This window comes from Rathayibacter sp. VKM Ac-2879 (assembly GCF_015351245.1).
Lineage (GTDB): Bacteria > Actinomycetota > Actinomycetes > Actinomycetales > Microbacteriaceae > Rathayibacter.
The window spans coordinates 56,592-114,262 of record NZ_JADKSO010000003.1; the positions used below are offsets into that span (position 1 = coordinate 56,592).

The window sequence follows — 57,671 nt, forward strand, 5'->3', positions numbered from 1 at the left end:
TCGGTACCGGTCAGGACGAGGCCGGCCTCGTAGGTGTCCTCGATGAGGTAGTCGTGACGCGCCTTACGGTTGGTCGCGACGACCTTCTGACCCTGCTCTCTGGGCACGACGGATCCTCTCCGAAAACGACTGATGGGCCACCCCGATCGGGGCAGCCCACCAGTATACGCTCCGGTCGGAGGCGGCGATCAGACCCGGAGGTAGCGCGCGATCGCGACGTTGGCCGAGACGGCCGCGAGTACGATGCCCACCACGACGAGGATCGGCACCACCAGCAACGCGTCGTCGAGCCCGACGAACGAGGTGAGTGGGATGCGGTACGCCAAGAAGCCCTGGACGAAGAACTGCACGATGGCCACCACCGCCACTCCCGCGAGGATCGACCCGATCAAGGCGGCGAACACCCCCTCGAGGATGAACGGGGTCTGGATGAACCGGTTCGAGGCTCCCACGAGGCGCATGATGCCCAACTCCCGTCTGCGCGAGAACGCCGAGAGGCGGATCGTCGTCGCGATGAGGAGCACGGCGGCCACGAGCATGAGCACCGCGATGCCGATGGCCGTGTAGCTCGCGGCGTTGAGAATCGAGAAGATCTGGTCGAGGTAGCGCCGCTGGTCGGTGACGCTCTCGACCCCCGAGACGTTCGACAGGCTCTCGACGATCACCTCCGACTGCGTCGGGTTCTTGAGGTTGATCCAGAAGGTCTGGTTGAGCAGATCGGGAGTGACGTACTCGGCGACCGGGTTGCCGGCGAACTGCTGCTGGAAGTTCGCGAACGCCTGGTCGTGGTTCTCGAAGTACGAGCGATCGATGTAGGGCGAGAGGGTCGGACCGTCGAGCTGCGCCTGGACTGCGTCGATCTGCTCCTTCGTGGCGTCGGAGCCGTTGCAGTTCGAGCCGCCGGAGGTGGCGGTGCACATGTACACGGCGACCTGGGCCTTGTCATACCAGAAGTTCTTCATCTGGCCGATCTGCATCTGGAGCAGGATCGCCGTGCCCACGAAGGTCAGCGAGATGAAGGTGACCAGGATCACCGAGACGACCATGGAGACGTTGCGTCGCAGGCCGCTCGCGACCTCCGACCAGATCAGTGCGAATCTCACTTGACGGGTCCTACGTTCTGCTGGTCGTCACCGTTCTCCTCGCCCTGCGCCGCCGGCGCACGGAGGCCGAGGCGAGCCGCAAGTGACTCCTCGGGAAGCGCGCCGGTGTCGGCGGGGAGGTAGATCGGTCCGGTCTGGCTCTGCAGCTCGACGCGCGGGGCGTGGGCCTGCGGGGCGGCCTCGGGCGCGGGCGGCGTGGGCTGTTCGGGCGCTGCCGCCGAACGGCGGCCCTCCGGGATGCGGGGTTGCGGCGCCGTCTGAGGGAATCGCTGCGCCTGGGCCGCGGGGGCCTGGCGGAGGTCGACGTCCGGCACCTCGGCGGGGGCGAGCTCACTGTCGATGATCACCGGCACGGCGGCCGTGATCGGAGCCGCCACTTGGTGGTCGTCGGCCGCGACCACGACGACACCGTCGTGCACGACCGTGATGCTCTCGGTCTGGCCATAGCCTCCGCGGCTCTCGTCGCGGATGATGCTGCCCGCGGAGAGCTCGATCACGCGGCGCTTCATCTGATCGACGATGCCCGCCTCATGGGTGGCCATGATGACCGTCGTGCCGCCGGCGTTGATCCGCTCGAGGAGCGCCATGATCCCGGCACTCGTCGTCGGGTCGAGGTTTCCGGTGGGCTCGTCGGCGAGCAGGACCGCGGGCTTGTTGACGACCGCGCGAGCGATGGCGACGCGCTGCTGCTCGCCTCCCGAGAGCTCGTGCGGGAGGCGCGAGGCCTTCCCCGCGAGGCCGACCATCTTGAGCGTGTCCGGCACCGCCTCCTGGATGTAGCCCTTCGACTTGCCGATGACCTGGAGGCTGAACGCGACGTTGTCGAAGACCGATTTGTTCGGCAGCAGGCGGAAGTCCTGGAACACCACGCCCATGTTGCGGCGGAAGTACGGGACCTTGCGGCTCGAGATCTTGCCGAGGTTCTGCCCGAGCACGTGGATCGACCCGGAGGAGGGACGCTCCTCCTTGAGGATCAGCCGCAGACAGCTCGACTTGCCGGAGCCGGAGGCGCCGACGAGGAAGACGAACTCGCCCCGGAGGATCTCGAGGTCGATGGCGTTGAGGGCGGGTCTCGTGCCGCCGCGATACTGCTTGGAGACGTTGTCGAAGCGAATCATGTCGGTACGAGGGTAAGCGACGATCCCGAAGAGTCGGCCGAGACGGACCGCGGCGCGTCGAGACGCGCGATGATCAGGCCGACTTCCGCCAGCGGATCCCCGCGGCGATGAAGCCGTCGATGTCGCCGTCGAAGACGTGCGAGGGGTTGCCGACCTCATGGTCGGTGCGGAGGTCCTTGACCATCTGGTACGGCGCGAGCACGTAGCTGCGCATCTGGTCGCCCCAGCTCGCCGTGATGTTCCCGGCCAGCTCCTTCTTGGTCGCCGCCTCCTGCTCCTTCTGGATCAGCAGGAGCCGCGACTGCAGGACGCGCATGGCCGCCGCACGGTTCTGGATCTGGCTCTTCTCGTTCTGCATCGACACGACCGTCCCCGTGGGGAGGTGGGTGATACGCACCGCGGAGTCGGTGGTGTTGACCGACTGACCGCCGGGCCCGGAGGATCGGAAGACGTCGACCCGGATGTCGCTGTCGGGGATCTCGACCGCGCCGGCCTCCTCCATCAACGGGATGACCTCGACCGCGGCGAAGGATGTCTGGCGCTTGCCCGCGGCACCGAAGGGGCTCATCCGCACGAGGCGGTGCGTGCCCGCCTCGACGGAGAGCGTGCCGAAGGCATAGGGCGCGTCGATCTCGAAGGTCGCCGACTTGATGCCGGCCTCTTCCGCGTAGCTCGCGTCCATGACCGTCGCGGTGTACTTGTGCTTCTCGGCCCAGCGCAGGTACATGCGCATCAGCATCTCGGCGAAGTCGGAGGCGTCCACTCCGCCCGCGCCGGCGCGGATCGTCACGACCGCAGGGCGGTCGTCGTACTCGCCGTCGAGCAGCGTCTGCACCTCGAGCTCGCCCATCACCTTCTGCAGGGCGGTGAGCTCGGCGATCGCCTCCTGCTCCGACTCGGCGTCCTCGGCCTCGTTGGCCATCTCGACGAGCACCTCGAGGTCGTCGAGGCGCCGCTCGATCGACGTGATGCGAGCCAGCTCAGACTGGCGGTGGCTCAGAGCGCTCGTGATCTTCTGTGCGGCGTCGGTGTCGTCCCACAGGTCGGGGGCGCCTGCCTGCTCGCTCAACTCGGCGATCTTCGCGCGGAGCCCCTCGACGTCGATGACGGCTCGGATGTCGGAGAAGGTGGAGCGGAGAGCAGTGATCTGCTCGGTGAAGTCGTTGTCCAGCATGGTTCCCCCAGACTACCGGGGGCCCGGACAGGGGTCTGGGAGCCGGGCGTACTCTGGGGATGGTGACCGCCTCCCCCTCGCGCCCGTTCCCCGTCGGTCCCCTGCTGCTGTCCACCTTCCTCCCGACGCTGCTGTTCTCGATCGGCGAGGGCGCGATCATCCCGCTCCTCCCGGCCGCAGCGGGCGACCTCGGCGCAACCCTCGCGCTCGCGGGGCTCGTGGCGGGGATGATCATGATCGGCGAGCTCGCGGGCGACATCCCGAGCGGCTGGATCGTCTCGCGGATCGGCGAGCGCGGCGCGATGCTCTCGGCCTCGGGGGCGTCGATCCTCGGGCTCGTGGTGTGCCTTCTCTCGACCTCGTGGGTCGGACTGACGGTGGGCGTCTTCGTCATCGGGCTGGCGACGGCCGTGTTCGCCCTGGCACGGCACGCGTTCATGACCTCGTTCGTGCCCATCAGTCACCGGGCACGGGCGCTGAGCTCGCTGGCGGGAGTCTTCCGCGCCGGCTGGCTCGCCGGCCCGTTCCTCGCGGCCGGCGTCGTGCACCTCACTGGCTCGGTCGAGTCGGTGTTCTGGGTGCACATCGTCTGCTGCCTGGCCGCGGTCGTCGTGCTGCTGCTCGTGCCCGACCCGGCGACGGTGCTGCGCCGCGCGCAGGCCGCGAGCGGCGAGGCGCCGACCTCGCTCGCGCCGGAGTCGTCCGCGGGCCTCGTGCGCACCCTGCGCGACCACCGCGGCGTGCTGGCCCGGATGGGCTCGGGAGCGGCGGTGATCGGCGCGCTGCGCGGGAGTCGCACGCTGATCCTTCCGCTCTGGGCGGTGAGCATCGGCCTCGCCGAGACCGACACGGCGATCATCATCGGCGTCGCCGGGGCGCTCGACTTCGCCCTGTTCTACTTCGGCGGCGCCCTGATGGATCGCTTCGGCCGAGGCGCGACGGCGATTCCGTCGATGATCGGGCTCGGAGCGGGACACATCGCCCTCGCCCTCTCGCTGTTCAGCGCGGATCCGGTGCCGTGGTTCATCGGGATCGCCTGCGTCCTCGCGATGGCCAACGGGATCGGTTCCGGCATTCTCATGACGATCGGCGCGGATCTGGCTCCAGCGGAGGATCCTGCCCCGTTCCTCGGCGCGTTCCGCTTCACCGCCGACGCGGGAGGGGCGGCGGCTCCGGTGCTGCTGTCGCTGCTGACCGCCGCGATCTCGCTGCCGTTCGCCGCGGTCGGGATGGGCGCGCTGGGCCTCGCGGGCGCCGGCGCACTAGCCCGCTGGATCCCGCGATACGTGCCGCGCCGGCGGGCGACCGCCTCCTAAGCTGGAGGCCGCACGCGGGAGTGGTGAAATGGCAGACACGCAGGATTTAGGTTCCTGTGCCGAAAGGCGTGAGGGTTCGAGTCCCTCCTTCCGCACGACAGTGTCGTTACGAAGAACCCTTCGGCCGACGCGTTCCTCGGCGAAGGAGTCGGCGTCGACCGAGCGGAGCGAGCCGTGGCCGGTCGGGCACCCGCGCCGATTCCGACGGGGCGGCCCGGTACGCTGAGCGGCACCGTCGACGACTGGAGAACCGTTGAACCACGCCGCCCTGATCCCCTGGCTCGATCCGGAGACGATCCTCACCTCCTTCGGACCGTGGGGCGTGCTCGTGGTCTGCCTGATCGTCTTCGCCGAAACGGGGCTGCTCATCGGCTTCCTCTTCCCCGGCGACACGTTGCTCATCATCACGGGTCTCCTCGCGCACGAGAACGCCTCTCAGGGCGGCTTGGGCGTGCCGATCTGGCTGATCTGCCTCGCCATCGGCCTCTCGGCGTTCCTCGGGGGTGAGGTCGGCTACCTGATCGGACACAAGGCCGGTCCGCGCATCTTCGAGCGCAAGGAGTCGGGCTTCTTCAGCATCGAGAACGTGAAGCGCACCAACGCGTTCTTCGAGCGCTTCGGCGGGTTCGCGGTGATCCTCGCGCGTTTCGTGCCGATCGTGCGCACCTTCGCTCCGATCGCGGCCGGCGTCGCTCACATGAACTACCGCAGATACAGCCTGTACAACCTGATCGGCGCGCTGATCTGGGGAAGCGGCGTAACTCTCCTCGGCTGGCTTCTCGCCTTCATCCCGCCTGTCGCCGCGTTCGTGTCGCACTACATCGACGTGATCCTCATCGGTGCGGTGCTGCTCGCGCTCGTGCCGACGCTGTTCCACTTCTTCCGCCAGCAGCGCAGGGCGAAGCTCGCGAACGACAAGGGGACGGACGCCTCCGAGGCGAGCGCCTACGTGCTCGACCCCGAGACGCTCGACGACAAGCACCCTCGCGCCTGACGCCTCTCCCGCGAGATGCCACTTATGAGCGCGACACGCCGACGCGCGAGCTCATAAGTGGCATCTCGCGGCGGGCGGGCGGGCGGGGGTCAGAGGCGTGCCGACAGCTGAGCGAGGGCCTCGCGGGCGGCGGTGAAGGCGCGAGCACGGTGGCTCTGCGCGTTCTTCTGCTCGGGAGTGAGCTCGGCGGCGGTCACCACCCCGGCCTCAGGGAGGAACACCGGGTCGTAGCCGTGGCCGTTCGCGCCGCGCGGTGCGGTCGCGATCGCTCCCTCCCAGCGTCCCTCGACGATCATCTCCTTGCCCCCGGGCAGCACGGAGTCGGGCACCACGACCGCGATCGTGCAGACGAAGTGCGCGCCGCGGTGCTCGGGCCTGACGTCGACCAGCTGCGCGAGCAGGAGCTCGAGGTTCGCCGTCGCGTCGTGAGCACGACCCGACCAGCGCGCCGAGAAGATCCCGGGCGCGCCTCCCAGCACGTCGACGCAGAGCCCGGAGTCGTCGGCGAGCGCGACCAGGCCGGTGTGAGCCGCCGCCGCGCGCGCCTTGATCAGCGCGTTCTCGGCGAAGGTGATGCCGTCCTCGACCGGCTCGGGGCCGTCGTAGGCGCGCACCCCGACTCCGGGCAGCGCGCCCGCAAGCATCGAGCGGAACTCCTCGACCTTGCCCGCGTTGTGGGTGGCGAGCACCAGCTCCAGGCTCACGGACGCGGCTGCGCGGCGAGCGCCTCCGCCTGGAATCGCGCCAGGTCTGCAGCACCGCCGACGGCGAGGTCGAGCAGCGCGTCGAGCTCACGACGGTCGAAGGGGGCACCCTCGGCCGTGCCCTGCACCTCGACGAACAGACCACGACCGGTGACGACGACGTTCATGTCGGTCTCGGCGCGCACGTCCTCCGTGTAGGCGAGGTCGAGCAGGGGGACGCCGTCGACGATGCCGACCGAGACCGCCGAGAGGCTGTCGATGAGCGGCACCGCCTTCTGACCGACGAACTTCTTGCCGCGCGCCCACTCGATGGCATCGGCCATCGCGACGTAGGCGCCCGTGATCGCGGCGGTCCGCGTGCCTCCGTCGGCCTGGAGCACGTCGCAGTCGATCACGAGCGTGTTCTCACCCAGCGCCTTGGTGTCGACGACGGCCCGGAGGCTGCGGCCGATCAGGCGCGAGATCTCGTGGGTCCGGCCCCCCACCTTGCCTTTGACCGACTCACGGTCCATCCGGGAGTCGGTGGCACGCGGCAGCATCGCGTACTCGGCCGTGACCCAGCCTTTGCCCTTGCCCTGCAACCAGCGCGGAACGCCGTTGGTGAAGCTCGCGGTGCAGAGCACGCGGGTGTGACCGAAGGAGATCAGCGCCGAGCCCTCGGCCTGCTTGCTCCAGCCGCGCTCGATGGTGACGGGGCGCAGCTCGTCGACGGCTCGGCCGTCTCGACGCGGACGGGTCGTGGGTGCGGTGCTCTCGGTCACTCTGTTCTCTCTCGGTCGGGGTGCGCGGCCCGGTCGAGCTCGCGCAGATTGATGGTGCCGGTCTCGACGAGGTCGACACTCGAGACCTCGGGGCCGAGGAAGCGGCGGGCGAGGCGCACGAAGTCGCTCGTGCCCGTCTCCTCCCAGCGGTAGGTGGGCGGGGACGAGGAGGTGCGCTGCAGTCCGTGCGCAACGAGCGTCCGGTAGACGTCGAGCGCCGTCTCCTCCGCGCTCGAGACGAGCCGCACGTCGGGCCCCATCACGTAGGCGATGGCGCCGCGGAGGAGCGGGTAGTGCGTGCAACCGAGCACCACGGTGTCGACTCCCGCCGCCTTGAGCGGGGCGAGGTACTCCTCCGCGACCGCGAGCAGCTCGTCGCTCCAGGTGATCCCCGCCTCGACGAACTCGACGAAGCGCGGGCACGCGACCGTAACGAGCTCGAGGTCGGGAGCCGCGACGAACGCGTCATCGTACGCGCGCGAACGGATGGTGCCGACCGTGCCGATGACTCCGACCCTGCGGTTGCGGGTGTCGCGCACGGCGCTGCGGACAGCGGGCTGGATGACCTCGACGACGGGGATCCCCCGGCCGATCGTGTAGCGCTCGCGTGCATCGCGCATCATCGCCGCGGAGGCGGTGTTGCACGCGATCACGAGCAGCTTGGCGCCCTGGTCGACCAGGGTGTCCAGGGTGTCCAGTGCGTAGGCGCGCACGTCGGCGAGTGGCTTGGGACCGTAGGGCGAGTGGGCGGTGTCACCGAGGTAGACGATCGACTCGTTGGCCAGCTGGTCGATGATGGCGCGGGCCACGGTGAGGCCGCCGACTCCGGAGTCGAAGATGCCGAGGGGTGCGTCCGTCACGCTGAGAGAGCCTACCCGCGGGTGGGCGTCTCGCCGGGGCAGCTCGTGACGTGGCATCGGAGGCGGCGGACCGTCGCCCCGTGAAACACTGAGCGGATGGACGCGACGGCCTTCCTCACCGACCGCTACGAGCTCACGATGGTCGAGGGCGCCCTCGGCAGCGGCACCGCTGATCGCCGCTGCATGTTCGAGGTCTTCGCCCGGAGCCTGCCGCCGGGCCGTCGCTACGGCGTGCTGGCCGGCACTGGCCGCCTGCTCGAGCTGATCTCGCGCTTCCGCTTCGGCGACGAGGAGCTGTCGTGGCTGCGCGAGAACCGTGTCGTCGACTCCCGAACGCTCGACTGGCTCGCCGACTACCGTTTCGGCGGCGACGTCTGGGGGTACCGGGAGGGCGAGGTCTACTTCCCCGGCTCGCCCGTGCTCATCGTCGAGGCGCCCTTCGCCGAGGGGGTGCTGCTCGAGACGCTCGTGCTCAGCGTCCTCAACCACGACAGCGCGGTCGCCGGCGCCGCCGCGCGCATGGTCTCGGCGGCCGACGGACGCCCGTTGGCCGAGATGGGCTCGCGGCGGGCAGGCGAGCGCTCGGCCGTGGCCGCCGCGCGCGCCGCCTACATCGCCGGCTTCGGCGCGACCTCGAACCTCGAGGCCGGGCGCAGCTGGGGAGTCCCCACGATGGGCACGTCGGCCCACGCGTTCACGCTGCTGCACGACTCCGAGGAGGAGGCGTTCCGCGCGCAGGTCGCCGCGCTCGGCCCGGGGACGACCCTGCTCGTCGACACCTACGACGTCACGGCGGCGGTCGACCTCGCCGTACGAGTAGCGGGCACGGGCCTCGGCGCCGTGCGCATCGACTCCGGAGACCTTCCGCAGCAGGTCGCCGCGGTCCGTGCCCAGCTCGACTCCCTCGGTGCGACATCGACCCGGATCACGGTGACCAACGATCTCGACGAGTACGGGATCGCGGCGCTGGCCGCCTCGCCCGTCGACTCCTACGGCGTCGGCACCTCGGTCGCCACCGGCTCCGGTCACCCGACGGCCGGAATGGTCTACAAGCTCGTCGCGCACGAGGACGACTCAGGCGAGTGGGTGGCGGTGGCCAAGAAGTCGGTGTCGAAGGCGTCGATCGGCGGGCGCAAGGCGGCCGGCCGCCTGCTCTCGGAGGACGGGGTCGCCGATGCCGAGATCGTGCACGTGGGCGCGGGACCCGATGGGGCCGTCAGTGAAGCGGAGCGACCGCTGCTCGTCCCGGTGATCGAGGACGGCGCGATCCGACCCGAGCATCGGGGAGTCGCGGGAGTCGAGGCCGCACGCGAGCATCACGCGAACGCTGTGCTCGAGCTTCCGCTCGACGCCCTGCGCCTCGGTCGAGGCGACCCGGTCATCCCGACCCGCTACGAGTGACCTCCGACAGGAGGCGGGACGGCCGCGCCGGGCTCACTTCATCGTCGAGTAGATCTCTTTGCACGCCGGGCAGACCGGGAACTTCTCCGGGTCTCGGCCAGGGAGCCACTTCTTGCCGCAGAGGGCCCGGACGGGCTTGCCCGTGAGGGCGCTCTCGAGGATCTTGTCCTTCGGGACGTAGTGCGAGAAGCGTTCGTGGTCGCCGGGCTCGATGGTCTCCTGGTTGAGGAGCTCCTCGAGCTCACGGTCGAGGGTGGCGGTGCCGCCACCTCCCTCGAGAGGGTCGATGCTGCTGTTCTCGGGACGCAGAGTCATGGCCTCGATCCTACGCTCGACCGGCGGAGGCGGGACGGGCTCAGGCTCGTCGAGCGGCGGCTCAGGGCCGGCCGAGGAGTCGGAATCGCTACCGGCTCGTGAAGGCGACGAGCTGCGTAGCGCGGCGCTCGAAGACCCAGCCGCCGAGCAGCACCCCGAGCGCGAACACGACCACGGCGCTCCCGAGGCCCACGAGCACGGCGTCGCCCGCCGCCTCCGGCTCGACGAAGAGCGCGCGGACCGCCAGGACGACGGCCGGAGCGGACAGCAGGAGTCCGAGGCCGAAGGCGAGGGCCTGCGGACCGGCTCCGCTCGCGCCCGGCGCCTGCGGCTGCACGAAGGCGCTGTCGCCCGGCCGGGGCGCCGGGTAGGCGAGGCGTGCCGAGACGACGCTCGCGACTCCGGCCGGCACGAGCAGCAGGCACGAGTTGACCGCGAGCAGCACCGGCAGCGCGTCGGGCCTCCCCGAGGTCGTGCTGCTCACGAGCGAGCCGAGCAGCACGAGGGGCAGCCCGAGCAGGAGAGTCGGCACGGCGCGACCGAGCCGGTCCGAGACTCCGCGTACCCCTGCCGCGACATGCAGCCAGAACGCCGAGCCGTCGTAGGCGGTGTCGTTGTGCAGGAACCAGCCCAGGAACAGCACCACGAGCGGCACCGGCAGGAGCGAGAGCAGCGAAAACGGCACCCCGACGAGCGCGAGCAGCGTGATCGCCACGACCGGCAGCAGCGGCACGGCGACGAGGGAGGCGCGATACCGCGGGTCCCGCACCCAGTAGGTGATGCTGCGCGCGGCGATCGCGCCCGTGCGAGTGCCACCGAGCACGTCGAACCAGCCGAGCCGGAGGCCGCGTGGCGGCCGGTGGGTGCGCTCCGGGCGCGAGACCAGCCGGTGCACGAGGAGCCACCACAGCACGGCCGCGCCCGCGAGCGTCGCGAGGGCGACGAGGAGCGGACCGGACGCCTCCCCCGCCGCCGCGCGCGGCGCGATCGCCCACGCCGCGCCGAAGGGCGTCAGCGCGAGCGCCCGTGCCATTCGCTCGAGGAGCGGGATCTCGCCGGTATCGAGGATCGCGGCGACACCCCACGCCGTCGGCGCCGCCAGCAGCAGGACGAGTCCGAGCACCGCGAGCAGCTCCCGGGCCGTCCGCGACGACACGAGCGCGGCGGAGGCGGCTAGGCCGATCCGCGCGAAGAGGGCCGCAGTCAGGATCCCGAGCAGAGGACCGACGACGGCCAGGGCGCCCGCGCCCGGGAAAAGCGGCACCATCGCGACTCCGACGACAACCAGGGCCAGCACGGGAACCGAGACGAGACCCGCGAGCGCCAGAGCCGCGGCGAGGCGGACGCTCGGGATGCCGAAGAGACGGAGCGCCCGCGGATCCATCGGATCGGGCGGTCCGAGCAGTGCGGGCAGCAGCAGGAAGCCGGTCGAGAGCATCGCTCCGCCGGCGACCACCGCAGCGGCCAGCAGCGGGGAGGCGCGGAGGGCGTCGAGCCCGGCGACGAGCCCCGCCGTGGCTCCGACGACGACGAGGAAGCCGAGGGCGACGGCCGCCGAGCGGCCCGGACCCGAGCGGAACGCGCCGAGGAGGACGTCGAGCCTCAGCCGGAGAAGTCGTGCAACCACTGCAGTCCCTCGGCGATCTGCTTGCCGCCCGCCAACTCCACAAAACGCTCCTCGAGCGTCCCCGCGCCGGCGACCTCTGCGACCGAGCCGGAGGCGAGCACCCTGCCCCCCACGATGACCGCGACGTCGTCGCAGACCCGCTCGATGAAGTCGAGACCGTGGCTCGAGAGCACGACCGTGCCTCCCCCGGCCACGAAACGGCGCAGCACGGTGATGACAGCGGCGGAGGAGACGGGGTCGACCGACTCGAACGGCTCGTCGAGCACCAGGACGCGCGGAGCGTGGATCATCGCTCCGGCGAGCGCGACCTTCTTGGCCATGCCCGCCGAGTAGTCCGAGATGAGCCGCTCCAGAGCGTCACTGAGGCCGAGGGCCTCGGCCAGCTCGAGGATGCGTTGACGTGCGGTCGCCCGGCTGACGCCGCGCAGGGCGGCGGCATAGGCGAGGAACTGGGCGCCGGTCAGGCGGTCGAAGAGCCGGAGGCGGTCGGGGAGCACGCCGATGAGGCGCTTGGCCGCCGCCGGGTCCTTCCAGACGTCGATCCCGTGGACGAGCACCCGTCCGGTATCCGGTGTGAGGAGGCCTGTCATCATCGACAGGGTGGTGGTCTTGCCCGCGCCGTTCGGGCCGATGATCCCGCAGAATGTGCCCTCACGGACCCGCAAGTCGATCCGGTCGACGGCGACGGTGCGACCGAAGGCCTTGCTGAGCGCGTGCAGCTCGACGACGCCGGACGCCTCCCCCGCGGCGACCTCTCGATCGGCCGACTCGCGCTCGGGGGCGTCCTCGGACTCGCGCTCGGGTTCCTCGGCCTTCGTCGCGGACGTCATCCGGCTACGGTACCAACACGCTCTGCCGACAGGCCTCGGCCGCACCGTGCGCTCAGCGACCCCGGGTTACCCTGAGAACTCCGCGCCGACGCCTCCGAACGGCGCGACGCCGAGCACGACGCAGGAGTGAGATGGCCAAGAAGGACCGCAAGCGCGACCGTGCCGTCGAGAAGGCCCGTGACCGCGGGCTCGAGAGCCCGAGGGGCGGAGACACCGGCGACAACGCGCAACTCGCGCGGATGCTCGACAGACTGCTCGCCGTGCAACGCCCCGCCGTGCTCGCCAACATTCGTGCGCTGCGCCGCCGCCGACCTTCCGCGAGCCCCGAGCAGATCATCGCCTCGCTCGAACGGCAGTACCTCTCGAGTGTCGCCGCCGGTGGTGCCGCGATCGGAGCGACGGCCGTCGTACCGGGGCTCGGCACGGTCGCCTCCGTCGCGCTGTCTGGCGCCGGGGCAGCAGGCTTCCTCGAAGCGAGCGCTCTCTTCGCGCAGTCGGTGACGGAGGTGCACGGCATTCCCCTGGAGGACCCGGAGCGCGCCCGCGCCCTCGTCCTCACCCTGATGATGGGCTCCTCCGGCAGCGAGCTCGTGCGCCAGGTCGCTGGCCATGCGACCGGCGCGGGCACGGGTCTCAACCAGTACTGGGGCTCCGTCGTGACGAAGGGCCTCCCCTCGTTCCTCGTCGGCGAGATCGCCGACCGCGCCAAGCGCTCGTTCACGAGGCACTTCCTCACCCAGCAGGGCGCGGGCCTCGTCGGCCGGGCGATGCCCTTCGGCATCGGCGCGGCGATCGGAGGCGTCGGCAACGCGATGCTCGGCCGTCGCGTCGTGCAGAGCGCCCGCGACGCCTTCGGGCCGGCGCCGCACATGTTCAGCACCGCTCTCGTCCTCGAGCCGACGCGCGCCGAGCGTCGAGCACTGACCGCAGCGCCCGTGGAGCCAGTGGAGCTGTCTGTGCGCGACTACGGCGGGGCGGGCGAGCGCGTCGCCCTCCTCCTGCACGGCCTCGGCTCGGACTCGCGCCTCTGGTACGCGCTCGTGCCGACCCTGCAGGAGCACGGCTACCGGGTGCTCGCGCCCGACCTCACGGGCCACGGAGGCTCGCCGACATCGCCGATCTACTCTCCGGAGCGCTGGGCGGCCGACGTGCGCGCCTCCGTGCTCCAGATCCCCGAGCTGATCGTCGGGCACGGACTCGGCGCCGTCGTCGCCTCGCGGCTCGCGGCGGACTACAGGCCGGAGCAGCTCATCCTGCTCGACCCCGCCTTCTCAGACGCACGCGGGCTGGCGGGTGCGCTGCGCCGCACCGGATCGCTCGCGCAGGTCGAGAAGGGCGATGCCGACGCCCTCCGCCACCGCCACCCGATCTGGACCGACGAGCAGATCGAACTCGACATCTCGGCGCACGCGCTCTGGGATCCGGCCTCCGCTGACGGCCTCACCGCTCGCGGTGCCGCCGAGGCACCCCCGGTCTTCCCTGTGCCGACACTCGCGGTGCTCCCGGAGGATCCGCTCGCCCACCCGTCGCTCGCCGACATCCTCGTCGAGCGCGGCGTCGAGGTGCGCACGGTGCCCGGAGGGGGCGCCTCGCTTCTGCGCGAGGACCGTGCGGCGCTGATCGCCGCGGTGGAGGGCCGGCTGTAGCGGCGCTGCACGGCTGAGCGGCCGACACGAGCTCCGGAGGCGCGGGTCCGCGCCCGCTACCTCGTCGCTCGGGCGGCGGCCTTCGCGGCCTGCTTCGTCGCACGCACCTTCGCGAGCGACTCCGGAGACACGATGTCGGCCACCGAGCGGAACGAGTCCTCCTCGCCGTACGCGCCGGCCGCCTCCCGCCAGCCCGCGCCATCGAAGCCCCGCTGCTTGCCCAGCAGGGCGAGGAAGATCCGTGCCTTCTGCTCGCCGAAGCCCGGCAGCGCCTTCAGTCGGGCGAGCACGGCGCGCCCGTCGGGCTCGTCGCGTGTCCAGACCGCCGAGGCGTCGCCGCCCCAGTCGTCGACCAGCGCCCGGCAGAGCGCCTGCACACGGCCCGCCATGTTCGCCGGATAGCGGTGGACCGCTGGCGGCGTCCGGCACAGCTCGACGAACGCCTCCTCGTCGACACCCGCGATCGAGGCGGAGTCGAAGGAGGCGCCGGCCGCACCGAGCCGCTCCTCGATCTTGCGGGGCCCCACGAACGCGGTCTCCATCGCGACCTGCTGGTCGAGCAGCATGCCGATCAGCAGGGCGAGGGGGTCGCGGCTGAGCAGCGCATCGGCCTCGGGGTCGTCGGTGATGTGCAGGGCGCGGGTCATGATCCAGGGATACCACGCGCGAGGAGTCGGCGAACGGTTCGGTCGACGAGCGTGAGCGCCGAGCCGAGCTCCAGATCACCCGCGTTGCCATAACCGAGGACGAGAGCCTCGGAGTCGGCACGGCCCGAGAGCGCGTAGTCGTGCAGGGTCGCGACGAGCAGACCCTCCTCGAGGAGCGCCGCGCAGACGGCGGACGCGTCGAGCGGTGACGGCAGAGAGAGCACGACGTGCAGTCCCCCGTCGAGCCCGCGCGCCGTGCCCCAGTCGATCGCCTCCGCGAACGCCTGCACCAGACCACGACGATGGGCGTAGCGCCGCCGCGAGCGCGTCAGATGACGGCGGAACGCGCCGCTCGCCATGAACTCGGCGAGCGCTGCCTGGGTCGGCCCCGAGGCGGAGGCGTCGCGCGCCTCGTCCACGGCGGCGAGCGCACCGCGAAGCCAGGACGTGCCCGGGAGCGCGAGGTAGGCGACACGCAGCCACGGCGAGACGGTCTTCGAGAACGAGCCGACGTGCGCGACGCCGCCCGTCGTGTCGAGCGAGGCGAGCGCCGGCAGCGGCGCACCGACGTAGCGGAACTCGCTGTCGTAGTCGTCCTCGACGACCAGCAGCTCGCCTCCCGCTGAGCGCCGCACGAGCTCGAGGCGAGCCGCGAGCGCGAGGCGACCGCCGGTCGGGTACTGGTGCGAGGGAGTGACCACCACGAGGTCGGGATCGGCGAGCTGGGCGAGGTCCATCCCGTCGCCGCGCACCGGGACGCCGAGCACTTCGTGGCGGTCGGCCGCCAGGCGACGCCGGACCGCCGGGTAGCCCGGGTCCTCGACCGCGACGCGCACTCCCCTCCCCCGGGCGACCGCGACGGCGCGTGCCAGCAGGGCGACCGCATCGGCCGTCCCGCTCGTGACGAACACGTCGGCCGTGTCGACGTCGACACCTCGCGAACGGCGCAGCTGCTCCGCGATCTGCTCTCGGAGCGCCGGATCGCCCGCCGCGTCGGGCACGACCGCCGGCGGGCCCGCGACCGCCCGCCGCCAGGCCGCCCGCCACTCCGGCGTGTCGAGAGCGCGCGTGTCGGGTCGCCCGGGACGCAGGTCGACACGTGCGCGTACGGAGGCGCCGGGCAGGGCCTGCGAGGCGGCCCGCGCATCTCGCGGCGCCACCAGCAGGCCGTCGGAGGCGACCGTCACGGCCGCTCGGGGATGTGCGAGCAGGTACCCCTCGCCGACGAGCTGATCGACTGCCGCGACGACCGAGCCCCGAGAGACTCCGAGCTGCTCGGCGAGCACCCGGCTGGCCGGAATGGGGTCACCTGCGCGGTACCGCCCGTCCAGCACAGCCTGGCGCAGTGCCTCCGCGAGAGCCGCCCGCACCGAGCCGCGCGGGGCCGGAGCGAGGAGCAGAGGGACTTCGAGATCGCCGGACGCCATCCACCACTCCGCTCTGGACCACTCGGATCGTGGCCCGGTGGCATCCTGACAGATCCAGAGGCTGCGCGAGGATCGCGGCATGCACACACCGTCCGACACCCTGTCTGTCACCGAGCGCACCCGGCTCACCCGGAGCCGCGCCCGGCAGAGCACCGACCCCTCCCTGCTCCACGCCATCCTCGACGAGGCTCTGATCGCGCATGTCGCGGTCGTTCGCGACGGCGCCGCCATCGTGCTGCCCCTTCTCATCGCGCGCGACGGCGAATCCCTGCTCCTGCACGGGTCGAGCGGCGGCGGCCTGCTGCGGGAGGCGGCGGAGGGCTCGCTCCTCACGGTCGCGGTCACCCTCGTGGACGGCCTGGTCGTCGCCCGCTCCACGTTCGACAGCTCGATGAACTACCGCTCCGCGATGGTCCTCGGCCGGGTCGAGGTGGTCACCGGCACCGAGAAGGCGCGCGCACTCGAGCTGCTCTCGGCGCGCCTGCTGCCCGGCCGCGACACGGAGGTGCGGCCAAGCACCGCACGCGAGATCGCGGCGACGCTCGTGCTGCGCCTCCCCCTCGGCGAGGCAAGCGTGAAGGTCCGCGCGGCCGGCTCGGGCGACGAGCCGGAGGCGGGCGTCTGGGCCGGAGTCGTGCCGCTGGTCACCCGGACGCTTCCCCCGGTCCCCGCTGAGTCCGGCGGCGAGCCTCCGGCCTCGGTCGCACGCTTCATCCGCGCGGTCGACGCCAGCGAGCCGCCGTTCCGCTGACGGCCGCTACTTCGCGTCCTGTCTCGGGAACACGACCTTCTGCACGACGATGATGACCGAGGCCGCGACGGGGATCGCCACGAGCGCCCCGAGCACGCCCGCGATGGTGCCTCCCGCGACGGCCGCGATCACGACGACGGCACCGGGCACGGCCACGGCGCGGTTCATGATGCGTGGGCTGAGCACGTAGGCCTCGACCTGCATATAGACGAGGTAGTAGATCGCGGCCACCAACGCCGTCGGAGGGGAGGCGAGCAAACACGCGAGCGAGATGATCACCGCACCCGACAGCGTGCCCACGAGGGGGATCAACGAACCGAGGAACGCGACGCACGCCAGCAGAGCAGGCACCGGCCCTCCGATCGAGAGCAGGAGGATGAAGCTCAACACGCCGTTGACGCCCGCGAGCGACACCTGACCGACCACGTACCGGCCGACCGCTCCCGTGATCTCGTCGCCGACCTCGTGCGCCTTGGCGCGGTGGGAGGCGGGCGCGAAACGGTAGGCGGCGGCCTTCATCGAGCGCAGCGACGCGAGGAAGTACAGCATCAGGATCAGCACGATGATCGAGCCGGTGACCCCGCTGGCGATCCCGGTGCCGACCGCGAGGAGTCCTCCTCCGAGCGAGAGCAGGTTGTTGGGATCGCCGATGAAGCCCTGCACGCTCGAGATGAGCTGGTCGATGTCGACCACTCCCCGCAACTGCTGCTCGAGGTTGAGCACCCAGCGCTGAGTGGCCACGTCGTTGACGATCTGCGGCGCGCTCGTCACGAACAGGGTCAGCTGCTCGACCAGGATCGGGATGATGTAGATCAGCAGACCCGCGAAGAGCAGCACGACAGCCGCGAAGACGGCGGTGATCGCGAGAGGCCGCGGAAGCCTCTTGCTCTCGAGCCACGAGACCAGCGGATCGAGGCCGAGCGCGAAGAACATGGCCACGAAGATGTAGGTGAGCACGGTGCTGAGCTCGACCACGAGGCCGCCGATCACCAGCGCCACCAGCACGCCCAGCCCGCCGAACAGGCCGATGCGGAACGAGCGGATGGTGAAGACGGGCTTCTCAGCGTCGCTCGAGACCACGATGTCCGGCTCGACGGCGGGAGTCGGCGCCGATCTGCGCCGACGGGAGCGGCCGAAGACGCGCGGGGTGCTCATGGGTCGAGCGTAGTGGGAGCGGGAATGGTGCTCCGCCCCCCTTGCGACGCGTCAGGCCGGGGTCACTCGCAGCCAGACGAACTGCAGCGGCGCGAGCCGGAAGCCCTCGCGCAGGTCGACGGTGATCTCGGTGACGAGGTCCAGAGCCCAGGGCTCGAGGCCGCCGAAGCGCTCGGGCGAGACCTCCTGCACCTCCTCTGACACGTTCGCGAGGACGAGCAGCGCCTCACCCTCGCCGGGCCGCTGATAGCCGAGGACGTGGATGTTGAGCGGATCGAACGCTGTGAGCGCCGTCCCGGCGAAGAGCGGCACCGCCTTGCGGATGGCGATCAGGCGCAGGAGCCCGCCGAACACCTCCCCCGCGTCGGCGCCGGGCGTCTCACGCTCGGCGTAGCGCTCGACCGGACGCCGGGGACGGTTGATCCAGCGCGAATCGCCCGCCGTCTGGGGGTCGTCTCGAGAGGAGTAGTCGTTGAGCTGGCCCACTTCGTCGCCGAGGAAGAGCAGAGGGAGCCCTCCCGTGCTGAGGGCGATGGAGTGCGCGAGGAGGATCCGCTCGATCCCGTACGGATCGCCCGCTTCGAGTCCCGCGAGGGAGGCCGTGGTGCCCGAGACGCGACGATCGCCCGTGCGCGGGTTCTCCTGAAAGGGCACTCCGCGGGCGAAGGTGCCCTCGAAGCGGTCGGTGTAGAAGTCGTTGAGGAACCGCCGGTGGCCGGCGGCGTCGATGCCGAGCTCGGCGGCGTCCTCGTCGGCGAAGGTCCAGCCGATGTCGTCGTGGCCGCGAACGTAGGTGACCCAGGCCGTGCCGTCCGGCACCGCGTGCCGCCGCTCGAGCGCTTGAGAGAGGAGGCGGGCGTCGCGGGTGGCGAGCGCCTCCCAGGTGAGCGCCATCTGCAGGGGGTTGTACGAGAGCTGGCACTCCTCGACGTGGAGGTAGTCGATGACCTCGTCCGGGTGCACGATCGCCTCCGAGGTGAACAGCAGCGACGGCGCGGCGAGGCGGCAGACCTCGTTGAAGGCGCGCAGCAGCAGGTGCGCCTCGGGCTGCGACTCGCACGTGGTGCCGAGCTCCTTCCAGATGAAGGGGACGGCGTCCATCCGCAGCACCTCCACGCCCTGGTTGGCGAGGAAGAGCATCTCCCCCGCCATGGCACGGAACACCTCGGGATTGGCGTAGTTGAGGTCCCACTGGTAGCGGTGGAAGGTCGCCCAGACCCAGCGACCGTCCTCGAGGGGCACGAACGAGCCGGAGTGATCCTCGGGGAAGATCTCGCGGGTCGTGCGCTCGAAGACGTCGGGCTGCTCGCGGTCGGGGAAGATCCAGTAGTAGTCCTCGAAGCGCTCCTCCCCCGCGAGTGCCCGCTGCGCCCACTCGTGCTCGTTCGAGGTGTGGTTGAACACGAAATCGAGGACGAGCGCGATCCCCTGGCGTCGCAAGTCGGAGGCGAGCAGCCGCAGCTGCTCCATGTCACCCAGATCCGGCCGCACCCGCCGATAGCTCGACACCGCGTAGCCGCCGTCCGACTCGCCCTCCGGAGCCTCGAAGAGCGGCATCAGGTGCAGGTAGTTGAGCCCGATCTCGCGGAAGTACGGGATCTGGGCGCGGACGCCCTCGAGATCGCCGGCGAAGCGATCGACGTAGCAGACGCCTCCGAGGGCCTTGTTCGAGAGGAACCAGTCGGGGCGCTGCTCGCGGGCGCGATCGAGGGCACGCAGCTCCTCCGAGCGCTCGTTCCAGGAGGTGGCGGCGAGGTCGACCAGGGCGGCGAGCTGCTCGGCGAGGTCGGCGCGATCGGAGTAGACGCTCGACAGCAGCTCGACCAAGCGCGGGAGGCGGGCGTCGAGTCGTGCGGCGAAATCGTCGTCGTGAGCATCGATGCGGCGGCGCACCTCGGCGAGGAGCGCCTGCGCCTCCTGGGGGCCGGACGCGGGAGGGAGGAGTTGCGTCGAATCGAACATCGTCGTCCTTTCGGGGGCCTTCGAGGCCGGATTCCCCGATGCTAGACGATCGGCGCAGAGCAGGCGGGCTGCGCTCCTGGCCCGTCGCTGGACGCACGGCAGCCCCCGAGAACGGATCCTCGGGGGCTGCGGCTGGGCGCTGACGGGTCAGCTGGTGGCCATCTGGCCTAGCGTCACCTGCACGTCGTAGCTCTGACCATTGCGCACATAGCTGAGGTCGACCTTGCTGTTCGCCGCCTGGGCGCGCACCTGCGCCGTGAGGTCGGAGGCACTCGTCACGGGTGCTCCCGCGAGTCCCGTCACGATGTCTCCCGCGGCGAGGCCGGCGGCCTGAGCCGCACCTCCGGACGTGACGTCGCGGATCTTGGCGCCGAGCACGCCCTGCGACGAGTCCTCGACGGAGGCGCCGAGCAGACCGTGGGTCGCGGAGCCGTTGGCGATGATCTCCTTCGCGACACGCTGGGCGACATCGCTCGGGATCGCGAAGCCCACGCCGATGTTGCCCGACTGACCGCTCGAGCCGGAGGACTGACCTGCGCTGGCGATCGCGACGTTGACGCCGATCAGCTCTCCGTTGCTATCGAGCAGCGCACCACCCGAGTTGCCGGGGTTGATCGCCGCGTCGGTCTGGATCACCGGGAGCGAGATGGTGCTCTTGGCCTGGGTCGGCTGCTGCTGGCCCGGGATGTCGAAGTTGAACGGGCTCTCGGTGCTGCCGCTTGAACTGTCGCCGTCGGTCGGAGCGGCCGAGGACGCGACCTGGATGCTGCGGTTCAGTGCGCTGATGATGCCGTCGGTGACGGTGCCCGAGAGGCCGAGCGGCGCGCCGATCGCGACCGCGGTGTCGCCGACGTTGATCTTGCTCGAATCGGCGAAGGTCATCGGCGTCAGATCGGAGGCGTCCTTGAGCTTGATCACCGCGAGGTCGAGGGTGGGGTCGGTGCCGACCACGCTCGCGTTGTAGATCTTGCCGTCGCTCGTCGTGACCGTCACGGCGCCGTTCGAGATCTCGCCGTCGAGGGTGACGACGTGCGTGTTGGTGAGCACGTAGCCGTCCTTCGAGAGGACGACGCCCGAGCCGGTTCCGGCGGAGGAGCCCCCGCTGACCGAGATCGTGACGACGCTCGGCGTCGCCTTTGCGGCGACGGCCGTGGCGGTCGTCGCATCGTCGGCGTTGTTGACGGTGATGGTCTGCGCGCCTCCCGACGACACGACGCGCATGCCGGATCCGTTGGAGGCGGACCACAAGCCGAACACGCCGGCGCCCGCGACCCCTCCGACGACCGCGCCGATCGCCAGCGCGGCGACCACGCCGACCCCGGCGCGGCGCTTGGTGGGGACAGGCGCCGCCAGCGGCTCGGCGGCCGGACCGAAGGCGTGTCCCGACGGCGGCTCCTCGGAGCCGTGCAGAGTGTGCGGCGCGGGAGGCGCGTACTGGCTGTGGCGGGCGGCGGGCTGAGCCTGGTTGCCGGCGGACGCGTTGGGCGTGTAGGGCGGCTGGGCCGCCGCGGGGTACGGGACGGTCGGGTGCTCGGTCTCGTGGAGCGCGCCAGCCTCGGGCAGGCGCTCGGTGTCTCCGGTGTTCGAGGACGTGGCCTCGGAGCGCTCGCTGCCGGGGACGTGCTCGGACGCCTCACGGGCATCGGACTCCGACGGCGTGGTGGGTTCCTCCGGCTGACGAGGACCCTCGTGACTCTCGGTCATGGGTGCTGCTCCTTCCAAGCGGGGATAGCTTGGCGATCGTACCTGGGGGTTTCTTATGACGCGCCTGCGAGCGGAATATCAATGCCCGAGCGCGAGCGCGACGCCTCCGGGAGGCACACTGGACCCGTGAGCATCCCCGGATCCTGGACCCGTGCAGCCTCCGGCGCGGGCCTCCTCGGCCCTCGCGGCGAGGTCGCCCCCACCGTCTTCAGCGAGATGAGCGCCCTGGCCGCGCGCACCGGCGCCATCAACCTCGGGCAGGGCTTCCCCGACGAGGACGGCCCGCGCGAGGTCCTCGAGGCGGCGCGCTCCGCGATCGCCGCCGGCGTCAATCAGTACCCGCCCGGCCCCGGGATGCTCGTGCTGCGCGAGGCGATCTCCGCGCACCAGCGGCGCTTCTACGGCCTCTCCCCCGACCCAGAAGGAGAGGTGCTGGTCACCACAGGCGCCACGGAGGCACTCGCGGCGACGCTGCTCGCCCTCCTCCAGCCCGGCGATGAGGTCGTCAGCTTCACGCCGCACTACGACGCCTACGGCGCACTGATCGCGCTCGCGGGAGGCATCCACAGGACGGTCCCGCTCCGAGGTCCGGCGTTCACGGTCGATCACGACGAGCTGGAGGCGGCCGTCACCGACCGCACCCGCGTCATCCTGGTCAACGACCCGCACAACCCCACCGGAGCGGTCCTCCCGTCGGCGACCCGTGAGCTGCTCGTGCGCGTGGCGGAGCGGCATGACGCCGTGATCGTCACGGACGAGGTCTACGAGCACCTGCGCTTCGACGGGGCGCACGTGCCGATCGCGAGCATCCCCGGCGCGGCGGAGCGGACGATGACGATCTCGTCGGCGGGCAAGACGTTCAGCACCACCGGCTGGAAGATCGGCTGGATCACGGGGCCTCGGGAGCTGCTCGCTGCCGTGCTCGCGGTCAAGCAGTTCCTCACCTACGTCAGCGGCGCCCCGTTCCAGGGAGCCGTGGCGCGTGGTCTGGGACTCGACGACGCCTTCTTCACAGGGGTCGCGGCGACCCTCGCGGCCAAGCGCGACCTGCTCTCGGCCGGGCTCGCAGCGGCGGGCTTCACCGTGTCTCCCTCGTCAGGCAGCTACTTCGTGGTGGCGGACGCTGCGCCGCTCGGCTTCGCGGACGGAGTCGCCCTCTGCCGGGCGCTCCCGGAGCTCGCGGGGGTGGTAGCGGTGCCGGTGGCTGCATTCTGCCGACCCGAGGATGCGGCTCCGTACCGCTCGCTCGTCCGCTTCGCGTTCTGCAAGCGGGTCGACGTGCTCGAGCGTGCCGTCGAGGGGCTCGCGGCCCTGCGCGGGCGCGTTCAGCTCGGCGGGTAGAGGAACAGCGCGACGTCGGACGCGGGAATGGTGCGCCGATGGTACGCGTGATCGTTGCCCCAGTTGTATTCCTCGAGCGACACGGTGCCGTCGGCGTTGACCGACTGCACATAGGCGACGTGGTTGCCCGTGAACCAGGCGACGGCACCCGGGACGGGGGCGCTGCTGGTCTTCCACCCGTGGGATGCCCACTGACCGGGCCAGGCGTAGGCGCTGCCGCCTCCCGGGGTGAGGGTGGCCCAGGTCCACTTGAACGGAGCGCTCGTCGAGCCCTGGTCGCGATTCAGACGCCACGCGACGAAGTCGACGCACTCGCGGTAGTAGTAGCGCAGGGGCGAGAGGCCGCCGCCCTGGTCGTCCGTGAGCTGATCCCGCCACGGGTAGTCGTCACCCTCCTGGCGTGGTGTGACCGACGTGCTCGCGCCGGACGTCCCGCTCGCCGGCTGAGCGGCCTGTGTCGACTGGGCCGAGCGGGCTGCCTCGGCCTCACGAGCGGCCTGCTCCGCGGCGGCAGCGGCGAGCGCGCGCGCCTGCGCGGCGGCCTCGTCGAGCTGCTGTTGCGTCGGAGCGCTGAAGGAGTCGCGGATGACCTGCTCCTGCAACGCCGTCGGCGCGACGGTGAGCTTCTGGTTGCCGAGCGCCTGGACGCGCGCGGCGGCCTCGATGGCGGCCTGCGAGTCGGCGGTGGGGTCGACGGAGTAGGCGGGCAGTGCCGACACGGCGACGAGCCCCGCGATCGCGGCGACAGCCACGGAGCTGATCGCGGTGCGGAGGAGGCGGCCGGGGCCACGGCGGACCGGCGGGACAGACGCGAGGACCGGGGTCGTGCGGGGCGCCGTCTCGGGGGTCTTCACGGTCGCGGCGGTGCGGGACTCGAGAGCACGCAGGCTGCGTCTCGTGGGGAGGGCGTCGGAGGAACGGCCGTGGCCGACCGCCTCGTCTCGTGCCATCCGTTCGTCCGTCACACAGACCCCCTCGCGTCCCGGACGAGGTTACCGTGCGCGCGACTCCGACACACCGCGTGGCGCGGGCGCCGCCGGGAGTCGCCCCTGATCAGGTCACGCCGCGCAGAGGGTGGGCCCGCTCGTCCGGCCCGAGCCGCGCGAGGAGCAGGGTGAGCACCGCCGAGGCGGCCGCCAGCACGCCGACGACCGCGAAGGTCGGCGCGAGACCGAACGCCTCCCCGGCCGGCCCCGCCACCGCCATCGAGACGGGCATCAACGCGAGCGAGACGAAGAAGTCGAGGCTCGACACCCGACCGAGCAGCGCCGACGGCACCCGCTGCTGCAGGAGGGTGCCCCAGAGCACCTGCGCCGCAGCACCGGTCACGCCGTCGACGAAGAGGATCGCCGCGATCATCCAGAGCTGGTCGACGACCCCGAGCAGCACGAACGGCAGCGCCCCGAAGCCCCACAGCAGGATCATCGTCGTCAGATAGCGGCGTGGGATCGGCCGCGACGAGACGACGATCGAGCCGACGACGCCTCCGCAACCGTAGGCGGTCAGCGCGAGCGCGTACCCGGAAGCGCCGGTTCCGGTCTGGTCGCGCACGGCGAAGGGCACGAGCACCTCGATCGGACCGACCACCAGGAAGACGAGCACGATCGCGAACAGCAGCGTCGCGAGCAGCCAGCGCGTGCGAGCCATGTAGGCGAAGCCCTCGCGGACGTCGCGCAGAGCCGCCAGGATCGGGCCTGCCCCCTCCTCCGTCACCGCCCGCTCGAAGGGAACCCTGCCCATCGCGATCAGAGCGATCAGGGCGAGCGCGTATCCGACCGCCGCGACGACGAAAGCGGCAGAGGGCGCAGCGACCGCGATCACCGCTCCGGCGATCGCCGGGCCCGCAGCGCTCTGGGCCACCGGCCGCAGCGCACCCTCGACCCCGTTGGCCGCGAGCAGCTGGGCGGAGGGGAGCAGCCGCGGCAGGATCGCGGAGTACGCGGGGAAGAAGAAGGCCTCGGCCACTCCGAGCAGGAAAGCCACGACGACGAGGTGCCAGAGCGTCAACACTCCCGCAACGTCGAGCCCCACGGTCGTCAGAACCGCGATCAGGCGCCCGATCTCCACGGCGATCAGGAGGCGCCGCTGCGGCACGCGGTCCGCTGCGACGCCGCCGAGCAGCACCGCGAGCACGAGCCCGAGGGCGGAGGCGGCGGCCACGAGGGACACGTCGCTCGGTCCCCCGCCCAGCGCGATCACCTGCCACACCAGCGACACGAGCCACACGCCGCTCGCCACCAGCGAGAGGGCGAGCGAGAGCGCCAGGAAGCGGTAGCCGCGCGTCTCGAACGGACGCAGAGCGCGCGGGACGGCGAGGCGCATGTTCCTTCTCCGGATCGGTCGTGCTACGGGCAGCCGACCAGAGTAGCGTCCGATTCATCGCGACTGCCAGTGGGCGGCGCGGGACGGGAGAACGATCATGGTTCACAGTTCACGCGCGTTCAGCGGATTCAGCGTCGACGACATCGAGGCGGCACACGCCTTCTATGGGGAGGCGCTCGGGCTCGATGTCGCCGTGAACGCGATGGGGATCCTCGAGATCGCCCTTCCCGGAGGCGGACAGGCGATCGCCTACCCCAAGCCCGGCCATGTGCCCGCCACGTTCACGATCCTGAACTTCGTCGTGGCCGACGTGGACGCGGCCGTCGCCGAGCTCAACGCCGCTGGCGTGGCGACGAAGATCTACGACGACTCGGAACTGCCGACCGACGCGACGGGAGTCATGCGGGGGCGCGGCCCGACCATCTGCTGGTTCCGCGACCCGGCGGGCAACGTGCTGAGCGTGATCGAGACGAGCGACTGAGCACACGTCGCCGACGATCCCGGAAGTGTTCGGCGAGACCAGGATCGCGTCCTCTCGCCGCACATTGTTCTCGTCAAGACAAGAGGAATTCCCGCTGCGTGGGGGTACCGATGAGAAAGTACCGAAAAAGGGGGGTACTGATGTCCTTCCAAAAAGGAGACAGCCGTCCGCTACAGTCCGAGAAATGGACTCCGGCGACGACCACCGCCTTCTCCTCGGGATACTCGCCGGAGAGAGAGCTGCTTTTGCCATGCTCTATGGTCGGCACGCCGACGCGGTCCTGAGCCGTTCCCTCTCCGCGCTCGGAAACATGGATGACGCCCACGACCTCGCTCAGGAGGTCTTCGTCCTCACCCTGCAGGAGCCGGCGCGCATCCGCCTGAAGGGCGGCTCCGCCCGCCCCTGGCTGCTCGCGACGTGCGACGACCTCGTCCGGCGCCGGCTGCGGAAGGCGTCGCAGGAGCCTGTCGCTGCTCCGCCGCCCCCTCCTCGGCTCGTCGACGCTGGCCAGATCGAAGAGCGGGTGGACACCCTGCTGATGATCGACCGCCTGGAGCGCGCGGTGGCGCGGATGAACGAGCTCGACCAGTTCGTCTATCGGTCGGTCCTCCACGACGGGCACAGCTACGAGGAAACAGCGGCAGCCCTGACCATCTCGGCGGCGTCGGTGCGCAAGCGGCTCCACCGAGTGCGCCACCGGCTGCGGGAGGAGTCTGCCGACGAGCACTGAGACGGGCCGGGGCTCGGGAGGATGCGCGACGTTACCCCCCTCCGAGCAGATTCATGGATCATTCATGATCCTGACCCAGGACAGCCAGAAAGCGTTCGCCCGCTGGTCCCCGTCCGCCGGCACGGGGGAGTCGCGTACCCGGCATACTCATCTCGGATAGAGCGGGACGGAAAATGAACGCCGGAAAGGCGCCCGAATCCCCCTCTCGACAGACTTCGCCCGAAACGAGTCAGTCGCTGGACGGCAGGCCTCTCACGACACGCCTGTATCGACATGCGCTGTGCCCACGACGAGCGAAGTGCCCGCCGCCAGCGGATCTGGCGGCGGGCACTCACAGGGGTTCGCCTCTGCCATCGGTTGCAGCCCGGCTGGCGCATGCCCCCCAAACAAGAGCACTATAACAAAAGGAATCTTTGTTCTCATGAAGAAGTCATCCTTCGCCCGCGTCGTCTCGGCCTGCGCCGCGGCACTCGCCCTCTCGCTCGCCGGCGCCACCGTCGCGTCGGCCGAGCCGAACCCGCTGCCCACCCCCGGCAACGCCGCCAGCTACCGCACCTACTCGGCCGTCGGTTCCGACACCATCCAGGATGTGTGGAACGGCCTCTCCAACGGAACCGGCGCCTCCGTCTCGTCGGTCGCCTCGTGGAACGCCTTCCCGTCGACCCTCTCGAGCACCATCCAGACCAGGAACGGCGGCCCGACGTTCCTCCGTCCCCGCGGCTCGGGCGCCGGCGTGAAGGCGCTCAGCGCCTCGTACCACGCCCCCTTCACCTACGACAACGGTGCCGGCGGCGTCGTCAACATTCAGAAGCAGGTCCAGTTCGCTCGGTCCTCGTCGGGCCCGGCGGCTGCCGCAACCGGCCAGCTGCAGTACGTCCCCTTCGCCCGCGACGCGGTGAGCATCGCCTACCAGTCCGGCACCGCCACCTCGGGCACCCCCAAGTTCTCGAAGGCCCAGCTCAACGCGATCTTCTCCTGCTCGGCCTCGGCCGACGGCGTGATCGGTGTCACCGCGGACGGCTTCCCCAAGATCAACGCCTCGAACAAGGTCCTCAAGCCCCAGCTCCCGCAGGCCAGCTCGGGTACCCGGTCGTTCTTCATCAACGCGATCGGCCTCAGCAGCATCGGCAGCTGTGTCGTGCAGGGCGCTCCCGAGAACGACGGCACTGCCTTGACCGCCGTCGGCGCGGTCATCCCCTTCTCGGTGGCGCAGTGGATCGCCCAGAAGAACTCCTCCTCGACCGGCGTCACGAACACCGTCTCGAACACGGGCCTGCGCATCGCCAATCTCATCAACGGCGCTGACACGCAGACCGCCGTCACCACCGTGAACGGCGTGCTCAAGCCGGGCACCCTCTACGGCTCGGCGACCGCCGTGCCGGACTCGACCGTCAACCCCCTCGCGCGGGACACCTACAACGTCGTCGATGCCTCGACCATCCGCACGGACGGCACGAAGTCCGGCCTCGAGACGACGCTGACCACCTCCCTCGCCACCTCGGCGGCCAAGCAGACGATCACCAAGTACGGGTTCCTCAACCTCTCGTACCTCGGTGACCGCAGCTTCTACCGTAACGGCGCCTACACCAACTAGTTCCTCCCGGTGTGCCCGGCCGCTGCCGCGGCTGGGCACACCGCCGCGCGTCAGCGCCCCCTCGCACGCCGCACTCGCGACGTCGACTCCCGCTTTGCACAGAAAGTCGCCCTTCTTCGATGATCATCAGCAGATCCACCGCGACAGCCCTCAGCATCGCCGCCCTCGGCGCGGTTCTCGCCCTCGGGGCACCGAGCAGCGCGGTCGCCGCCTCCGCGTCGACGATCTCCTTCGCTCCGGAGAGCGGGCGATGGAGCGATCCGGCCGCTCTGATGACGACCGACTTCAGTTGCCTCCCCGGCTCACAGGACGACCTACCCCGGGTGAGCGGCTTCCTTGCCGAGCCCGGCAACGAAACTCCCGCGGTGGACGCGGACACGGCCGTGATCCCGAGCGTGTACCCCTACACGAAGCCGAACGGCGACCTGTCTCAAGGGCTCACGGACGTCGCGACCGGCGCCGACGGAAAGCTTCCCGCCGACCTTCGGCTCGACATGTTCATGCCGGGGACCTGGTTCTACGGCACCGACTTCTCGGAGGTCACCGACATGGGGACCGAGCTGGCCCCCAACCACACCTACAGCTTCGGTCTGTTCTGCTACTCCGACGCGACCGGCGCTTACCAGCGCGATGCCGACGGCCGTGTGCATTCCGCCTGGATCCCGCTCTACACCGGCGCCGACGGCTCCTGGTCCTTCGTCGAGGGCGGCACGCCCGTCGAGCAGGCCGCCACGGCCGTCGATCTGACAGCCTCGCTCGCCGACGACCAGGCCACCGTCGATGCGACGGCCACAGTCCGCGCGATCAACGGCGCGAATACGCTCAGCGACGCGACCGGCACGGTCACCTTCCGCGAAGGGGCCACCGTCGTCGGCACAGCGAGCACGAAGGACGGCGTGGCCCAGACCTCCTTCACGGGGCTCCCGGCCGGCGACCATCGTTTCACCGCGAGCTACACGCCCGATGCTGCGGCGAGTGGACGCTACAAGGCCTCCTCGGCCTCCGCCGAGTCTCCCGCAGTGACGATCCCCAAGGACGGGGACACCCCGGACGTTCCGGGAGCCGAGCTGAACCCCGGTGACACCGTGACGGCCGGATCGGCCTACAAAGTCACCGTCACGGCAGGCTCCTTCACCGCCGGCGACACGCTGTCGGGCACCGTCACCCCTGACGGGACCTCGCTGGACGAGACCGCAGTCGTCGCGGCCGACGGCTCGGCCGTCTACGGCTTCACCGCTCCCTCCGGGTTCGCCGCTGGGTCGCACCAGCTCGTGATCGCCGACGAGCACAGCATCTCGGTGACGGTGGCCTTTACCGTGCCGACGGAGTCGACCCCGTCGGCCTCGCCCAGCCCGAGCGCCAGCGCGAGCGCCGCGGCCGTCCCGCCGGGCACCACGGCGAGCCCGTCGCCCAATGCCGCAGTCGCCTTCGCCACCGGCTGGGTCGGAGGGATGGCCTCGACGCCGCTCGGTGCAGCGACACTCTTCGGCACGCTGCTGATGACCACCGCGGCCGTTGTCGCCGGCTGGGTGTTCTTCTGGCGCCGCCGGTCGGCGACCGCCACCATCCGCGGCGACCAGGAGTAGCGGGAGTGCACGCCACCTCCCGGGTGCTCGCGGGGATCGCGACCGCCGGCCTCTTCTGCTCCATCGTCTCGGCGGCGATGCTGCTCGGACCGCAGCAGTCCGCCTCCGCCTCTCCCGTCGCCGTGCAGGGTTGGGGTTCCCAGGGCGAGTACTCCTCGTCGAGTCCCGTCACCGTCCGCTGGGACAACGCACGCAACAGCGCCGAGAACACGGTTCCGCGCGACAAGACCGCCGTGCTCCCGCACACGGGTGGCGCAACATACGACGACATCGATCCTGCGGTCACGAGCCTCTACACGAACCGCTTCGGGGCCCAGAACGGCAAGGGCGGGCTCGAGGTCTCCGTGTCGCAGACCCGCGAGCTCGTGAACCAGTCGGTGACCGTCTCCGTCTCGGGTGCCGTGCCCGACCCGTCGGACTTCCTGCCCTTCTTCCAAGTCTTCCAGTGCTGGGGCGCCCCGGGTTCCGACGGCAAGCCCGACCCTGACGCGACCGCGCCGGACCCGGAGACCTGTCAGGTGGGAGCGGAGGGAGCCGACGCATCCCCGAAGCTGCGCACCGAGAACACCCGCGCGATCTATGCCGACCCGCTCATCGCGAAGGGCGACTGGAAGACCACCGACGAGTTCACCCCGGGCGCTCCGTTCCGGGCGGTCGACGGCACCCGCATCCGCACCGAGGCGATCCACGACGTGGAATCGAACACGTACTTCTCGGGAAAGACGACAAACGAACTCTCCCTTCTCACCGCGCAACGCGACGGCACCGGGGACCGCCTCATGGAGATGCAGACGGGCTCCGAAGCGCCCGGCCTCGGCTGCGGCTACCGTGCCGACACCGCGAGCACCAGTACCTGCTGGATCGTGGTCGTCCCCCGGCTCCGCGGGACCGACGACACCTCGACGCAGTTGCTGCTATCGGGCCCGGTCGCGCCGTCGCTGTGGGCACAGCGCCTCCAGATCAAGCTCGACTTCTCGGACGTTGCGGCGAGTTGCCCGAACGGCCGCGCCCAGGTGCTGACCGCCGGCTCCGAGATGCTCACCCGTGCGATGGCGTCCTGGATCCCTGCCGTCTGCTCGGCCTCGCAGGTCTCGCTGGGCTACTCCCAGCTGGGCGACAGCCAGGCCCGTCTGCAGCTCGGCACCGGCGCGCTGCAAGCGGTCTTCAGCAGCCGACCGCCGGACGACCCGACGAGTGCGATCTCGATGCCCGTCGCCACTACCGGAGTCGTGATCGCCGCCACGATCGACTACCGCCCCCGATGCGGCGGCCCGGGTTTCGACGCCGACACGATCACGGAGGCTCAGGCAACCGGACAGTGCGGCTACCCGGACCTCTCGACGGCGCAGAGGGAGATCCGCAAGTACGGCACCCTGATGACCGGCATCAAGCTCAACGCCCGACTCGTGGCGAAGCTCCTGACAGAGTCGTACCGGGCCGGCATCGACGATGAGTCGGGCAACCAGCTCGCGACGAAGGCCCCGTGGGCGATGGCGCTCACGGCCAACCTCGGGACCGATCCGGAGTTCCGCGCGCTCAACCCCGAGCTCCAGTACGCCGTCGACTTCAGCTTCGGCACGCGATCGGGCGACCTCATGGTCGAGAACCTCCGCTCCGACGCCGCCGAGGCGCTCTGGGAGTGGATCCACGCGGACGACAACGCCCGCAGCTTCCTGGACGGCTGCCCCGACCCGTACGGGTCGACCGTGAATCCGTTCTACTCCACGCGCAGCTACAAGGAGTGCGTGGTCGACGCCCCGCATCTCGAGGCCGACGCGAAGGCGAAGCGCGATGCGACCGAGTTACCGAAGTTCTTCGTCGATGCACCCGCCGTCTACCCGCCCGACAGCGCGAGCTACCCGCAGCTCAGCTGGTACCAGCGCGACCCTGTCGGGGTCTTCACTGCGCAGACCCTCAACGACCTGCACCCGCGTAGCGACACGATGGCGACCACCGGACGCAACACCTTCCGCGCCATCTATCCGGCGAACACCGACTGGTGCGATCCGCTGAGCGACAGCCGGTGCGCGGTGGCGGGCTGGCTCTCGCCGAAGACGCCGCAGGATGTCGGCAGTCGCACCGTGATCTCGATCACCGACGCCTCCACCGCAGCGCGCTATCAGCTGCCCACCGCCGAGCTGTGCTCGTACGACGGAGGCGCGTGCGTCTCGGCGAACGCCGGCTCGCTCGCGAAGGCGGCCTCGCGATTCGAGCAAGACCCCACCGGGGTCGGCCCGATGACGGTCGACGACTACCAGGCAGGGCTCTACCCGCTGGCGCTGCCCATCTACGCCCAGGTCGCCCGAGCGTCGTTGACCCCCGTGACGGCCTCGGCCTTCGCCGACTCCTTCACTTATCTCACGGGTGACGGACAGCGCACAGACGGCACCAGCGGATCGCTCCCGGTCGGCTACGCATCGCTCACCTCGGCGCAGAGCGCTCAGGCCGCCAGCGCTATCGCCGAGCTCCGGGGAGCGCAGTCCGTGCCGTCCGCGGCACCGTCGTCGGCGGCACCCACGCCGCAGACGGCGGCCCCCGTCGCCGCACCGGCCGCCGCGGCGGCTCCCGCTGCACCGCGAGCCGCCGCTCCCGTGGTGACGACTGCCTCGACCGCTCCGGTCGCCGCGGCCGATGCCCCGGTCGCCGCGCTACCCGCCACCACGACGACCGGCCGCACCGAGATCGGGTTCCCCCAGTACGGGCTCGTCGGCGGTCTCGTCGCGGCTCTGGCGTCCGGAATCCTCGCCCCGGTGCTCGGCCGCCGACGGAAGGCGGCAGCAGAATGACCTCGCTCCTGCCGCCCGTGGGGCGACCGCAGCCCGAGCAGTCGACCCTGCTGCCCGGCTACCCCGCGGAGGGCGACGACGACGCCCGACCGATCCTCCTGACCCGTGTCCTCGAGCGCAGCGATCGGCTCTTCCGCGGAGTCACGCGCAGCGGCGGCGTGATGGTGCTGCTGATCATGGTGCTGGTCGGCGTGTTCCTCAGCGTGAACGCGGTGCAGGCGATCTCATCGGTCGGGGTGGTGGAGTTCGTCACCGAGACCCAGTGGTCGCCCGAGACGAACACCTTCGGCATCGCCGCGATCCTCACCGGCACAGTGCTCATCGCGGCGGTCGCCCTCGTTGTCGCCCTGCCGCTAGCCCTCGGGATGTCGCTGTTCCTCACCGAGGTCGTCTCGGGCGGCTTCCAGCGGATCCTGCGCTCCGTCATCGATCTGATGGCCGCTGTCCCCTCCGTGGTCTTCGGTCTCTGGGGGCTCGCCTTCCTCCAGGTGCAGGTCGTCCCGTTCGCCCGCTGGCTCTCGACGTGGTTCGGCTGGATCCCGCTGTTCGCCGTCGATGGTGCGGACCCTGCCAACCCGTTGCCCAACGACTCCCTCTACACCTCGTCGACGTTCATCGCCGGACTCGTCGTCGCCCTGATGATCGTGCCGATCATGACCTCGATGATGGTCGAGTCGTTCTCGCGGGCGCCCATCGGCGAGAGGGAGGCGGCGTTCGCCCTCGGCGCCACCCGATGGGGCATGATCCGGTCCGTCGTCCTGCCGTTCGGCAAGGGCGGCGTCATCGGAGGCACGATGCTCGGCCTCGGTCGGGCGCTCGGCGAGACCATCGCGATCTACCTCATCATCGCGCCGGTCTTCCAAATCAATTTCCACGTCCTCCAGCGCGGGGCCAACTCGATCGCGGCACATATCGCGCTGCGCTACGGAGAGGCAAGCCCCTTCGCCATGAGCGCGCTCATGGCGGCCGGTCTAGCGCTGTTCCTGCTCACCATGCTCGTGAACTTCACGGCGTCGACGGTGATCGCCCGATCGCGCTCCGGCGCGGAGAGTGAAGCATGACCACCACCCTCCCCCGTCTCGCCCTCCCCGAGACCGGTGACGACGATGGCCGTGTGGTCATCGGCTTCTCGCGCGACGACGTCCTGACCGTCGTCGGGGCGATGGTCGCTGGCCTCAGCGTCGGACTCCTGTTCACGGTCGTGATCGGCATCGTCCCGCCCGCTTGGATGCTCCTCGTCTCCTACCTCTGGTTCGTCGGTATCTACGCCACTCTGGTGTTCCTCCGCGAGCGGGGTCCGGCGGTGCGCGACCGGTTCTGGACCGTTCTGCTCTGGTCGTCGGCGACAGTGGTCGTCGGCTCCCTCGCCCTCGTCATCGTCTTCACGCTCATCAGCGGGCAGGATGTCTTCGCCCAGATGGTCGATCCCGCAAGCGGGCAGGGCCTCTGGGACCGCCTGCACTTCTTCACCCAGGACATGGGTGGCGTCGGGCCACTCGCCGAGCTCGACTCGGGCGGAATCCTCTACGCGCTCGTGGGCACGATCGTGCAGATCTCGATCGCCCTTGTGATCACCATCCCCTTGGGGCTCACGACCGCGATCTTCCTCAATGAGGTCGGAGGCCGCCTCGCCCGTTTCGTGCGGACGATCGTCGAGGCCATGACCGCCCTGCCGTCGGTCGTCGCAGGTCTGTTCATCTACGCCGCAGTAATCGTCGCCGTCACCCGCCAGTTCAACGGCTTCGCCGCCTCCCTCGCCATCACCGTGCTGATGCTGCCCATCATGATCCGCTCGTCTGACGTCGTGCTGCGCCTCGTGCCCGGCAACCTGCGGGAGGCGGGACTCGCGCTGGGTGCGGGCCAGTGGGCAGTGATCTGGTCGGTCGTGCTGCCGACCGTCCGCTCGGGGCTGACGACCGCGATCATCCTCGCGACGGCCCACGGGATCGGCGAGACCGCCCCGGTCCTCTTGACGGCCGGCGTGACCTCGAACCTGAACCTCAACCCGTTCGACGGGCCGATGACCTCACTGCCGCTGGCCGCACTCGAGTTCGTGAAGAGCTCGCAGAACACCATGAAGGCGAGGGGCTTCGCCACGGCGGCGTTCCTCCTGATCCTGGTGCTCGTGCTCTTTCTCATCGCGCGGGCGATCGGCGGACAGGAGCCCGGCAACCTGACCGCCCAGCAGCGCCGGCGCCTCGCGCGGCGCTCGATCGAAACGGCCGCCCGGATGCGCCGCAGCCGTAGGGCCGCCGAGCAGCAGTGGACCATCGCTGCGCAGGATTGGTCCTCCGCCCTGGAGTCCGAACTGGGTTTCTCTGCCCCGCCTCAGCCCGACCAGCCCGCCCACCCCGACGAGCCCCCGCAGACCCACCCCACCGGAGACCCACGATGACCCGCCGCCCTCCCGCCCGACGCCGATCGATCACCGCGTCGATTGGCGCGCTCCTCGTCCTCGGGGCCGTCGCCCTCTCTGCGGGGCCCGCCTCGGCCGCCAGCTACCAGCGCATCTCGGGCGCCGGCTCCAGCTGGGCCGGCAACGCGGTGCTGCAGTGGCAGGCCGATGTGAAGAACCAGGGCGTGACCGTCGACTACAACCCCAACGGGTCTTCCCAGGGGCGCAAGGACTTCGCGGCGCAGGTGAGCACCGACTTCACCGTCTCCGAGATCCCCTACCGCGGAGACACGGCGGACCCCCGCGACACGAGCTACCCCGACTTCGGCTTCTCGCAGATGCCCATGGTCGCCGGCGGGACGTCCTTCATGTACAACCTGCCCGTCAACGGCCAGCGCTTCACCGAGCTGAAGCTCTCGCAGCAGGCTGCCGCCGGCATCTTCTCGGGCCAGATCCTCAAGTGGAACGATCCGCTGATCGCGGCCGACAATCCCGGAGTCAACCTCCCGGAGGCGCCCATCACCGTGGTCGTGCGCTCGGACGGCTCGGGAGCGACGGCGCAGTTCACCCTCTGGATGCTCCGCCAGTTCCCTGACTCGTACCGTGCACTGTGCAGTGCCTCCGGCGCGTGCGACGGACAGCACGCGACCAGTTACTTCCCCGCGGCGAACCTCGCGAATGTGGTCCCGCAGTCGGGCTCCGTCGGCGTCACGACCTACACTCAGAACACGCCGTACACGATCAATTACGACGAGTACTCCTACGCCCAGCAGGTCGGCTATCCCGTCGCACAGCTGAAGAACGCGGCCGGCTTCTATACGGTGCCCTCGGAGGGTGCTGTCGCAGTGGCGCTGATCAAGGCCGCGATCAACAACAACGCGAGCGACCCGAACTACCTCTCGCAGGATCTCTCGGCCGTCTACCAGTATCAGGACCCCCGCGCTTACGCACTGTCGGCCTACTCGTACTTCTTCGTGCCGACGCAGACGACCGCGAGCTTCGACGCTGCGAAGGGCGCGACCCTCGGCTTCTTCACGCAATACTCGCTGTGCGAGGGACAGCGCAAGATGGGCCCACTCGGCTACTCGCCGCTGCCGATGAACCTCGTGCTCGCCGCGCTGGAGGAGGTGCGGAAGATCCCCGGCATCGACGCCGACACCCTCGCGAAGCTCGACGCGGTCAAGAACAGCACCCTCGACGCCGCTGGCGGCAACCCGTGCAACAACCCCACGTTCCAGCCCGGCGACGACCCCTCCCACAACCTGCTCGTCGACACCGCGCCGTTCCCTGCCGGCTGCGACGATGCCTGCCAGGCGCCGTGGCGGCAGAAGGGCGCGGGAGTCGCGGCGTCCGGCCCGAGCTTCACCGCCCCGGAGACCAACGGAGCGCCCGCTGCGGCCGCTGCTCCCACCGACACCACGTCCGGTACGACGACCGCCACGACGACGACCACGGATCAGACGACACCTGTCGCGGCGGCAGTCACCGCCTGCGACGCCGACACCGGCACCTGTGCCGGCACCAGCACAGCGGCGACCACGACCGCCGCGGGGCTCGCCGTCACGCCCGTCTCGACGGTGCTGCCGGGGCAGCAGGGATGGGCCGGGCCGCAGACCCTCATGGTGCTCGCAGCGCTCTTCGGTGCCTTGCTGCTCGTGGGGCCGCCGCTCGTGTCGCGCTTCCTGGGCCGTTCGACGGCCGGACGACGGTGACGGGCATGACGACCCCGCCACTCACCGCACCGCCACTCTCCGGAGTCACCGCTGAGCGCCCTCGTCGGATGCGGCGCGGCGCCGCTGCCGTCAGATGGGTCGAGGCACCCGCCTTCGAGCGTCTGCTCTCTCTCGTGCTCACGATGCTGTCGGTGATCATCCTCGCGCTGCTGGTGAACCTCGTGTTCGTGTCGCAGGTGCAGCACTACGCGAGCCAGACCGCGCTCTACGACGAGATCCGCCTCTCGCTCGCGCAAGGCGCCACGCCGACCGGTCCGCTCACCTACGACGGCACCCTCGTGACGCCGGGCGAGCCGGTCGCCGTGCTCAGTGCACCCGCGATCGGGATCGACCACGAAGTGGTCGTCGAGGGCACCTCCTCCGCGCAGACCATGGTCGGCATCGGGCACCGTCGCGACACCGCGCTGCCCTGCCAGGTCGGGACAGCCGTGCTGATGGCGAGGGGAGGGGCCTATGGGGGCGTGGGCCAGTCCTTCAAGAGCCTCACGGAGGGATCCACCTTCACCGTCGCGATGGGGCAGGGCACCTGCACCTATGAGGTGACGGGGTCCCGTCTTCCTGGCGATCAGGCGCCGGCCGCACCCATCGGCTCCGAGGGTCGACTGACGCTGACCACGGCGTCGGGATTCCCGTTCTTCCCGACCGAGGTCTACCGTGTGGACGCCCGCCTCGTGGGCGACGGATTCGGTCGACCGGCCGTCACGCTCCCCACCGGTGCGCTTCCCACCTCCGAGGCGGCGATGGGCATCGACTCCTCGAACCTGTTCGGCCTCGTCCTGCTGCTCGAGCTGCTGGTCCTCGTCGCGGTCGGCACCACCTGGCTCTGGAAGCGGTGGGGCCGCTGGCAGGCATGGATCGTCTGCGGGCCCGCGGTCCTCGCGGTCGGCGTCCTCACCGCAGGAGCGGTGAACCAGTGGCTCCTCCCCAACCTTCTCTGAGCCCCCCCGGCTGTACCGGCCGCCGTCTTCCCTGCTCCACCCCTGCTCGACCTCGAAGGAGTCCGATGAGAATCCCCCTGCTCGGCAAGCGCCCGTCCGAGGCGACCGCCACCGGTCCCGCCGAGGACGGTGAGCCGGCCGATGACCTCGCCGGGCCGCAACCCCCCTTCGAGACCTTGCTCGCCCGGGAGGAGTTCGACGACACGCGGGTGCGTCACGAGCTGTTCGGCGAAACGACGGCGGCCGAGCTCGTCGCCGACAACATCTCGGCCTGGTTTGGCTCGCGCAAGGTCCTCGATCGGGTGTCGCTCACGATGGAGGCGGGCAAGGTCACAGCCCTCATCGGACCGTCGGGCTGTGGCAAGTCGACCTTCCTGCGCATCCTGAATCGGATGCACGAGATGGTGCCGTCGGCGTCGCTCGCGGGCGAGGTGCGCCTCGGCGGTCAGGACATCTACGAGCCGTCCCAGCGCATCACGGTCGCCCGCCGCAACATCGGGATGATCTTCCAAAAACCCAACCCGTTCCCGGCAATGAGCATCTACGAGAACGTTGTCGCTGGGTTGAAGCTCTCGGGCATCCGTGCGACCCGTGAGCAGAAGGACGTGCTCGTCGAGGACTCGCTGCGCAAGGCCGCACTCTGGGACGAGGTCAAGGACCGCCTCGAACAGCCAGGAGGCGGCCTTTCCGGTGGCCAGCAGCAGCGTCTGTGCATCGCACGCTCGCTGGCCGTCTCGCCGCAGGTGCTGCTCATGGACGAGCCCTGCTCGGCCCTCGACCCCACCTCGACGAGGCGGGTCGAGGAGACGATCGCGTCGCTTCGTGGCCAGGTGACCGTCGTGATCGTGACCCACAACATGCAGCAGGCGGCCCGCGTCTCCGACGAGTGCGCCTTCTTCCTCGCCGCCCAGAACACCCCCGGCGTGATCATCGAGCACGGCGCGACGGAGTCGATGTTCGGCGATCCGCAGGACCAGCGGACGATGGACTACGTCAACGGCCGGTTCGGATGACGTGGCGCGGCGTTTTGGGCGTCGCCGTGGCGATCTTTCTCCTGGTCGGGATCATCGGCTGGGTGCTCGGGATGCCCGAGCCCGCCCGGCTCGTGGGGGCGATCGTGCTGGATCCCGCGGTAGTACGCCTCCTCGTGACGGGGAGGGGATGAGGGGCGCGCTGCCGTGGCTGGGCCTCGCGTTCGCGGGGAGCGCTCTGGCGGTCGGGGCGACGCTCGTCGTCCTGCAGGTGACCGCTTCGCCGTCGACTCGAGGCTCGACGGCCTCCTCCCTTGCCTCGGCCGTTGCGGGTGCCCAGCAGGCGGGCCCCGGCGCGACAGGGGGGCCGGCGCAGGCCTCAGCGGCGGCGGCGGACCCTGTCGCGTCGGAGGCTCCGCCCGTCGCCGGTCAGCCTGAGGCGCTGCGCATCCCGTCTGTCGGACTCGACGCGACGGTGCGCACCCTCTCGGTCGATCCCGGCTCTGTCGTCGATCCGCCCGGTCCCGACGACGCATATTGGCTCTCGGACTACGGAGTCGCCGGTCCTGCCGCGACGAACACGGTGTACCTGGCCGGCCACAGCTATCGCCGCGGCGGTGCGGTCTTCAACCCGCTGCTCGACCCGCCGCACGAGCGGAGTGCGGTCGCGACCGGCGACGCGATCGAGGTGCAGACTCCGGAGGCCGTGTATCGCTACACCGTGACCGACGTGCAGCGCTATGACAAGGCGACCGTGGGGAGCGAGGACGAGCTGTGGCGCCGCGTCCCTGGTCGCCTCGTTCTCGTCACCTGTTTCCAGTACGACGACGGGCAGGCCTCGACGCAGAATCTCGTGGTGTACGCGAGCCTCGACCGGCAGTGAGATGACGCCGCGGCAAGGCCTCGGTGGCCGTGGACTGGCTCGTGTCCGTCACGAGGCCCGGTCCGGTTCGGTCATCGGCAGCTCCGACGACGTCTGCATGATCGTGCGCGGGATGAGAGTCTGGTTCCGTGGCAGGTCAGCACCGGACAGGGCGAGGTCGACGTTGGCGGGGAACATTCGGATCAGTAAGAGCGTGAGCCCGGTGGCTGCCCAGGGTGCGAGTCGACGAGAGGCCATGGCGGCGGCCGCAGCGAGCTCGAGCACACCCGTGACGGTGACAATGACATCGGGCACCGGGAACAGGCCGGGCACCATCGCGATCAGATCCTCCCGCACGCCGATGAAATGACTCGGACGGGTGCGCGCTGCGGAGGACACGGACGTTCCAACTCCTCCCCCGAATTTGGGCGGTGGAATGGCGCCAGGACTGATTCGCTGACGGCTCGGGGAGCCGTAGACCCTGTCGCTCGCCGTTTACCGTGCAGCTCTACACTCCGAGCATGGCCGAACGTCACTGGAGCGCAGACGCTCACATCGCCCGGACCGACGTCGCTCTCGCGCTGAGCCAGCATGGCTCCAAACCGATTCCGCAAGAAGCTCAATATCGGCTGGACTTTCTCAACATCGTCTTGGCAGTTGACTTCCAAACGATGAAGTCGGACCAGGCAATCCCCAGGCTGCTCGAACTCCTCGAGAAGATCCGCGCCGAAGCAAGCAGATTGACGTGGCAGCTATCAACTCTTGTCTGCAAGAAGGGAATGTGCGAGGCCGAGGTGCGAATCGCTCTGGACTTGTCCGTGAGCCCGAGAAGAAGGGGATTGCCGTTGTGAACAAGCGTGGAGATACCGGCTGGGGACAACTGCGCTGGATGATCCTTGGCTCAATTCTTGGAACCTGGATAGCGATCATCGCTGTGATCGTTCACCTATGGGTACTCGAGAGCCTGCAGTCAATCACAGACAGCGCAGAATTGAACCCGGGGCTTGATCTGAATGGTCTACTGAGCGTCGCCGGCTGGCTGCTGGGAATACTGATCATCTCCATCCCTGTCAGCGCTGTGTTCGCGGTGTTTCCTTTCCTCGGGTACTTGCTCGGCTCCGCCATCACTCGTTTCTATCGTGCGGGCGAGTCGGTCGATGTGGCTCTCAGTGGTGCGGTGGCCCTCTTGGTTGGGGGGATCGCAGCTGTCATCATCGTCTCGGCGCTGGAATCATCTGCCCTAACTCCTGCCGCAGTCTTCGTCCTTCTCGCATCAGTTGCCACCGTTTCACTTGCTCGCCTTCCGCTCTCTTCCGATAACGACCGATCTAAGCTCACAACCTGAACATCACACTGAGGCCGCCAATCGCTCACAAGAGAACGCCACAATTGCCCTCATCAACGTGATGCACAGTAGGCAGGTCGCTGTGCGGAGCGCTCCCTCGGCTCTCCGATTCGGATCGGATGGGTCATCCTCCTACAACGCGAGCTCCTTGTGAAGACTCACGCCGAAGGAAGCTGCTCGACCCGGCGGCGATTAGCTCATCCCAGCACCGCAGAAAGAAACGTGAGCAATGGTCTTGCAAATTTCCGAGTTGGTATCAATCATCTATCAAAGCGGGCCGAGTGTGCCCTACGCTGAACCGCCGTCTGTGGGAGGGCCTCGTGAATGCTGACGAACCATTTGGGGATCGTGCACGCGAACGATTCGGTGACGAGGTGGCGCACGTCCACGTACTGCGGCTGCTCGGCCACATGCGGGTGCAGCTCGCCGACGGAACCCGCATTCTTCTCGACGAGAACGGTGTCCAGATCGGCCGCACCCTCCCGCCGGTCTGACCGTATAGAAATACTGGCCCACTCTAGAGAGCGCCGCATCAGACGGCCGCGGGATCACTCAACGAACGACTAACTCGAACGGATGCAGAACTTGCTGTCGGCGTCGACACAATCGATGTGATACTTCAGCTGCTCGCGCCCTCAGCCGATCCATTCGAGCAATCGGGAGACGCTGCGAGGAGACAACTATTCGAGGCAGTCTTCCCACCACTCTCGATCACTATGCGAGATGAGGCACTGGTGACCGGTGAAGCGCACCCGGCAATTCGGGCTCTGAACTCCGCAGAAAAGATTTCCCAGGAGAATCCGCCCAAAACAAAAGCGAGCCCCGATCTTTCGATCGAGACTCGCCTTGTTTATGCTGTCGAACTTTGCTTTCCCTTTTTTCGTCCCAATGATTCGAATAAAGGTTCCTTGGTTGCGGGGGCAGGATTTGAACCTACGACCTCTGGGTTATGAGCCCAGCGAGCTACCGAACTGCTCCACCCCGCGGCACAAGAGGAAACACTACACGCGATCGGGAGCCGGTGCAAATCGAGGTCAACGCTCGCCGGTCGGCCCCTCGGCGGCGCCCTTCGCGGCGACGAGCGGCTCGCCCTCGCGGACCGTCAGCCCGACGGCTCGAAGGGCGTGAGCGAGCTCCTCGGCCGGCCGAGACCACGTGCGCAGCTCCGACGACGCGGGCGCACGACCGGAGCGAGGACCGACCACGGCGACGCCTCCGGGACGGACGAACCACTCGACGATCCGCGCCCACTCGTCGAGGTCGGGGAGCCAGGAGACGGTGCCCGCGGTGGTCAGCACGACATCGAAGGAATCGGGCTCCGGCAGCATATGGCGCGATTCGTAGAGGTTCGCGCAGAGGAACCGAGCGCGGCCGGTCAGCTCGAGTCGGGCGGCGTCGTCCCGCGCGCGACGCACGGCGGGCATCGCGAAGTCGACTCCGATCACCTCGGCTCCCCGCGCTGCGAGCGCAAGCGCCTCCGCCCCATCGCCGCTGCCGAGGTGCAGGACGCGCGGGGCTACCGCGGACGCGAGCGCCGACTCCACCAGGGCCGTTCGGGGCGCGCCGTCGCGGACGCGCCCCTCCCAGTACGAACGGTTGAGGTCGAGCCACTCGCCCGCGCGGAGGTGCTCGCCCCGGTCGACCTGCATCACCGGGCTACTGCCCCTCGGCCTGCAGTGCTCGCGTGAGCGCGTCGGTGAGGTCCTTGTCGGCCGCCGCGAAGGCGGTCAGGTCGCCGGCCTTGAGCGCCGTCTCGCGGGCCGTCAGGGCGTTGCGCGCGTCGCTCAGGGCCTGCTGCAGCGCCGTCGAGTCCGTCGTGCCCGTCGAGGAGCCTCCAGGAGAGGTGCCACCCGGCGAGGTGCCGGAACCCGTGCCGCCCCCGGTGTCGGGGGTCGTCGGAGTGCCGGTGTCGCCCGCGTTCGCGCCGGAGTCGCCGCCGAAGAGACTGTCGAGCGCCGCATCGAGGGTGTCCTCGAACGCGATCTTGTCGCCGAACGCGACGAGCACCTTCTGGAGCCTCGGGAAGCTCGTGTCGCCGTTCGAGCTGACGTAGATCGGTTGCACGTAGAGCAGACCGCCACCGACCGGCAGCGTCAGCAGATTGCCGCGCGTGACGTTCGTGTCGCCGCGCGAGAGCAACGCGAGCTGGTTCGCCACGGTCGGGTCGGTGTCGAAGGCGTTCTGCACCTGGCCAGGGCCGGGGACGGTGTCGTCCTTCGGCAACTCGAGGAGCCTCAAGGTCCCATAGCCGTCGGCGACGGTACCGGCCTGCGAGCCGGCGTCAGAATCCGCGACCAGATAGCCGGTCAGCACGTTTCTGCTCGTCTGGGAGCCCTGGACACTCGCCGGTATGTACGTCGAGTAGAGCGAATACGTGGGCGAGTTCTGATCGGGTGTCTGGAGCGTCAGATAGTACGGCGGTTGCAGCGGCGCGCCCGCAACGGAGGTGGCGGAGCCGCTCCCGGTGTTCGGCTCGTTCGGCGTCGCCCACGCGTCCTCGCTCGAGTAGAACGAGCCGGCCTGCGTGACGTGGTAGCGGCCGAGCACGGCGCGCTGGACCTTGAAGAGGTCCTCCGGGTAGCGGACATGGCTGAGCAGCTGCGCCGACATGTCGCTGACGGGCTTCACCGTGGTCGGGAAGATCTTCTCCCAGGTCTGGAGGATCGGGTCCTTCGTATCCCAGGCGTAGAGCGTCACCTTGCCGTCGTAGGCATCGACCGTGGCCTTGACGGAGTTGCGGATGTAGTTGACGTCGCCCGTCGGGAACTGCTGCTGGGTGTTGGTGTCAGCGATCGCCTGCGACAGGCTCTGGACCTCGGAGTAGGGGTAGTCGGCGGAGGTCGTGTACCCGTCCACGACCCAGACGACACGGCCATCGACGATGGTCGGGTAGGCGTCGGAGTCGACGGTCAGGTACGGGGCGACCTTCTGCACGCGCTGCACAGGATCCCGGTCGTAGAGAATTTGCGAGTCGTTGTTCACGCCGTCCGAGAGGAAGATCTGCTCGGACTGGAACTTGATCGCGTAGACGAGCTTCTTGAAGAGGTTGTCGAGAGCGGGCCCGCCCTTGCCGTCGAAGGTCGTGTAGGTCTGCTGGGCGCCGTCGGTGCCCGAGGGGTAGTCGAGCTCGACGTTGCGCGCGCCGTCGCCGCCGACGATCGAGTACGGAGGCGAGTTCTCGCCGAAGTAGATCCGCGGCTGGTAGTCGCCGAGGTCTCCGACCGAGGGGACTCCCGACTCGATGAAGACGGGCTCACCGTCGGCGGAACGCTGATTGCCGTATGCGGCGACCAGGCCGTACCCGTGGGTGTAGACGAGCGTCTGGTTGTACCAGCTCTGATTCGCGCCGAGGCCGTTCAGGTTGAGCTCGCGCACTCCGACGACAGCGTCCTGCGTGGAGCCGTTGATCGAGTAGCGGTCGACGTCGAGGGCGTTCTGCGTGTCACCGAACTTGTAGTACTGGCGGAACTGCTGGAGCTGGGAGAAGGCGTCCGTGACGACGGCGGGATCGAGGATGCGGATGTTCGCGGTCGTCACGGCGTCCGACCGGAGTGCCCCGGGCTCGGCGTCGGTCGTCGCGTCATAAGGGATCACGTCGACCTTGTCGACGCCGTACGCCTGCCGCGTCATGTCGATGTTGTGCTGGATGAACGGCTCTTCGAGCGTGCGCTCGTTGGGCTCGACCTGCAACTTCTGCACGATCCACGGATAGAGGGATCCGACGAGGAGGCTCGCCACGATCAGGAGCGCCGTGCCGATCACCGGGAGCCGCCACCGCCCCACGAAGGCGGTGACGAGGAAGAGGGCCGCCACGAGCGCGGCGATGCCGGCGAGGATCTGCAGGCCCGGGATCGTCGCGTTGACGGTCGCGTAGGTCGCTCCCGTGATGCGGGGGCCCTGCTGGGTCAACGTGGCGTACTGGTCGAGCCAGAGGCTCACGGCCTGCACGAGGAGGTAGAGGGCCGCGATGATCGCGAGCTGGACGCGCGAGGCTTTCGAGATGCGGATCTCGCGTCCGTTGACGCGGATGGCTCCGTAGAGGTAGCCCGTGGCCAGGGTCGCGAACGCAGAGATGAGCAGGACGGCCGAGGTGAAGCCCGCGAGGCTCTGGTAGAACGGCAGCTCGAAGAGGTAGAACGACGTGTCGAGGCCGAACTGCGGATCGGTCACTCCGGAGGGCGTGCGGTTCCAGAAGGTGAGGCTCGTCTGCCAGCGGGTGGCGGCGGAGACGCCCGCGAACAGCCCAAGCACCGCGGGGATCCCGAAGGTGGCGAGGCGACGCAGCGGCTCGACGACCTGCTGATAGCGGTCGATCTGGGAGTTGAGCTTGGCGTAGACCGGCCGGAGCCGGTAGGCGAGCATCAGGCTGACGAAGACGGGGACCGCCATCGCGACGAAGCCGACGACGAACAGTCCGCCCGCCGCCGCCCACTGCGTGGTGAGCACCGACAGGAACCCGAGCTGGTCGTACCAGAGGATGTCGGTGTAGAGACCGGCGAAGACGAAGAACGCCACCACCAGAACGGCGACCACCACGACGGTGACGGCGAGGGCGCTCCGTCTCTTCCGTTGCGGGGCTTCGGTTGCTGTGGAACTCACGGATGGGCCTCTTGCTGTCGAGATGTGACGGGAGGGTTCCCATGCTAGGCGACGGCCGTCCGAGCCGCCTGGGCGTCGCCCCGGCGGTCAGTCGGAGGACGTTACGCTGCCGCAGTCCGGCAGGCCGGAGGTGTCGCCCCCCGCGATCGCCGCGAGTGCCGCGAGGGAGTCGTCGAGGGTCGACACCGCGATCACGTCGAGCCCGTCCGGCACGTGCCCGACCACGTCGGAACAGTTCGAGGCGGGCGCCAGGAAGTAGCGCGCTCCCGCATCCTTCGCGCCGTACAGCTTCTGGCGGATCCCTCCGATGGCGCCGACCTCGCCGGAGGCGTCGATGGTGCCGGTGCCCGCGACGTCTGCACCTCCGTTGAGGGAGCCGTCCGTGAGCTTGTCGATGATCCCGAGCGCGAACATCATCCCGGCGCTCGGGCCGCCGACCTTGTCGAGCCGGATGTCGACCTCGAACGGGAAGGAGAACGCGCTGCCCGCGCCGATCCCGAGGACGGCCACTCCGTCGACCTCGGTCGGGGTGACCTGCACCTGCTGCTGCGCGCCGGAGCGCTCGATGGTGAGGGCCACGGGCGTGCCCGTCCCGGCCGCCTGCACGGCGGCACGCAGCGAGGGGACGTCGCTCACCGTGGTCGGGCCGACGGCGAGGATCTGGTCGCCCTGCTGGAGGACGCCGGTCGACGGCGAGCCGTCAGGGATCTGCGCGACCGAGACCCGCTGGGTCACCGGATAGCCGAGGTGTGTGAGCGCGGCGGCGATCGCCTCCTGCTGGGAGTCGGTCATCTCGGCCTGGTTCACCTGGTCACGCTGCTCGACCGTGGTCGAGGGAGGGAAGATCTGGGCGACGGGCACGACGGCCTTCGTCCTGTCGAACCAGGCGCTTGCGATCTCGAGCCAGTTGGGGAGGCTCTGCGGATTGCCGACGACCGAGACCGTGAGCATGTCGAGGGTCCCCGAGGTGGGGTACGTGGTCCGGTCGGGGATGGAGATGAGAGGGACGTCGCCGTCGGCGCCGAGGGTGTCGAACACCGGTCCGGGCTGCTCGATGACGTAGGGCGCGGGCGCGATGCCGAGCCCGACGATCAGGGCGACGCCCGAGAAGAGGACCGTCGGACCGACCCAGGCGCGTCGCCGGGTGGAGGACGGGCGCGGGTCGTCGGAGAACAGCGTCACGGGGGCCTTCCTGTGTGCGTGGGGGCTCGCACCGCCGGTGGTGTTCGCGGCGGGCGGAAGCGGGTCGGGCCCGGGCGGACGTCTGCACGCCTCGGCCCGGGGCGCCCGGGATAACGTAGCTTGCACGACTGGGAGTCGTACCTCGATCGGCACCCGCCTCGGGTGGATCCGGAGCGGACTCCGACTTTTCTTGCGAACGAGGGAGGGCCGATCCCATGGCCGATGGCGACAGTGCGGACCGACCAGGCGAGGGCTCGGAGGACGAGTTCCGCGAGATGCTCCGGCAGTTCCTCTCGGGGAACGGTCCCGTCGACCCGGCCCAGCTCGCGAAGGCGGCCGGACTCCCCAACGACCCGGCGGCCCTCCAGAACCTTCTCGCGCAGCTCCAGGGCGCGATGCAGCAGGACGGCTCGGGAGGCGTCAACTGGACCCTCGCGCTGGAGCAGGCCAAGCAGCGCGCACGAGCCGAGTCGCTCCCGGTCACCGACGCTGTGCGCGCGCCCATCGACGGCGCGTTCGGCGTCGCAGCGCTCTGGCTCGACGAGGTCGCCTACGTCTCCGAGCTGAGCCGGCCACCACGCTCCCTCAGCCGCCTCGAATGGATCTCCCTCACGATGCCCGTCTGGACGCAGCTCGCGGAGCCGGTCGCCCTGAGCATCTCGGACGCGCTCACGGGAGTGATGCGCGAGCAGGCCCCCGAAGAGATGCAGGCGATGATCGCGGGCGCCGAGGGCATGATGCGCGGCATCGGCGGCACCCTCTTCGCGCTCCAGCTCGGCCAGGTCGTCGGGCAGCTGGCGTCCGAGGTGGTCTCGGGTGGCGACATCGGCATCCCGCTGCTGGACGAGAACGATGCGGCGATCCTGCCGCAGAACGCCGCGGCCTTCGGCGAAGGACTCGACATCCCGCACGACCAGGTGCAGATCTATCTCGCGGTCCGCGAGCTCGCCCACGCACGCCTCTTCCGCCACGGCAAGTGGCTCCGCCTCGCTCTCATCTCGCAGATCACCGATTTCGCCCGCGGGATCAGCATCGACACCTCCCGCCTCGAGGAACTCGCCGAGAACTTCGACCCGGCCAACCCCGAGGAGTTGCGCGACGCTATGACCTCAGGGGCGCTGATCCCGCCGAAGACGGAGGAGCAGCTCGCCGCCCACGGTCGGCTCGAGACGGTCTTGGCGCTCATCGAGGGCTGGGTCGACGTCGTCACGGCGGCGGCGACGACGCGTCTGCCGAGCGCTGGGGCGATCGCCGAGACCGTCCGCCGCCGCCGCGCCTCCGGAGGGCCCGCCGAGTCGGCGTTCGCGACGCTCGTGGGCCTCGAGCTGCGACCGCGACGCCTCCGTGAGGCCGCTGCGATGTGGCAGGCCGTGACCGACGCGGTCGGGCCGGAGGCGCGAGACGCCCTCTGGTCGCACCCGGACCTTCTGCCCGGCTCCGACGACCTCGACGACCCGAGTGCGCTCGTCGCGCGCCTCAGCGCCGAGGCGCGGGGCGAGACTCCCGAGCCCGACGAGATGGACAGAGCACTGGAGGACCTTTTGAACGGCACGACGCCCGGCGAGCCCGGCACGGGCGACGAGGGAACCGGCCCGACGGGCGACCGGCCCGTCTGATCGGCCCGGCCCTGTGGATAACTTCCGCGGGGCCGGGTGGGGCTGCGGCATGATCGCCGGATGGTCCTCCGGCTCGACCCCCGCCTCCCCCTGCTGTGGCGCTCGCCCCACGTGATGCAGGTGGGGCTCGACCGGCCGCGCGCGGTGCTCGACGACGTGGGGTTCCCCGAGGAACTGCTGCTGCACGCGCTACGGGTCGGGTCGAGCGCGGGGACGGTGCGGCTGATCGCGACACGCGCCGGCGCCGCCGACTCCCGCGTCGACGAGGTCCTGGCGGCGCTGCGGCCCGTGCTCGTACGCGACGCGGAGGAGACGCCACCCCCCGCTCCCCGCGTCGTCGTCGAGGGCACGGGACAAGCCTCCGACGCGCTGCGTACCCTTCTGCGCGGCGAGGGATGCACGCTACTCGCCGAGCACGAGCGTCCCGATCTGGCCGTCCTCGTCGCCGATTTCGTCGTCGCGCCCGCACGCGCCGCGCACTGGCTCGCGGTCGAGGTGCCGCACCTGGCGGTGGTGTTCGGCGACGAGTCCGTGCGACTCGGACCCCTCGTCGAGCCCGGCGAGGGACCCTGCCTGCACTGCGCGGAGCAGCATCGGATCGACGCAGACCCCGAGCGTCCCCGGCTGGTCGTGCAGGTCCTCGGCCGACGCGCCGCGACACGGACGCCTCTGGCCGGCGCGGCGATCGCCGTGGCCGCGGCCGACGCGGCGCTGCGCCGCCTCCATGCAGGCTGGACGGGACTGCGCGACATCGAACGCCGCTACCTCGACGCCTCCGGCGCGTTCAGCGAGCGGACGCTGACGGAACACCCCTCGTGCGCGTGCCGATCTCTTCGAGGAAACGCGACGGCTCCCGCCGCGTGGTCCTGCCCGCCGTCGAACGCGACCACGAGAGACGCAGCCGACGGCGGGCGCGCGTGATACCGACGTAGAGCAGGCGCCGTTCCTCGTCCACTGCCTGGAGCCCCTCCGCGTACGAGATGGGGAGCAGCCCCTCGGCGAGCCCCATGAGGTGCACCGACTCCCACTCGAGACCTTTGGCGGAGTGAAGCGTCGCGAGGGTGACGGCCGCGCGATCGGGCTCGTGGTGCACCTGGGCACGGGCGATGAGGTCGTCGGTGAACTGGCGAAAGCTCCAGTCGGCGGGGACGTCGTCGACCAGCCGGGCGAGGGTGTCGAGCGACTCCCAGCGCTCACGGACGGCGCCCGGCGCCGACGGAGGCTCGGCACTCCAGCCAAGCGAGCGCAACACGTCGCTCACCGACTTGAACAGCGGCTCGCCGCTGATCGAGACGGAGGCGGCGCGCAGCTGCATCACCGCCTGTTTCACCTCGGGCAGGTCGAAGAAACGCTTGCCTCCGCGCATGTGTGCGCTCACGCCCCGCTCGTGCAACGCGTGCTCGATCACCGCCGACTGGCTGTTGGTGCGGAAGAGCACGGCGATGTCGGAGGCGCGCACGCCCGCCTCGATGTCGGCTGCAACGCGCGCGGCGACTCCTCGCGCCTCCGCGACATCGTCGGGGTACGCGTCGATCGCAGGCTCTGGCGCCTCGGCGTCAGTCACAGAGTGCAGCGCCAGAGCGCCCGGACGCCCCCGCATCAGACGGTTGGCCGTCTGCACGATCGGCGCCGCCGAACGGTAGTTCTCTTCGAGGCGCACGACCGTCGCGGCGGGCCAGCGCGAGGGGAAATCGAGGAGATAGTCGGCGCGGGCACCCGCGAAGGAGTAGATCGTCTGGCTCGCGTCGCCGACGACGCACAGGTCGCTCCTGTCGCCGAGCCAGAGTTCGAGCAACCGCTGCTGCAGCGGCGAGACGTCCTGATACTCGTCGACGACGAAAAAGCGGTACTGCTCGCGGACCTGCATCGCCATCGCCGGCTCGGACTCGAGCATCCCGGCGGTGACGAGCAGGACGTCCTCGAAGTCGATCTGCCGACGCTGGTCTTTGAGGCCTTCGTACTCGTCGACGAGCGCCACGGTCTGATCGAGCGTCAGCCGACCGGGCAGGGCACGGGTGCGCGCGGCAACCGCGTACTGCTCGAGCGAGAGGGCAGACACCTTGCGCCATTCGATCTCGGCCGAGAGGTCGCGCAGCGTCGCCGTGTCGAGCCGGATGCGGAGGCGCTCGGCCGCGTGCCCGAGCAGTCGCGCCTTTCCGTCGAGCAGCTGCGGCATCGTGCCGCCGACGAGCTGCGGCCAGAAGTAGCCGAGCTGCGAGAGCGCTGCGGCGTGGAAGGTCCGCGCCTGCACTCCCCCGGCGCCGAGCGCTCGCAGTCGCGAGCGCAGCTCTGCTGCGGCACGGCTGGTGAAGGTCAGCGCCATGACGCGACCGGGCGTGTAGACGCCGGTCGCGACTCCGTGCGCGATGCGGTGGGTGATGGTGCGGGTCTTGCCGGTGCCCGCTCCGGCGAGGACGCAGACAGGGCCGAGCAGCGCCTCCGCTGCCTCCCGCTGACCGTCGTCGAGCCCGTCGAGGAGGCTCACGCGAGCGGCTCGCCGTCGAGCTCGCCTCCGTACCAGTCCTCGATCATCGCGCGGGCGATCGACGAGCGGCCGGGGAGCAGCACGGAGTCGAGCGAATCGCGCAACTGCTCGCGAGTGAACCAGCGCAGCTCGACGATCTCCTCCCCGTCCGGCAGCAGCGCCTCGGGAGCCTGGTCGTCGGCGAGGCGCGCGGTGAAGCCGACCATGAGGGAGGCGGGGAACGGCCACGGCTGCGAGCCCAGGTAGCGCGGGTCGACGACGCGCATGCCCGACTCCTCCGCGATCTCGCGCAAGACGGCCGCCTCGAGCGATTCGCCCGGCTCGACGAAACCGGCCAGCAACGAGAAGCGCCCGGAGCCCCACATCGCGTTCGAGCCGAGCAGGAGGCGGTCGTCGGCGTCGAGGACGCAGACGATCACGGCGGGGTCCGTACGCGGGAAGACCTGACTGCCGTCGCTCGGCGAGCGTCGCACCCACCCGCCCTGTTCCGTGATCGTCGGGTCGCCGTTGCGCGGCGAGTAGCCGTGGGAGGCGTGCCAGTTGACGATCGCCAGGGCCTCGGTGAAGAGGCCCGCGTCGCGATCGCTGAGGCGCTCGGCGACGGGGCGGAGGCCGCTCCAGCGCGACTCGTCCGGCTCGAGCTCGGCGGCCGCAGCGTCGGTGAGCACGGTCGCGATCACGGCCGTGCCCGCAGGCTCTTGCACGCCGTCGACCGTGGTGCGGCCGAGGTAGACGCGCAGGGTTCCTGCGGTGACCTCCTCGGCGGGGAGGAGGGCGAGACGGTCGTGATCGACGAGCGTCTGGTCGTGCTTGAGCACCAGGATGCGCGTCGAGGGATCGGCGAGGAGCTCGTCGTAGAGCGCGGGCCGCGAACGCGCGGCGTGATCGCGGTCGACCGCCTGGCGCGAGAGCGGGAGACGATCGGCGAAGGGCAGTGGCATCCGGAGCTCATTTCGTGACGGAGCCGCGAGGTCCGTGGGGACGGGCCGTCGGCATCGGCGGGACCGCGCGTGGCGGCGAGCCGGCCGGCCGTCGGCCGCCTACCCTGGAAACCATGGCCAGATCCCATCTCACTCTAGCCGCGCTGGCCACCTCGGCCGTCGAGGGCCTCGACGTCCGTACCGCGCGCCCGTTCACCGCGTCGACCCACGGCGATTTCGACTCCGCTCTGCTCACGACGGGCGACGGGGCCCGGCTGATCGTGCGGGTCCCCACCTCGGTGCTGGCGGAGCAGGAGCAGTGGGGCGACCTCGTGGCCTTGCGTGCGCTGACCGCCGGGATCCGCAGCCGACTGCCGTTCGACCTGCAGCAGAGCGTCGGCCAGACGTCGTTCGACGGCACACGCGCGGTCGTCTACGAGTACCTCGACGGCGAGCGCGTCCTCATCGACGATGTCGCCGCTCAGAGCGGACTCGCCGACTCGATCGGGCGAGCGATCGGTGCGATCCACTCGCTGCCCGCCTCGTTCGTGCGGGAGTCGGGGCTGCCGGTCGCGAACGCCCGGGAGAGCCTCAACGAGACCGTCGCCGTGATCGAGCGCGCCGCCGACACCGGGCACGTCCCGGCCGCTTTGGTCGCGCGCTGGGAGTCGGCCTCGTCCGACGAGGCGCTCTGGCAATTCGACACGACGGTGGTCAACGGCTCGATGACCTCCGACTCGTTCCTCCGTTCGGGCGATGTCGTGTCGGCCGTGCTCGGCTGGGCGGCTCTGCGCGTGGGCGATCCGGCGCGGGACCTGCACTGGCTGCTCAGCGCCCCGGGCTCGGAGACGGCGCTCTCGGCGTACTCGCGCATGCGCGCTGGCGCCGTCGACCGCACGATCCGGCAGCGCGCGCAGCTGTATGCCGAGCTGGAACTCGCCCGCTGGCTGCTGCACGGGACGGAGACCGATGACTCCGCGATCGTCGATGATGCGGTGGGGATGCTCGATCTGCTGGTCGACAGCGTGCTCGGCGATCTCTCCGCCCCGCTCTCGACCGACACCGGGCCTGTGCTCGAGGTGTCGGAGGTGGAGGAGCTCCTCAACCGCACGCCGGGCGCCCGCACGGGATCCTCCGCTCACGGCCGCGGGTTGGAGCCCGTGGCCGAGGACAGCGACTCCGCGAGCTCGCGCTCGGAGTAGAAGCGCTCGGGCCGCAGCACGAGATCGTCGGCCACGAAGTAGAACACGGCATCGACGCTCTCGAGCGGCACTCCTCTCCAGCGCGAGAAGGCGAGCCGGTAGAGCGCGAGCTGGAACTGCTTGAGCTCAAGGTCGGCCGCGTCCTGGGGCGCGCGACCGGTCTTCCAGTCGACGATCTGGAAGCCGCCGTCGATGCGGTACACGGCGTCGAGCTTGCACACCACGACGTGGCCCGCGAGTTGCAGGTGGATCTCGATCTCGACCGCCTCAGGACGGCGGGCGCCCCACTCCGAACGCTCGAACGTCTCGATGAGGGCCGTCAACGCCTCCTGCTCGACGACGGCGTCGCCCGCGGTGTCGGTCTCGTCCGGGAAGGTGTCGACAGCCTCCGCCTCGCCCTGGATGCCGAAGCGGTTCTCGACCCAGGAGTGGAAGGTGGTGCCCAGTCTCGTCTGCCGGTAGGGCCGCTCGGGCATGGGGCGGCGCAGCTGCGCGGCGACCGCCTCGGGCGCGCTGACGATGTCCTTGAAGCGGGACGCGGGGATACGAGTGGGAACGGCCGGACGCCCGGCGCCCGCGAGTCGTACCGCCCGTTCGGCGAGCAGGAGGCGCACGTCGTCGCCGCGACGGCCGAGGAGGGCCGGCGCGGCCTCCCGGACGCGCGAGGCCGCGGCGCGCACGCGCTCGCCCCTGCTCCCGAGCGGATCGTGTGGCCATAGGAACGTCCGTGGGGCGCGCTCGAGCGGGTTCTCGGAATGGCCGGGTTCCTCCGGCAGTGGCGGGATCGTGCCGGCCTCCGCGAGATCGCGGAGGAACACGCCCGGGCGTCGCGGCTTGGACTGTCCCGCCCACCACGACCCGCTCACGAGAAGGCGGTGGCGGGCTCGGGTGACGGCGACGTACGCGAGGCGCCGTTCCTCTGACTCGTTGCGGTCGCGAAGGGTGTCGCCGAAGGCGCGGATCGCGTCGACGACCTCCTTCTGGGTCGTGCAGTCCCACCAGGCGAGATCGGGGAGCTCTGCGGAGTCGCCGCGGAAGGCGTAGGGCAGGGCGCCGAGGCGCACCCAGCCGCGGAAGCCTTCGACGGGGGTGCCGGGAAGCTCGCCCTCGACCATGCGGGGCACCGCCACGAGATCCCACTCGAGCCCTTTGGAGCCGTGGATGGTGAGGAGCTGGACGGTGCCGGGCTCTGGATCCTCGGGGCGCGGAGCCAGGCCGTCGCGCTTGTCGGCGAGCACCAGCCAGCGGAGGAAGCCACGCAGCGAGGAGCCGGTGCCCGCTCCGCGGTCGTCGGTCTGCAGGTAGCCGGCCACCGCCTCCCGGAACGCCTCGAGGGTGGCGCGGCCGTCGCCGCGCAGTTCGTTGGCCTCGACCTCGATGTCGAGGCCGAGCTCCTGCTCGACGAGCGTCACGAAGTCGAGGAGGTCGAGGCCCGAGCGGGCTCGGAGGCGAGCGAAGAGCGTGCCCGCCTCGCGCAGCCTGCGCAGACCCTCCTCGCTGAACTCGCCGAGGGCGGAGTGGTCGAGACGGCCGTCGTCACCGGGGCGTCGCGAGGCGATGAAATCGAGCGCCTCGACGATCGAGCCGCCCTCGCCCTCGGTGACGGAGGCGCGCATGCGCTCGCGGACCTCCTCGGGGAGCAGCCGGTGCGCGTGGTCGCGAGCCGCGAGCCACGAGGAGAGATCGCGGAGCGCCTTGAGGTCGCGCACGCCGAGCCGCCAACGTGCTCCCGCGAGCAGCCGCACGAGTTCGCTCCCGGCTGCCGGATCCTCGATCACGGTCAGAGCGGAGACGAGGTCGGCGATCTCGGGCTGTCGCAGCAGGCCGCCGATGCCGAGGATGTGCGAGCGGACCCCCCGCCGCGCGAGTGCGGCGGCGAAGCGTTCCATATGGGAGCGGACCCGGAACAGGATGGCCGCCGACGGGGGCTCGGAGCTCTCGGCGAGACGAGCTGCGAACCAGCGGGCTACGTCGTCGGCCTCGTCGTCGATCGTCTCGGGGAACGTGATCTCGATGGGGTGGTCGCTCGCGCCCGGTCCCGCGGTGAGCGTGTCGACCGCCACCCGGCTGCCGGCGGCGAGCGGCTCGACCAGGGTGTTCGCTGCTGCCAGCACGCCGTGGCCGTTGCGCCAGCTCGTGCTGAGCGAGAACCGTCTCGACAAGCCGAAGTCGACGCCAAAACGGCCGAGGCCCTCGGCACTCGCCCCCCGCCAGCCGTAGATCGACTGGTGCGGATCTCCGACGGCCATCACCCCTTGCCCGCCGAAAAGCCGCGCGAGCAGACGGGTCTGCAGGACGGACGTGTCCTGGTACTCGTCGAGCAGGATGACGCGGAAGCGAGCGCGATGCTCGTCGACGACACCGGGCACGCCGTCGACGATCCTCAGCGCGAGGGCTACCTGGTCGGAGAACTCGACGAAGCCGCGCTGTGCCTTCGCCTCCTGGAACCGCTCGGCGAGCGCGGTGAGCACGGGCAGCGATCCCACCGCGTGCAGCGCCTTCTCGAGATCGCGGTAGACGCCGGAGCCGCTCCCTCCGCGCGGGAGTCGGCCCAGGCGCAGGAAGTCCTCGGCGAACGCGGCGACCTCGGAGGGGTCGGCCAGGTTGTCGGCGAGCTCGTGGGCGAGCGAGACGACGAGGTCGGTCAAGCGGTCGATGCCCGCCTCGACGTCGAGGATGCGCGCATCCGCGGTATCGGCGACCACACCGCGGGCGAGATGCCAGGCGGAGGCTTCGGAGAGGACGGTGGCGTCGCCCTCGCGTCCGATGAGAGCGGCATTGTCGCGGAAGATCGTGTTGGCGAAGGCGTTGTAGGTCGACACCGTGGCGGCGTCGAAGGGGTCGGGAGCCGACTGGCCGGCCGGCAGCGGGAGGAGACCGGAGAGAGCGAGCTGGTCGATCCTCCGGCCGATCCTCTCGCCGAGCTCGGCGGCGGCCTTGCGGGTGAAGGTGAGGCCGAGCACCTCGGAGGGAGCAGCCAGTCCGTTCGCGAGGAGCCAAAGGACGCGGTTGGCCATCGTCTCGGTCTTGCCGCTGCCGGCTCCCGCGACCACGAGTGCGGGCTCCAGTGGCGCCTCGATGACGGCGCGCTGCTCGGGGGTCGGCGGACGCAGCCCGAGACGCTCGGCGATGGTGAGCGCGTCGATCATCGGGAGTCCTCTCTGACCGGGCGCTCGTCGCCGGCGTCGGTACGCTCGCCCGGCCGAGCCTCGTCCTCCGCCTCGTCGATCGCCAGGAGCCCGTCGCCCGACACCTCGGGCACGGCGTGGAGGCGGTACCGCAGCGCATCGCCGGGCGAGAACGGCGCTGCGTCGAGCAGCCCCGAGAAGCCGGCCGCCGCCATCCCGCGTGCCGCGGCGCGCACCCGCTCACGGAGGCGCTCGAGCTCCTCCTCTCCCATCCGCGGCTGCACCACCTCGCGATACGGCCGACCGCGGACGCCGCTCGCGACGAAGAGCAGCTTCGCGCCTCCCGAGGCCGCGGGATCGGCCGCGTCGATCGCACCACTCGCGACCGCGAGTTGGTAGCTGCCGAGTTGGGCGTGCTCGGCGATGTCGGCCTGCCGAGGGATGCTGCGGCCGGTCTTGAGGTCGACGATGGTGACGGCATCGTCGACAGAGCGCTCGACGCGATCGATCGAGCCGCGTACCCGTGCCGGCGGAACGTCGATCTCGAACTGCTGCTCACGGCCGAGAACCTCGCCTCCTCCACGTTCGAAGTCGGCCAGGTACGCGCCGAGCCCCTCGATGAGCAGGCGGGTGGCGCGCTTCTGTCGCTCGCCGAGCCACGGCGACTCGAAGACCAGCTCGGGCCACCTCGATTCGAGCGCCGCCCAGAGCACATCGGAGTCGGAGTCGACCGCATTCTCGAGCACCCAGTGCACGAGAGTGCCGACGCCCATCGACGTGCTCGTGGTCGAGCCGGAGACCGTGTCGACGAACCAGTCCAGGGGCGAGCGCTCGAAGGCCTCGAGCCGGCTCGGCGAGACCGGCACCGGCCGTTCGGGATCGTCGAGATCGACCAGGGCCCTGGTCGTGGACGGCTCGAGCAGTCCGTGCCACGACGACGGGTCTGCTCCGGGGACCTCGGCGATCGAGAGCGCGCGCAGTGCGCGGATCGCGAGCGGAGCCTCCGCCGCCCCGGGAGTGGTCGCGGTGCGACGCAGGACCCCGACGGCTCCGCGGAGGGTCAGCGGCGACGACGAGACCGGGTCGACGCGCGGTGCCTCGCTCGGCGCGAGGCGGAACAAGAGGGAGGGCGTCTCGTCCTCGCCCGCGACGGCGCTCAGCACCACCTGGCGTCGAGCCCGGGAGACGGCGAGCGCGAACATCCGCACCTCGTCGTCGAGCGTCGCCTTACGGGCGTCCAGCACGAGGCCGCCCTCCCCGCGAGCGTGGCGCAGCAGCCCATCGGGATCGAGCAGCGAGCCGCGCTGCCGGAGGTTGGGCCAGACGCCGTCCTGGAGGCGCGCCAGCACGACCACGTCGAATTCGAGCCCCACGACCGAGGACGGGGTGCCGATGAGGACCGCCTCCTCGGCCGACCGGGGCGCCAGGGTGTCCTCCGGTACCTCCGCGTCGAGCATCTCGCGCACGAAGAGGGGAGCGGAGCGCCCCTGCGCCCTCTCGACGAAGCGTCGGGCAGCGCTGAACAGCGCGACGGTGCCGTCGAGGTTGCGGTTGGCCTCCGCTGCCGTCAGGCCGGTGCCGAGTGCGAGCTCGCGCCATGAGGAGGCGACTCGGCTCGACTCCCATGCGGACCACAGGAGCTCCTCGACCGATGCCTTCTCGGCGTGGAGGCGTCGCACTCGATCGATGGTCGCCGCGAGCCTCTCGGCGTGGCGCGCGGGAGCGGAGTCGATCGTCGCGAAGCGACCGGGGCCCGCGAGCGCCTCGACGAGGAGTGGGTCGCTCGCTCGGATGCCACCCGCGGCGAGCTCTTCGGCGCGCAAGGCGAGGCGCAGGCGCCGCAGCCCCAGCCGGTCGACCCCGCCGAAGGGCCCGAGGAGGAGCTCGGCCGCGAGCCCGGCGTCGAGGGGGAGCTCGCCGACCGCGACACCGACGAGCACCAGCAGCGCGCGAGCGGCGT

General features: G+C 70.3%; 47 protein-coding genes, 2 tRNA genes and 1 pseudogene (2 of these 50 cut by a window edge). 24 read left to right on the forward strand and 26 right to left on the reverse strand.

Annotated features, from left to right (window positions below; all coding sequences use genetic code 11):
* The 4 genes from smpB to prfB form a co-directional block, all read right to left on the reverse strand.
* On the reverse strand, positions 1-107 hold the 5' portion of the coding sequence (smpB, locus tag ITJ45_RS09255) for an SsrA-binding protein SmpB (RefSeq protein ID WP_055793597.1). The gene continues 370 nt to the left of window position 1, outside the view; 107 of the gene's 477 nt are visible here — the first part of the coding sequence; its start codon is at positions 105-107; the stop codon falls past the left edge of the window.
* An 81-nt stretch (positions 108-188) separates the two neighbouring features.
* Positions 189-1,103, reverse strand: coding sequence for a permease-like cell division protein FtsX (gene ftsX, locus ITJ45_RS09260; RefSeq protein WP_194609237.1), 915 nt, complete (start codon positions 1,101-1,103; stop codon positions 189-191).
* Positions 1,100-2,221 carry a cell division ATP-binding protein FtsE gene (gene ftsE, locus ITJ45_RS09265; RefSeq protein ID WP_194609239.1) on the reverse strand — a complete coding sequence of 374 codons (1,122 nt, stop codon included), beginning with the start codon at positions 2,219-2,221 and terminating at the stop codon, positions 1,100-1,102. Before ftsE ends, ftsX begins: the two co-directional genes overlap by 4 nt.
* Before the next feature lie 73 nt (positions 2,222-2,294).
* A complete protein-coding gene (gene prfB, locus ITJ45_RS09270) occupies positions 2,295-3,395 on the reverse strand; it encodes a peptide chain release factor 2 (RefSeq protein WP_194609241.1) in 1,101 nt (366 codons plus the stop codon).
* A 62-nt stretch (positions 3,396-3,457) separates the two neighbouring features.
* Between prfB and ITJ45_RS09275 the strand changes: the two genes are divergently transcribed.
* From ITJ45_RS09275 to ITJ45_RS09285, 3 genes are all read left to right on the forward strand, one after another.
* A complete protein-coding gene (locus ITJ45_RS09275) occupies positions 3,458-4,711 on the forward strand; it encodes an MFS transporter (protein ID WP_323742964.1) in 1,254 nt (417 codons plus the stop codon).
* Between the two features lie 14 nt (positions 4,712-4,725).
* Positions 4,726-4,806 (forward strand) — tRNA-Leu (locus ITJ45_RS09280).
* Between the two features lie 158 nt (positions 4,807-4,964).
* Entirely contained in the window at positions 4,965-5,705 is a 741-nt protein-coding gene (locus ITJ45_RS09285; protein WP_194609245.1) for a DedA family protein, read from the forward strand.
* A gap of 89 nt (positions 5,706-5,794) precedes the next feature.
* On the opposite strand, the gene rdgB is transcribed toward ITJ45_RS09285, so the two are convergent.
* Genes rdgB through murI form a run of 3 tightly spaced genes read right to left on the reverse strand, consistent with a single transcriptional unit; the run spans position 5,795 to position 8,030 of the window.
* Positions 5,795-6,409, reverse strand: a complete 615-nt coding sequence (rdgB, locus tag ITJ45_RS09290) for an RdgB/HAM1 family non-canonical purine NTP pyrophosphatase (RefSeq protein ID WP_194609247.1) — start codon at positions 6,407-6,409, stop codon at positions 5,795-5,797.
* Entirely contained in the window at positions 6,406-7,170 is a 765-nt protein-coding gene (gene rph / locus ITJ45_RS09295; protein WP_194609249.1) for a ribonuclease PH, read from the reverse strand. Before rph ends, rdgB begins: the two co-directional genes overlap by 4 nt.
* The gene (gene murI, locus ITJ45_RS09300; protein ID WP_194609250.1) at positions 7,167-8,030 is read right to left on the reverse strand and encodes a glutamate racemase; all 864 of its coding nucleotides are present in this window, start codon (positions 8,028-8,030) and stop codon (positions 7,167-7,169) included. The genes rph and murI overlap by 4 nt, the downstream gene beginning before the upstream one ends.
* A 96-nt stretch (positions 8,031-8,126) precedes the next feature.
* Between murI and ITJ45_RS09305 the strand changes: the two genes are divergently transcribed.
* Complete coding sequence (locus ITJ45_RS09305; RefSeq protein WP_194609252.1) at positions 8,127-9,431, forward strand: nicotinate phosphoribosyltransferase; 1,305 nt, start codon at positions 8,127-8,129, stop codon at positions 9,429-9,431.
* A 33-nt stretch (positions 9,432-9,464) separates the two neighbouring features.
* Here the strand turns inward: ITJ45_RS09305 and ITJ45_RS09310 are convergent, their stop codons facing one another.
* The 3 genes from ITJ45_RS09310 to ITJ45_RS09320 all read right to left on the reverse strand — a co-directional run bounded on the left by ITJ45_RS09310 (position 9,465) and on the right by ITJ45_RS09320 (position 12,203).
* Positions 9,465-9,746 (reverse strand): DUF3039 domain-containing protein, encoded by a 282-nt coding sequence (locus ITJ45_RS09310; RefSeq protein ID WP_194609254.1) that lies wholly within the window; start codon positions 9,744-9,746, stop codon positions 9,465-9,467.
* Positions 9,747-9,834: 88 nt separating this feature from the next.
* Positions 9,835-11,373, reverse strand: a complete 1,539-nt coding sequence (locus tag ITJ45_RS09315) for an ABC transporter permease (protein WP_194609256.1) — start codon at positions 11,371-11,373, stop codon at positions 9,835-9,837.
* The gene (locus ITJ45_RS09320; RefSeq protein WP_194609258.1) at positions 11,349-12,203 is read right to left on the reverse strand and encodes an ABC transporter ATP-binding protein; all 855 of its coding nucleotides are present in this window, start codon (positions 12,201-12,203) and stop codon (positions 11,349-11,351) included. The genes ITJ45_RS09315 and ITJ45_RS09320 overlap by 25 nt, the downstream gene beginning before the upstream one ends.
* Before the next feature lie 131 nt (positions 12,204-12,334).
* Here ITJ45_RS09320 and ITJ45_RS09325 point away from each other — a divergent pair, with 131 nt between their 5' ends.
* Entirely contained in the window at positions 12,335-13,849 is a 1,515-nt protein-coding gene (locus tag ITJ45_RS09325) for an alpha/beta fold hydrolase (protein WP_194609260.1), read from the forward strand.
* A gap of 56 nt (positions 13,850-13,905) precedes the next feature.
* Here ITJ45_RS09325 and ITJ45_RS09330 read toward each other — a convergent pair whose 3' ends face one another.
* Both ITJ45_RS09330 and ITJ45_RS09335 read right to left on the reverse strand, forming a co-directional pair.
* Entirely contained in the window at positions 13,906-14,496 is a 591-nt protein-coding gene (locus ITJ45_RS09330; protein ID WP_194609262.1) for an HhH-GPD-type base excision DNA repair protein, read from the reverse strand.
* The gene (locus ITJ45_RS09335) at positions 14,493-15,923 is read right to left on the reverse strand and encodes a PLP-dependent aminotransferase family protein (protein WP_194609264.1); all 1,431 of its coding nucleotides are present in this window, start codon (positions 15,921-15,923) and stop codon (positions 14,493-14,495) included. Before ITJ45_RS09335 ends, ITJ45_RS09330 begins: the two co-directional genes overlap by 4 nt.
* Positions 15,924-16,002: 79 nt before the next feature.
* Here ITJ45_RS09335 and ITJ45_RS09340 point away from each other — a divergent pair, with 79 nt between their 5' ends.
* Positions 16,003-16,674 (forward strand): pyridoxamine 5'-phosphate oxidase family protein, encoded by a 672-nt coding sequence (locus ITJ45_RS09340; protein WP_194609266.1) that lies wholly within the window; start codon positions 16,003-16,005, stop codon positions 16,672-16,674.
* Between the two features lie 6 nt (positions 16,675-16,680).
* Here the strand turns inward: ITJ45_RS09340 and ITJ45_RS09345 are convergent, their stop codons facing one another.
* The 3 genes from ITJ45_RS09345 to ITJ45_RS09355 form a co-directional block, all read right to left on the reverse strand.
* Entirely contained in the window at positions 16,681-17,829 is a 1,149-nt protein-coding gene (locus ITJ45_RS09345) for an AI-2E family transporter (RefSeq protein WP_194609267.1), read from the reverse strand.
* 51 nt (positions 17,830-17,880) lie between these two features.
* Positions 17,881-19,791 (reverse strand): alpha-amylase family protein, encoded by a 1,911-nt coding sequence (locus tag ITJ45_RS09350; RefSeq protein WP_194609269.1) that lies wholly within the window; start codon positions 19,789-19,791, stop codon positions 17,881-17,883.
* A 147-nt stretch (positions 19,792-19,938) separates the two neighbouring features.
* A complete protein-coding gene (locus tag ITJ45_RS09355; RefSeq protein WP_194609271.1) occupies positions 19,939-21,495 on the reverse strand; it encodes a S1C family serine protease in 1,557 nt (518 codons plus the stop codon).
* A 126-nt stretch (positions 21,496-21,621) separates the two neighbouring features.
* Here ITJ45_RS09355 and ITJ45_RS09360 point away from each other — a divergent pair, with 126 nt between their 5' ends.
* Positions 21,622-22,836, forward strand: a complete 1,215-nt coding sequence (locus ITJ45_RS09360; protein WP_194609273.1) for an aminotransferase class I/II-fold pyridoxal phosphate-dependent enzyme — start codon at positions 21,622-21,624, stop codon at positions 22,834-22,836.
* Here the strand turns inward: ITJ45_RS09360 and ITJ45_RS09365 are convergent.
* On the reverse strand, positions 22,821-23,786 hold the full coding sequence (locus ITJ45_RS09365; RefSeq protein ID WP_194609275.1) for a CHAP domain-containing protein: 966 nt from the start codon (positions 23,784-23,786) through the stop codon (positions 22,821-22,823). The genes ITJ45_RS09360 and ITJ45_RS09365 overlap by 16 nt on opposite strands.
* 103 nt (positions 23,787-23,889) lie before the next feature.
* Positions 23,890-25,158, reverse strand: coding sequence for an MFS transporter (locus ITJ45_RS09370; RefSeq protein ID WP_194609277.1), 1,269 nt, complete (start codon positions 25,156-25,158; stop codon positions 23,890-23,892).
* 97 nt (positions 25,159-25,255) lie between these two features.
* Between ITJ45_RS09370 and ITJ45_RS09375 the strand changes: the two genes are divergently transcribed.
* From ITJ45_RS09375 to ITJ45_RS09425, 12 genes are all read left to right on the forward strand, one after another.
* On the forward strand, positions 25,256-25,639 hold the full coding sequence (locus tag ITJ45_RS09375; protein WP_194609279.1) for a VOC family protein: 384 nt from the start codon (positions 25,256-25,258) through the stop codon (positions 25,637-25,639).
* Between the two features lie 184 nt (positions 25,640-25,823).
* Positions 25,824-26,369, forward strand: a complete 546-nt coding sequence (locus ITJ45_RS09380; RefSeq protein ID WP_194609281.1) for an RNA polymerase sigma factor — start codon at positions 25,824-25,826, stop codon at positions 26,367-26,369.
* A 421-nt stretch (positions 26,370-26,790) separates the two neighbouring features.
* Positions 26,791-27,963: a hypothetical protein gene (locus ITJ45_RS09385; protein ID WP_194609284.1), complete on the forward strand. Its 1,173-nt coding sequence runs from the start codon at positions 26,791-26,793 to the stop codon at positions 27,961-27,963.
* Between the two features lie 119 nt (positions 27,964-28,082).
* Positions 28,083-29,549 carry an Ig-like domain-containing protein gene (locus tag ITJ45_RS09390; RefSeq protein WP_194609286.1) on the forward strand — a complete coding sequence of 489 codons (1,467 nt, stop codon included), beginning with the start codon at positions 28,083-28,085 and terminating at the stop codon, positions 29,547-29,549.
* Between the two features lie 5 nt (positions 29,550-29,554).
* Positions 29,555-32,335, forward strand: coding sequence for a hypothetical protein (locus ITJ45_RS09395; protein ID WP_194609288.1), 2,781 nt, complete (start codon positions 29,555-29,557; stop codon positions 32,333-32,335).
* Entirely contained in the window at positions 32,332-33,396 is a 1,065-nt protein-coding gene (pstC, locus tag ITJ45_RS09400; RefSeq protein WP_194609289.1) for a phosphate ABC transporter permease subunit PstC, read from the forward strand. Before ITJ45_RS09395 ends, pstC begins: the two co-directional genes overlap by 4 nt.
* The gene (gene pstA, locus ITJ45_RS09405) at positions 33,393-34,730 is read left to right on the forward strand and encodes a phosphate ABC transporter permease PstA (protein WP_194609291.1); all 1,338 of its coding nucleotides are present in this window, start codon (positions 33,393-33,395) and stop codon (positions 34,728-34,730) included. The genes pstC and pstA overlap by 4 nt, the downstream gene beginning before the upstream one ends.
* Entirely contained in the window at positions 34,727-36,442 is a 1,716-nt protein-coding gene (locus ITJ45_RS09410) for a substrate-binding domain-containing protein (protein WP_194609294.1), read from the forward strand. Before pstA ends, ITJ45_RS09410 begins: the two co-directional genes overlap by 4 nt.
* A gap of 5 nt (positions 36,443-36,447) precedes the next feature.
* Positions 36,448-37,401, forward strand: coding sequence for a sortase domain-bontaining protein (locus ITJ45_RS09415; RefSeq protein ID WP_194609295.1), 954 nt, complete (start codon positions 36,448-36,450; stop codon positions 37,399-37,401).
* Positions 37,402-37,466: 65 nt separating this feature from the next.
* On the forward strand, positions 37,467-38,414 hold the full coding sequence (pstB, locus tag ITJ45_RS09420; protein ID WP_194609296.1) for a phosphate ABC transporter ATP-binding protein PstB: 948 nt from the start codon (positions 37,467-37,469) through the stop codon (positions 38,412-38,414).
* Positions 38,415-38,440: 26 nt separating this feature from the next.
* A complete protein-coding gene (locus ITJ45_RS14195; protein WP_267238155.1) occupies positions 38,441-38,566 on the forward strand; it encodes a hypothetical protein in 126 nt (41 codons plus the stop codon).
* The gene (locus ITJ45_RS09425) at positions 38,563-39,255 is read left to right on the forward strand and encodes a class F sortase (RefSeq protein ID WP_194609297.1); all 693 of its coding nucleotides are present in this window, start codon (positions 38,563-38,565) and stop codon (positions 39,253-39,255) included. Before ITJ45_RS14195 ends, ITJ45_RS09425 begins: the two co-directional genes overlap by 4 nt.
* 48 nt (positions 39,256-39,303) lie before the next feature.
* Here ITJ45_RS09425 and ITJ45_RS09430 read toward each other — a convergent pair whose 3' ends face one another.
* Positions 39,304-39,633 (reverse strand): hypothetical protein, encoded by a 330-nt coding sequence (locus ITJ45_RS09430; RefSeq protein WP_194609298.1) that lies wholly within the window; start codon positions 39,631-39,633, stop codon positions 39,304-39,306.
* Positions 39,634-39,755: 122 nt separating this feature from the next.
* Here ITJ45_RS09430 and ITJ45_RS09435 point away from each other — a divergent pair, with 122 nt between their 5' ends.
* The gene (locus ITJ45_RS09435) at positions 39,756-40,085 is read left to right on the forward strand and encodes a hypothetical protein (RefSeq protein WP_194609299.1); all 330 of its coding nucleotides are present in this window, start codon (positions 39,756-39,758) and stop codon (positions 40,083-40,085) included.
* Positions 40,082-40,579, forward strand: a complete 498-nt coding sequence (locus tag ITJ45_RS09440) for a hypothetical protein (protein WP_194609300.1) — start codon at positions 40,082-40,084, stop codon at positions 40,577-40,579. Before ITJ45_RS09435 ends, ITJ45_RS09440 begins: the two co-directional genes overlap by 4 nt.
* 909 nt (positions 40,580-41,488) lie before the next feature.
* Here the strand turns inward: ITJ45_RS09440 and ITJ45_RS09445 are convergent.
* The 4 genes from ITJ45_RS09445 to ITJ45_RS09460 form a co-directional block, all read right to left on the reverse strand.
* A tRNA-Met gene (locus ITJ45_RS09445) sits at positions 41,489-41,565 on the reverse strand.
* A 48-nt stretch (positions 41,566-41,613) separates the two neighbouring features.
* On the reverse strand, positions 41,614-42,228 hold the full coding sequence (locus ITJ45_RS09450; RefSeq protein WP_228493822.1) for a class I SAM-dependent methyltransferase: 615 nt from the start codon (positions 42,226-42,228) through the stop codon (positions 41,614-41,616).
* Between the two features lie 7 nt (positions 42,229-42,235).
* Positions 42,236-45,178 carry a UPF0182 family protein gene (locus ITJ45_RS09455; RefSeq protein ID WP_323742967.1) on the reverse strand — a complete coding sequence of 981 codons (2,943 nt, stop codon included), beginning with the start codon at positions 45,176-45,178 and terminating at the stop codon, positions 42,236-42,238.
* Between the two features lie 87 nt (positions 45,179-45,265).
* The gene (locus tag ITJ45_RS09460; RefSeq protein ID WP_194609302.1) at positions 45,266-46,360 is read right to left on the reverse strand and encodes a PDZ domain-containing protein; all 1,095 of its coding nucleotides are present in this window, start codon (positions 46,358-46,360) and stop codon (positions 45,266-45,268) included.
* A 215-nt stretch (positions 46,361-46,575) separates the two neighbouring features.
* On the opposite strand from ITJ45_RS09460, the gene ITJ45_RS09465 reads away from it, so the two are divergent.
* Positions 46,576-47,976, forward strand: a complete 1,401-nt coding sequence (locus ITJ45_RS09465; RefSeq protein ID WP_194609304.1) for a zinc-dependent metalloprotease — start codon at positions 46,576-46,578, stop codon at positions 47,974-47,976.
* 114 nt (positions 47,977-48,090) lie between these two features.
* Positions 48,091-48,813 (forward strand): annotated as a pseudogene (locus ITJ45_RS14045) (TOMM precursor leader peptide-binding protein); the annotation flags it as partial.
* On the opposite strand, the gene ITJ45_RS09470 reads toward ITJ45_RS14045, so the two are convergent.
* Complete coding sequence (locus ITJ45_RS09470; RefSeq protein WP_194609306.1) at positions 48,761-50,461, reverse strand: ATP-dependent helicase; 1,701 nt, start codon at positions 50,459-50,461, stop codon at positions 48,761-48,763. The pseudogene ITJ45_RS14045 and the gene ITJ45_RS09470 sit on opposite strands and share 53 nt — an antisense overlap.
* Positions 50,458-51,402 carry an NAD(+) diphosphatase gene (gene nudC / locus ITJ45_RS09475; RefSeq protein WP_194609308.1) on the reverse strand — a complete coding sequence of 315 codons (945 nt, stop codon included), beginning with the start codon at positions 51,400-51,402 and terminating at the stop codon, positions 50,458-50,460. The genes ITJ45_RS09470 and nudC overlap by 4 nt, the downstream gene beginning before the upstream one ends.
* Positions 51,403-51,515: 113 nt before the next feature.
* Between nudC and ITJ45_RS09480 the strand changes: the two genes are divergently transcribed.
* A complete protein-coding gene (locus ITJ45_RS09480) occupies positions 51,516-52,583 on the forward strand; it encodes a phosphotransferase (protein ID WP_194609310.1) in 1,068 nt (355 codons plus the stop codon).
* On the opposite strand, the gene ITJ45_RS09485 is transcribed toward ITJ45_RS09480, so the two are convergent.
* The gene (locus ITJ45_RS09485; RefSeq protein ID WP_194609312.1) at positions 52,520-55,732 is read right to left on the reverse strand and encodes an ATP-dependent DNA helicase; all 3,213 of its coding nucleotides are present in this window, start codon (positions 55,730-55,732) and stop codon (positions 52,520-52,522) included. The genes ITJ45_RS09480 and ITJ45_RS09485 overlap by 64 nt on opposite strands.
* On the reverse strand, positions 55,729-57,671 hold the 3' portion of the coding sequence (locus tag ITJ45_RS09490) for a PD-(D/E)XK nuclease family protein (protein WP_323742969.1). Its footprint extends 1,300 nt past the window's final position; 1,943 of the gene's 3,243 nt are visible here — the last part of the coding sequence; its start codon lies beyond the right edge, outside the window; its stop codon occupies positions 55,729-55,731. Before ITJ45_RS09490 ends, ITJ45_RS09485 begins: the two co-directional genes overlap by 4 nt.

What these genes read in the sequence shown, in the direction of transcription:
- ftsE (WP_194609239.1), bottom strand. Translation starts at nt 2,221, where the DNA reads ATGATTCGCTTCGACAACGTCTCCAAGCAGTATCGCGGCGGCACGAGA.
- prfB (WP_194609241.1), bottom strand. Translation starts at nt 3,395, where the DNA reads ATGCTGGACAACGACTTCACCGAGCAGATCACTGCTCTCCGCTCCACC.
- ITJ45_RS09305 (WP_194609252.1), top strand. Translation starts at nt 8,127, where the DNA reads ATGGACGCGACGGCCTTCCTCACCGACCGCTACGAGCTCACGATGGTC.
- ITJ45_RS09310 (WP_194609254.1), bottom strand. Translation starts at nt 9,746, where the DNA reads ATGACTCTGCGTCCCGAGAACAGCAGCATCGACCCTCTCGAGGGAGGT.
- ITJ45_RS09320 (WP_194609258.1), bottom strand. Translation starts at nt 12,203, where the DNA reads ATGACGTCCGCGACGAAGGCCGAGGAACCCGAGCGCGAGTCCGAGGAC.
- ITJ45_RS09325 (WP_194609260.1), top strand. Translation starts at nt 12,335, where the DNA reads ATGGCCAAGAAGGACCGCAAGCGCGACCGTGCCGTCGAGAAGGCCCGT.
- ITJ45_RS09330 (WP_194609262.1), bottom strand. Translation starts at nt 14,496, where the DNA reads ATGACCCGCGCCCTGCACATCACCGACGACCCCGAGGCCGATGCGCTG.
- ITJ45_RS09335 (WP_194609264.1), bottom strand. Translation starts at nt 15,923, where the DNA reads ATGGCGTCCGGCGATCTCGAAGTCCCTCTGCTCCTCGCTCCGGCCCCG.
- ITJ45_RS09340 (WP_194609266.1), top strand. Translation starts at nt 16,003, where the DNA reads ATGCACACACCGTCCGACACCCTGTCTGTCACCGAGCGCACCCGGCTC.
- ITJ45_RS09345 (WP_194609267.1), bottom strand. Translation starts at nt 17,829, where the DNA reads ATGAGCACCCCGCGCGTCTTCGGCCGCTCCCGTCGGCGCAGATCGGCG.
- ITJ45_RS09350 (WP_194609269.1), bottom strand. Translation starts at nt 19,791, where the DNA reads ATGTTCGATTCGACGCAACTCCTCCCTCCCGCGTCCGGCCCCCAGGAG.
- ITJ45_RS09355 (WP_194609271.1), bottom strand. Translation starts at nt 21,495, where the DNA reads ATGACCGAGAGTCACGAGGGTCCTCGTCAGCCGGAGGAACCCACCACG.
- ITJ45_RS09365 (WP_194609275.1), bottom strand. Translation starts at nt 23,786, where the DNA reads ATGGCACGAGACGAGGCGGTCGGCCACGGCCGTTCCTCCGACGCCCTC.
- ITJ45_RS09370 (WP_194609277.1), bottom strand. Translation starts at nt 25,158, where the DNA reads ATGCGCCTCGCCGTCCCGCGCGCTCTGCGTCCGTTCGAGACGCGCGGC.
- ITJ45_RS09375 (WP_194609279.1), top strand. Translation starts at nt 25,256, where the DNA reads ATGGTTCACAGTTCACGCGCGTTCAGCGGATTCAGCGTCGACGACATC.
- ITJ45_RS09380 (WP_194609281.1), top strand. Translation starts at nt 25,824, where the DNA reads ATGGACTCCGGCGACGACCACCGCCTTCTCCTCGGGATACTCGCCGGA.
- ITJ45_RS09385 (WP_194609284.1), top strand. Translation starts at nt 26,791, where the DNA reads ATGAAGAAGTCATCCTTCGCCCGCGTCGTCTCGGCCTGCGCCGCGGCA.
- ITJ45_RS09390 (WP_194609286.1), top strand. Translation starts at nt 28,083, where the DNA reads ATGATCATCAGCAGATCCACCGCGACAGCCCTCAGCATCGCCGCCCTC.
- pstC (WP_194609289.1), top strand. Translation starts at nt 32,332, where the DNA reads ATGACCTCGCTCCTGCCGCCCGTGGGGCGACCGCAGCCCGAGCAGTCG.
- pstA (WP_194609291.1), top strand. Translation starts at nt 33,393, where the DNA reads ATGACCACCACCCTCCCCCGTCTCGCCCTCCCCGAGACCGGTGACGAC.
- ITJ45_RS09410 (WP_194609294.1), top strand. Translation starts at nt 34,727, where the DNA reads ATGACCCGCCGCCCTCCCGCCCGACGCCGATCGATCACCGCGTCGATT.
- ITJ45_RS09415 (WP_194609295.1), top strand. Translation starts at nt 36,448, where the DNA reads ATGACGACCCCGCCACTCACCGCACCGCCACTCTCCGGAGTCACCGCT.
- pstB (WP_194609296.1), top strand. Translation starts at nt 37,467, where the DNA reads ATGAGAATCCCCCTGCTCGGCAAGCGCCCGTCCGAGGCGACCGCCACC.
- ITJ45_RS09425 (WP_194609297.1), top strand. Translation starts at nt 38,563, where the DNA reads ATGAGGGGCGCGCTGCCGTGGCTGGGCCTCGCGTTCGCGGGGAGCGCT.
- ITJ45_RS09435 (WP_194609299.1), top strand. Translation starts at nt 39,756, where the DNA reads ATGGCCGAACGTCACTGGAGCGCAGACGCTCACATCGCCCGGACCGAC.
- ITJ45_RS09450 (WP_228493822.1), bottom strand. Translation starts at nt 42,228, where the DNA reads ATGCAGGTCGACCGGGGCGAGCACCTCCGCGCGGGCGAGTGGCTCGAC.
- ITJ45_RS09465 (WP_194609304.1), top strand. Translation starts at nt 46,576, where the DNA reads ATGGCCGATGGCGACAGTGCGGACCGACCAGGCGAGGGCTCGGAGGAC.
- nudC (WP_194609308.1), bottom strand. Translation starts at nt 51,402, where the DNA reads ATGCCACTGCCCTTCGCCGATCGTCTCCCGCTCTCGCGCCAGGCGGTC.
- ITJ45_RS09480 (WP_194609310.1), top strand. Translation starts at nt 51,516, where the DNA reads ATGGCCAGATCCCATCTCACTCTAGCCGCGCTGGCCACCTCGGCCGTC.
- ITJ45_RS09485 (WP_194609312.1), bottom strand. Translation starts at nt 55,732, where the DNA reads ATGATCGACGCGCTCACCATCGCCGAGCGTCTCGGGCTGCGTCCGCCG.